Source organism: Photorhabdus caribbeanensis (assembly GCF_018448885.1).
In the GTDB taxonomy this organism is placed as follows: Bacteria; Pseudomonadota; Gammaproteobacteria; order Enterobacterales; family Enterobacteriaceae; genus Photorhabdus; species Photorhabdus caribbeanensis.
Genome location: NZ_RCWB01000004.1, coordinates 115,344 through 173,014 on the forward strand (window position 1 = coordinate 115,344; position 57,671 = coordinate 173,014).

Genomic DNA, 57,671 nt, shown 5'->3' on the forward strand with positions numbered 1-57,671 from the left:
CATCATAACCTGACAGGCGATTTGCGGTGTGGTATAGGCTGACTGATTTTCCTGCCATTGCACATCTTCAGATAACGTTAACGCTATCTTTCCGGCACTCAATCCGCGAATCGTGGCGACAGACATACTGACAAGGCGTTGCAGTAGAGTGCGACGAATTTCTATGCCCAATCCATAAGCGGCAATGGTGAGCTTACGTAATGCCCGAGCCATAAAAGTGAATCGCAGCAACAGTAAAACAACCAGTAATCCCAAAGTGATAAGCGGCAGCATTGCGTTGTCACTTTCCCCCAGATGGGTAATAGCCCAGGCAGCAATAGCAAGTTGGGCCATAATCGCAACAGTATCAAATTGTTTATATAACAATCCATTGAACCAAACTCTTTGCAGTTTAGGTGATAGATGTTGCTGAAGACGATTAAATAGCCTCATGATAATTTGCTCCTGTCCCGGTTTTTTCTCCCCGCCAAGCTGCCCACTGTCTGGCATATGCACCTTGCTGCGCGACCAGTTCCTCATGGGTGCCTTGTTCGATAATCTGTCCTTTATCTAAAACCAGTATTCGATCAAGATGACGGATAGTCGGTAGACGATGAGCAATGACAATCACTGTCTTATTGCGGCATAAGGCATTGAGCGCCTGTTGCATCTCTTTTTCACATTCTGGATCGGCATAGGCTGTAGCTTCATCCAATACAAGAATTGGTGCGTTTTTCAGAATAGCGGCAGCAACGGCAATACGCTGTTTTTCGCCTACTGATAAACTCACACCGCCGTTCAGTACGGTGTCGTAGCCCTGTGGCAATTGTTGAATAAATTGATCTGCTTGTGCTGCGATAGCGGCCGCTTCAACTTCTGCCTGTGAAGCGTTAGGACAGGCTAATCGTATGTTATTAGCCACTGTATCGTTGAACAGGAACACACGTTGGAAAACAAAAGAGACGTTATTGCGTAGCGTCGGTTCATCCATATGACGGATATCAACACCGCCGATAGTCACCTGACCGTGTTGAGGGTCCCAAAGACGTGCGATAAGACTCGCTACCGTAGATTTACCCGAACCACTAGCACCGACTAAGGCTAATGAACTTCCCGCCGGTATAGAAAATGAAATGTCATTTAATGCATTTTCCTGCTCATCCTGGTAGGAGAAACTGACATTATGCAAAGCAACGCTGTGATCCGCCGGTGTTTGGCTCTGAGTACAAGGCGCCAGTTCAGGTTGATTCATTAACCAACGATAACGTGTGATTAACGCTTCTTGCTGTTGCAAACGTGTCATCACAGCGAACATGGATGAGGCAATATTGCCAAATGCCATTGCCGCCAGAATAAAGAAAGTGAATTCGAATAACGTGATCTCTTGTCGGTTTAATAACCAGACCGCCAAAGGGAGGACAAACAACAGGTTAGCACTGGATAGCACGAAAAATCGGCTGGATTTAACCTGCACTTTCTCAACCCAGACATCAATAATCCGTGTCAGGGCGGTGAAAGCTTCCTCAGCGCGTTGCAATGCAACTTTGCCGCCTGAATAGGTTTTAACCACCGGAATCGCATTAATAACTTCACCCATTGTTGAAGCAATACGGTTCTGGGCGGCATAAAAACGCTGAGTTGTCGTTTGCACCTTCATCTGGATATAGACGAATAACAGGCAAGCGCCCAAAGTTGGCGCGAATGCCGCCAAAGCTAACCGCCAATCAATGGCCAGCATGACGCTCAATGCGATCAGTGGTCCAAACAGGGTAGCAGACATCTCTGGAATGATATGGGCAATACCATCTTCAAGTTGCTCGACGTCATCCAGCATCATCTTTTTTATTTCAGTGCTGTCGGTTAGCATGAAAAAGCCCAAAGGCACAGACTTCAACTTACGGCTGATATTGCGACGAACGTCAGCCTGTACATCAGCGGCAATCAAATGAGCAAAAAACGTTGAACCACTAAAGGCCAACATAGCGGCAAACGTGAATCCCAATAACATAACGCCATAATGCAATAGGGTGTCATATTGTCCATCATAGATAGATTGGGTGATAAGCCCGGCAACCGCCGCCGGTAACATTTGCAAACCGGCGGAAAGAATGGCAAGTGCAATAGCAACATAGCTCAGTGTGCGGTATGGGCGCATCATATACCATAACTCTTTAATAACGCCGACATCAGCCGCACGCTGCTCCGGTGAGTTCTGAACAGAAGAATCATGGCTATGCATGCACATTCTCCCGTTGGAAATCATGGAATTTATGCAATGTCCAGAACAGGGCAATGAAAGTGAAAATGAGTGCAAGCATGAAAAGGGCGGCGTAGCCTGCTTTAGTCACTATCAATCCCCCCAACATGGAACAGATAATTGCAATGCCCATATCGGTAGATTGCATCAACGCAAAATCCACACCAGACTGAGCGCCTGCCGCAAGCGACATCATCTGGGTATACAGCGCAACAAATTTAGCGGCGGTGATTAACGTGATGAAGACATATGCGGCTGAAAGCAGGGATAACGGCGCTTCTGGTTGCTTGGCAAGCCAGAAAATGCAGGCTAACACGATAGATTCAAGCAGCATGACAGCCAGTAGTGTCTGGACCGCACCGAATTTACGTACAATGATACCACCAAGCATAACACCAGATAATCCGGCTAATGCGCCACCACTGGCGGCAATGATACCGAGTTGAGTTAAATCCACCCCGCGATCGATCAAAAATGGCGAAAGCATACCGAGTGAAAGGCGTGTACCAATCATACACAACAATATCAAAACCAGTGCTTGTCTAACCGATGACCGACGGAGGGCATTCTTAAGTGAAGGGGCGACTGGGGCCTTTAAAACCGTTGGCGCTTTTTCTACCTGTGTTTCCCGTAAAAATAGGACAGGCAATGACATCAATAGAATCACTATAGCTAACACCCCGGCGCCAATATGCCAACCATACAGTGAAACAAGGTACAGAAACAGGCCGCTGCCTATGATAGAGCCTAAATAACCGCCGCCAACTTGCATAACATTACACCAAGGGCGGTGCTTTGGCGGTAATCGGTCAATAGCGTGACCATCGGTGGTGGTATCCACCACCGTCAAACAAATTGTGATCAGAAACAGACCGATAATAATCAGCGGCATATGTTCGGCAGGTCTTGCCAATGACATTGAACAAAAAAGCAATGTAATTAGCAGATTACCGCAGATCATGATACGACGGGGGTTTGCATCCCCCGAACCAGATTTACGATAGCGCTCGATAATAGGCGCCCAAAGGAATTTGAATGCCCAAGGCAACATCAACAGGTAGAGCAAGCCGATTTTATCCGGGGTTACACCGTGGCTGCGTAAAAATGCCGGCATACTTTGTAACGTCAACATGCCGATCGTGCTTTGGAGGGTGTAAACACCCGCCAAAGTTAGCAGTAATAACGATATATGACGAGGATGGGAGATATTATGCGTCATAGTGCAACGCTCACATCTAACCCAACATTCAAACCTTTATTGATCATACTGAGCGTATTTGGTCCCACAATGAAACTGGAGACACGATACTTTTTATCGCCCAGATTTTCGCCATAGAGTTTTACGTTAACCCCATGCGCCATTTCTAAACTGAATGACGCGTCATAAAGGGTGTATCCACCCTGTTCAAGGGTATTCGCTTCATTAAAGTAACTTTTTGAATAGTAACGGGCGCCGGCATTTAAATAGAGATTACCGGGTAACAACGTTTGATCAATCAAATAGTCAAAACTTGCATTGAGCATGACATCTGGCGCATAAGGCAGACGTTTATTGTCATAACTTATGCCATTCTCTGTATCGGTCGCATCAACGAAGTTTGATTTACCGGCACTTCCGCCAAGAGAAAATTTGAGCCCTTTCATTGGCTTAATCTGGCTACTCAACTCAATGCCTCTGCTCTCTGCTTTACCCACATTGCGTATAAACTGTGCGCCGACCGGACCAACATAAATTTGTTTATCTTTCGAACGAATGTAGTAAACAGCGCTGTCTAATGTCACCGCGTTATCAAAGAACGCGGTATGCCAGCCTAGCTCATAATTATCTGAGGTTTCAGTATCGTAGGGTTTTCTGTCATTGGCGGAGGAGACAATGTTATTGAATCCACCAGGTTTGTACCCTTTGGTGGCGGAAATATAGAAACGGGTATCTGGCGTCAATTGCCAACCCAATGCAACTTTAGGTGTGAACTCATTGCTGGAAACCTGGTTATCAAAAGCTTCGATCGCTACCATGCCAGAACGGCCCGCATAATTTATCTGCGATTTTTCATGGGACAAACGTCCGCCTAAAGTCAAATCCCACTGAGAAGCAAACGGCAACTTCACTTCACCAAACAGTGCCAGCGATTTACCTTTTATTGTGTTAGCAGCATCGCCATAGTAACCGGGATAACCACTGGTATGGTGTTTATTCTTTTCATCTGAAAACCAGCCGCCGAGAACGCTGGTAATCCCATTTGAGAAATTAGAATTCAAACGCAGCTCTTGCGTGGCAGCGTGGTGTTTCTCTTTCCATTTACCTCCAATGAAATCACGGTAAATATCGCGATCCTGATAAGAAGTCACACTGGTTAATACACTGTTGCCGAAATCATATTCAGCCTTGAATGCATAACTGTTAACCCGCCGAGTTAAATCAGGGATAGGACCATCGTATTCTTTCCGGCGAAATTGTTCGTCGTTTAAATAGAGTTCCTCATGGGAATCGAGATCTTCATGAGCAAAGCTAAATTCAGCACTGAACGAAGAATCCTCTGGCGCAAATGTCAATTGCCCTCGACCAAGCCAGGTTTTGCTGGAATCAATATTTTTATTACCGCTATTAGGTACATCAATTTGCCCAGGCTCTTTTACCCAACGCAAGCTGGTACTTCCATAAAGGATATCTTCAATAAGCGGTATTGATCCGCTGAAAGAGCCGCCTTGTTTCAGTTTAGAGTAATTGCCGGAAAGATTTAGCCACGGGCCTTCTTGCGGCGAACGGGTGACGATATTGATAACGCCCGCCTGTGCATTTCCGCCATATAAAGTCCCTTGCGGACCACGTAATAATTCTACACGTTCCACGTTGATTAATTCTTGTGTTAGGAATTGGTGATCTTGAGGAACGCCATCGACATAAATTCGAACAGAAGGAGAATAGAAATCCGGCGAACTAATACCTCGAATGGTTGTTGCTGAATAGGTTCGATTTCCCCGTGAGCGGATCTGTAAACCAGGGAAAGCACGTTCAAGATCTTGTACTTGAGTGATACCGGCCTGCACAAGCTCTTCGCCCATTTTAACCAGAACGCTGCCATCCACTTTATTTAACGCTTCTTCTCGTTTATTGGCCGTTACAATCAAAGAATCTTCTGTCGCGCCAGACGAATGTTCTGCCCATACTACAGGAGAAATTAAACAACATAAGACAGACGCCTTAGCGTATTTTTTTTTCATATAAATAACTCGTTATGCACCGTTTAAATCATGTTTTACGAAAATTAAGTGTGGTAACATCAAAAACATAACGGAATACTATCGATAGTACTCCATCAGGGCTAACGGGATAGGGACAAAAGTAGCGCATTACGTACTATTAATAATGATTATCATTAATGATAAAGTGAGTGACTTTCACAATATGCATATATATAAAATAAAAATGTAATGCTCTTAATATGCAAGAAACACTGTTTTAAGTGAGGAAACGCTTTTTGATCGGTATCCGATGCTAATTTTATAGGGGATCTCATGAAGACGATCTATAGCAAGAAATTAGGAATTTTCACGGCTGACCATTGCAATTGCATGCATTCACATGCGGGGAAAAATAACACAAATCTGCCTTTATTGACTGAGGAATTATCTGACGGAATTCATATAAACCGAATTCGCCTTGAACTCAGCAAAGATATCACAGAATATTGTGAAGGGCCGCCAACGGTATCAATTGCGTTTATTTTAAACGGTAACGGAAAAATGGCGATTGAAAATGGTGATGTTTTAGATATCAATTCGGGAATGATGATATTTTTCCGTTCACCTAAAATAACTCGTGGCATGAACTTCTTTGGCTGCGGCTCATGGCATATTCTCGATATTCGTTTCTCATTGAACGAAATTGAAGCTCAAGAACTCCCCCCCTTCACTCAATTAGCGGCTGGCTTTGAGAAGAACGCTAGCTACAGTGATGTATTGATGATGGCATGTCCCATTTACCCACCATTTATGCAGATAGTGAATCAGATAGAAGAGTGCCAATTAAGCGGCAGTATAAGAAAGGTTTATTTAAAAGCAAAAGCGTTAGAAATACTCGCTTGTGTAGCGTCTCAAATTTACGATTGTCAATATAACGTGATCAGCGGGTTGCAACGCCGTGCTGTTTATAATGCAATAAAAATAATTAACAATGATTATCATTACCCTTGGACGATAAAATCATTATCAAGAGCAGTTGGCTTGAATGAACGGAAATTAAAAGAAGGATTTCGTGCGGTTGTTTTTCGCACTTTCCATCAATATTTGGAGAATGTCCGTATGACAACCGCAGAAGATTTATTGAAAAAAGGTATGAGTGTTATTGATGTTTCTACCGCAGTGGGGTATTCCAGCCCAAGCCACTTTTCTAAACGCTTCCGGCAACATTATTTGCTCAACCCTAAAGCATGGCAGGCGAAATACGCCGTTGGTCACACCTTATTAACAGAAAATATTGTAGCCGGGAATTAGCTATTCAATTGACTCTTGAACCAAGATGGCCATTTTAACATGGCCACTTTACAGGTAGGGATATCGCATGGTTTATATGTTACGCCAGTATTATATTATCCACCAATAAGCTGTCCATGCTAACGCCAACCAGAGTGACGGAGTTTTGACCGAAGGTAAACACCAGATTATTGTCCACCATAGAAGCATGATCCAGATAACTACTTTTATCACTGCTGCCTTCGGTACCTAGGAACACCAGTTTATCAGTCTTATTGTAGCCATAGATGATGTCTTGTCCAAAATCACCGTTGAATAGGAAGGTATTGTTATTACCCTGACTTTTCATCACATCGTTGCCTTCACCACCGACGAAAACATTATTATTGCCGAAGCCAATCAAGGTATCATCACCATCCAGACCGAACAGCCAGCTACCGGAGGTTTTAGAAGTCAATGTATCATTGCCATCGTTGCCTGTTACTGAATTGGCATATTTCGTCAATCCACGGCTAGAATACAAACCATCGGCTCTGACTTGAGAATCCACCTCTTTCGTCAGAAACAGCCAGGTACTTTCCTTACTTCTTATCGTCGAGATATCTGTAGCAACAGTGATACCACCTTGTGCATCACGCACATACAATGTACCTGCCTGATCATAGGCTATTTCTGCATTTTTTAGTGACTTCTGTAAGTCAAAAGTATTATGGCCTTTCCCGCCGGCGATCATATTAAATCCGCCGTCATCGCGGAATATATCATTGCCGTCGCGTCCTTCCAGATAATCGTTTCCTTTACCACCTTTAATCAGGTCGTTGCCGTCGGTACCAATAATAAAAGTACTGCCAGTGTGTTTTTCAGCATTCCGGTTTAAATCCTGCACCCAGGTATTTCCACGAGTGACGTTGGAAAGGTTGCTGACAACAATAGTTGAATCTTTATGTGTTAAGTCGTAGAACGTTGAATCCATAATACGTTGCATGCCGCTCTGGTAAAATGGCGTCACATGTGAAACCCAAGTTGATATATTAGCAATAGAGAAGGGCAGTATATTCCACCAGTCTGATGCATAGTGATCGTTAAAATTAACAATATTATTTGTAGCCGAATCTCTTGGTACATCATGAACGCCTGGAGAGAACGCATCAACGCTGGTACCTTTTAATACACGGAATACAGGATCATTTTCATATCCTACATTCAGCACCTTGTTACCTACTTCATACTGTGATGGCGAAGCGAAAGAGATATAGTTCGACTTGGAGTAGAATCCCCCCCATTTCGTATCGCTAGACTCCGCCATACTATTCACAGCTAACCCACCCAAACTATGGCCGCTGACCAAAACATCACTGCCCGTCAAACCGTGAGCTTTGGCATAATTAGCTACATGGTCCAGCAGCCGACCGAAAGCATTTGGCGTATAGTCATTCGAATAGTCTTTCTTACCTAAAGCCACCAGCACGTTATTCATAACGTCGCCCAGTGTATCGGTAATAATTGACTCGCGAGGACCACTCGTACCGCGAAATGCAATGCCAATAGAAATCAAATTACCATCAGCATCATATTTTCCCATTACCTCTGCCTGAGCAGTGGAATGACTTGATTTTTCGCCGAAAAAAGTACCGCGGGCATCAGTTCTACCCTGATAGCCTAACTCATCAGCACTGATAGTAAACCACCCTGATTCATTGAGTTTATCTTGTGCTTGTTTTTCTGCGTCCGGATTCCAAGGCAATTTAGGCGTGATGCCCTGCGATGTCGTACTGCCGAGAATTGCGGTCAGCAACGTTAATGGCATCCCTAAACCAAAACCATAATTGTAATACCCCTCAGCAAATCCACTTCCCAAATTATGGTAAGCATACCCGGCGATAGTTTTTGCGTCGGAAAATAACTCTTTAGAAGTAGTGCTATCAAAGTCTTTGTACTGAAAAACACCCATAATGCATATCCTTGTTAAGTTAAAATAAGGTTAAAAAAGTGTTTTAAAAATATTAACCAGCTAGGTAAGTATAGATTGATGTAGATCATTTAAAGAGTAATTATCTAAAAATTTATAAATTAGTGAGCCATAATGAAAATTTAATATTTTTACAAATCTTTGATTGAATAAATCAAGTTTATATGCTATTTGGTCTCGCCGGTGAGAATAAACACGTTAAATATATCTATTATCATTGTTGATAGTTTTAAAAGTAACTAAATGCATGGATGGCTATAGTCCACAACATTATAAAGAGAGATTGGTTAATTCCATTAGTGCACATAAAATAAATACAAACATGTAAATTAAGAGAAAAAACTCTTATCGCTGATTAACTTAACTGGTTAGAAAAAGAAAATTAAAACCCGTTGCTCTCTATAAATACTTTATTGATTAAAGATGAATTAATTTATAATACTGACATTCACTTCTTATTTATTAGAATAATTGTTATTACTCTTTTAATATAATTTCATTAATAAGAAATTCACAAATGCAATATATTGACTTTTTATTTAAAAACAAAACTTAAAATAAGATTATAATTGTATCATGTTAATATCTCCATTTATTAAATTGCAACTATAAATTTGTGTTTACATTTTTAATGTTTACTATTTTAAATTAATTATCTTGGATAAAATCTTAATTTTACATTCATGAAAAAAATACTTAAAAATCAATTAAATATAACCATTTCACTCGGGTGAAACCACAGCAATAAATAATATAAATCATTCATTAATAGGTTACTGAATTTGATTTTTACATAGAAAATAAAATGAATGAAAAATAACTAAAAAAAATTTACACTCTTATGATTATAATTACTACCGTATTAAATGAAGAATTATTTAACATTATATCGCAGATTAAACACCGTATTCACCATAATAAAATGTCATTAAAAATAGTGCGACATTATTTTTTTCTCTCTATAATGCGTTTTTTTATTATCTATATTACGAGTTACGGGAACCCAATATGAAACATTCCCCGTTGCGGCGTTCGTTGTTATTAGCCGGTATCACCATTCCATTGGTTAACTTTGCTTTTCCGGCATGGGCTGGCAGCGGCCAGAGCAAGAGGACGTGAAAGCGGACGTTCTTTTAAACTCACAAAATCTCAGGTTCGCTTGGCACAAGATTCCATGAAGAGTAGAGATTGTAGCGTATCTGAATTATGTGAAGAGCTTGGGATTAGCAGACAGACTCTTTATAAGTATGTAGGGCCAGATGGGGAACTCAGGGAACAATATTTTGATCTAGGACGACCAAATCGATATTCTCACTCTGAAAGCGACTGGCGATTTGCGATAAGTAATCCACTGAACGCGCGAGTCTGTCTAACTTTGTCACGATTAACATATCTGATGTGGCACACAATAAAGAGGCATTTTCTGCCCCTTTAATTGTGTCAGATATATTTGACGATAAGGAAATATGACGTATACTTTAATTATCGAAGTATAAGGGGCAAAGGAATGATAACTGTATTAAGTACAGAAACATTTGATAACTGGATTAGACATCAGGGTAAAAACAAAGATTCAGGCACGAATTCGCAGACTGAAAAACGGTAATTCTGGCGATATAGAGCCAGTAGGGGAAGGGTTTTCAGAAATGCGGATTCATGAAGGTAAAGGCTACAGGGTTTATCTAAAAAATCACGGAAAAGTAATCGTTGTTTTGTTGTGTGGGGGAGATAAAAGTACACAGCAAAAAGATATAGCCAGAGCAAAAGCCATTTACAAAGAGATTGAGGGGGAGCTATGAAACTGAAAGAATATGATATTGCAGAACACTTAAACAGTGAAGAAGAAATGCAAATGTATCTTAATGAAATTATGGAAGATGGTGATCCGGCATTGGTACTGTCTGCGCTGGGTGATATTGCCAGAGCCAGAAACATGAGCCAGCTTTCAAGAGAGGTCGGTATGTCCAGAGAAGGGCTATATCATGCTCTTTCAGGAAAAGGTAATCCAACATTCAGCGCTATGATGAAAATAACAAAAGCGTTAGGGCTGAAACTTCATTTCACAGGGGCTTAATTGATCTGCACCCCAAAAATTGGACGCTATACTTCAACTTTTGGGGCTCTTTAGCCAACGGGTAAGTTCCCCGGTCTTAAACCCTTTCACAACGCTGAAACGCATGAACATAGGGTGGCTCTTTTCATTCATTGAAATCGCCGCAACGAAAGGGTATTTCCCTTTTGCCCCTCGCCCTCGGGGGCCGTGCTGAGCCCCGCCCCAGTATGGCTGTGGCTCAGCGGTGTGCCCGGTTGCATGTTCCAGATCTATGCTCAGAGTGTAATGCACTTATCACCGCAACTGCGCTGGTTCATGGTATGACTGTCGTCACACGAAATGTGATTGATTTTGAATTGACCGGTGTGCCTATTTTACAGAACTTAAAAAATATTTTTCTCAATAATAACCATCTATTTTATCCTATTTTTATTTCCGTTATTATTCAAATAAAAACATTTTCATATTTTAACTTTATTATTTTATGGATTTATTTTCCATAAAAATAGAAAGACAATAATTCATACTCATTAACCTGTTTACTTCCCATTTATACAAAAACAATTAACCATGTAAGTTATAAAAATAGTCCATTATTATTTTTTTGAACTAGACTATGACTGGCACCAATGAATAGAGTTATCTATGCGATAATTTAATATATTGATTACATGGGAAAACAATTTAATTTAAGAGGGGCGTATGAGCCAAAAAAATGATTTTAAAGCTTTTTCTATTAGTAATAATGCTAATGTGGTGAGCCAAGAAAAATATGAAAAAAATCAAAGTTTGCAGGTGGGATTTCCACCAGATAATATCTCTACTCATGTATTAAACAAGGCATTACGTCAATCATCAACAATAGCCTCTGTGGTAGCTAATTTTATTGCAACACAATCTGGCGATGATGTTCTGGATGATGGCGATATGGCTAAACTTACCTCTCAACTAAATCGAGCGTTAAAACAAAAAGTCACCGCAGAAATTCCCAATGCCTCATTAACACAAAAAGGCGTTGTCCAACTGACCAATGAAATTGGCAACAATGACACACTGGCAGTGACACAAAAGCTGGTGCAGGAAATCATCAACTCATTGCGTGGAAATATTGATGGCAAAGTCTCCAATAGCCGGAAAATAAATGGTAAAGCGTTGACTGAGGATATTAATCTGAATGCGAGTGATGTAGGGGCATATACTCGAATAGAAGTAGATAAACTGATTAAAACAACCAGTGAAATTCCTGTTGGTGCTCCTATTCCTTGGCCGTTAGCACATCCACCTATCGGCTATTTTACTTGTAATGGTTCAACTTTTAATAAATTACAGTACCCAAAGTTAGCAGAAGCTTATCCTGATGGCAGATTGCCCGATTTAAGAGGTGAGTTCATTCGTGGCTGGGATGATGGTAGAGGGGTAGATGCTGGTAGGAGACTTCTGACAAATCAGAGTGACGCTTTACAAGATTTAAAGGGTTCATTTAAAGGAGATGCTGAAATAGCAGTCAGCACTGAAGGTGTTTTTGCTAATGGAGGCGTAGTAAGTGGTAAATATGGAGCCCAGAACGATAACTTTAGTTATAAAACCCTATTTGATGCGGCGCGAGTAGCCAGGACAAGCCATGAAACAAGGCCACGAAATATCGCATTCAACTACATCGTAAAGGCTGAATAAGTATATGAACCCAAAAAATGATTTTAAAGCTTTTTCTATTAGTAATAATGCTAATGTGGTGAGTCAAGAAAAATATGAAGAAAATCAGATTTTACAGGTGGGATTTCCACCAGATAATATTTCTACTCATGTGTTAAATAAAGCATTACGCCAATCGTCAACAATAGCTTCTGTTATTGCTAACTTTATTTCAACACAATCTGGTGACGACATTCTAGATGATGGTGATATAGCTAAACTTACCGCCAAATTAAATCAAGCGTTAAAACAAAAAGTCACCGCAGAAATTCCTAATGCCTCATTGACACAAAAAGGCGTTGTCCAACTGACCAATGAAATTGGCAACAATGACACACTGGCAGTGACACAAAAGCTGGTGCAGGAAATCGTCAACTCATTGCGTGGGAATATTGATGGTAAAGTCTCCAATAGCCGGAAAATAAATGGTAAAGCGTTGACTGAGGATATTAATCTGAATGCAAGCGATGTGGGGGCATATGCTAGAGCAGAGGTATACACTCGTTCCGAAGTATATACACGAGCAGAAGTAGATAAACTGATTAAAACAACCAGTGAAATTCCTGTTGGTGCTCCTATTCCTTGGCCGTTAGCGCATCCACCTATTGGCTATTTCACTTGTAATGGTTCCGCTTTTAATACATTACAGTATCCGAAGTTAGCAGCAGCTTATCCTGATGGCAGATTACCCGATTTAAGGGGCGAGTTTATTCGTGGTTGGGATGATAGTAGAGGGGTAGATCCATCTCGTTCATTATTGTCATGGCAAGAAGGGTCTTATTTGGTACAGGATCTTGGTACTCATACTATCAACTTTTCACTCAATGGTCGTACAAAATTACAGTGGGATATTCCCCAAGATGACAATATTTCAGCAAGAGTTCAATATATTGACGGTCATACCGGGCCAGTAGATAAGAACTATATAGGAGTGTCAAGACCCCGAAATATCGCATTTAACTACATTGTAAAAGCGGAATAATAACACAAGAATATATCTTAGATACTGAAATATAATTTACCTATTTTAAATTATGGGGAGAGAATATGAACCCAAAAAACGATTTTAAAGCTTTTTCCATTAGTAATAATGCTAATGTAGTGAGTCAAGAAAAATATGAAGCAGATAAGAGTTTGCAGGAAGGGTTTCCACCAGAAAATATCTCTACGCATGTATTAAATAAGGCATTACGCCAATCATCAACAATAGCCTCTGTGGTAGCTAATTTTATCGCGACACAATCTGGCGATGATGTTCTGGATGATGGTGATATAGATAAACTCACCACCCAACTAAATCGAGCATTAAAACAAATAGCCACTGATGGCAAAGTGCCTAATAGCCGGAAAATAAATGGTAAGGCGTTGACTGAGGATATTAATCTGAATGCGAGTGATGTGGGGGCATATGCTCGTGCGGAAGTATACACTCGAGAAGAAGTAGATCGACTGATTAAAGCAACCAGTGAAATTCCTGTTGGTTCTCCTATTCCTTGGCCGTTGCCTCATCCACCTATCGGCTATTTCACTTGCAATGGTTCTGCTTTTAATAAATTACAGTATCCGAAGTTAGCAGAAGCTTATCCTGATGGTAGGTTGCCCGATTTAAGAGGCGAGTTTATTCGTGGCTGGGATGATGGCCGTGGAATCGATGGGGGTAGAGCACTTCTGACGAACCAGAGTGATGCAATTAGAAATGTTACCGGATCACTCACAATCCGAATTACGGAGGTTTATTCACAGTTAATCAGGTTAACCGGCTGTTTTGATAAAAAATCTGATCCATCGTATATAATAGGTGCAAACCAGCTTTCGCAGACAGGAGGAGGATCAGATATTCTAACTTTTGACGCATCACGTGTTGTCCCAACAGCAAACGAAAACCGACCCCGAAATATCGCATTCAACTACATCGTAAAAGCGGAATAATAATGATGACACAAAAATAAAGTCAGGTTGATATTTCATTAGCGCCAAACTTAATTAGATTAAAAAAACACAAAATCAAATATTAATAAAGCGCTGTTTTTAATCAGCGCTTTGATGCAATAAAAACTCAAAAAGTAGTTTATTTCCATAAAAAAGTTAACCACATATTAAATAAAACTCTAACTCCACCTATATTTCCATTTTTTTGACTCGTCAGATTTTGATTATTAAAAACAGTGGCATGAAAAATAAGACAAGTATGAAAATGCATTTTTGTCACAATGTGTTTTTTCTATTTTTCATAATAAATACAATTACCTATGAAATAAGATAAATTTCCAGACATTATATTTCCCCATGAGACTATTGCATTAAGTTAATATCCATGAGAATTTATTCCCCGCCGAAATACGGTGGGTTTTGAATATCATTAAATGTGTCACAGCATATTAGCTTGCTATCAATAGCGTTAATTGATCTCTTCATCTATTTCTCATCCTATTAGGTTATTTAATCAGGTTTGGTGCGGTTTAACGTAAGTTTGCACTTCCTGTTCATATATAAAAGGTAAAAGGTGCCATGAATACTCAACGTAAGCTTGATAAAGTCAGACCGCCCCGAGTTCAGATTACTTATGATGTTGAATTAGGCGGCGCAGTCGAGAAAAAAGAATTGCCTTTGGTTATTGGCGTTATTGGGCAATTTGCTGAGCAATCTATTCCCATGCGTGAACGTCGTTTCATGCATGTTGATAAAGATAATTTTAATGCAGTGATGGAAGGTTTGTCACCTTCATTGGAATTACAAGTTGAAAGCGCGCTGCCAGGTCAGAGCGGATTTATTAATGTCGATTTGCAATTTAAATCAATGGCTGACTTTACCCCAGAGAATTTGGCGAAACAGATAGAACCGCTTCGTCATTTATTAGAGGTACGCAGCAAACTCAGTGATTTGAAAGGCCGTGCATTGAGCAATGAAAAATTGCGTGACCGTCTGGCGGAAATTCTAGCTGAACATGCGGATAAATTACCGCAGGTAAATGAAGAAGCAGATGACGTCACCCCGGAAAATAGCAATATCCCGGAAAATAACAATGCACAGTGAGGGCAGTATGGAACAGAGCGTTGTTGAACAGCAAGAATTGAAAACGACGGAAACAAATAGTGATTTTCTTGATCAGATTATTGATAACACCCAAGCCATTCGTCGAGAGGCAGATCGTGATCGGGTAAAAAGCCAGCTCGACCAGTTTCTGGCCGAAGTCACCTCCGGTTCACTGGTGGTTTCCGGCGATTTGGTAAACAGCATTGACGAACGTATCGCCGCGATTGATGCGCTGATGTCCGCTCAACTGAGTCTGGTATTACATCACCCGGAATTTCAGTGTCTGGAATCTTCTTGGGTAGGGCTTAAAGGATTACTTGACCAAAGCGAAACGGATAATACTCAGATCCGCATGTTGAACGCGACGAAAACCGATTTGATTAAAGACTTTAAATCGGCATCGGATTTCGATCAGTCAATGCTGTTTAAAAATGTGTATGAATATGAATACGGTACCTTTGGTGGTGAACCTTATTCCGCATTTGTCGGTGATTTTGACTTTGATAACAGCCCGGAAGATCTCTATTTATTAGAGCAGATTTCTCATGTGGCCGCAGCCGCCCATGCGCCGTTTATCAGTTCAGTCAACGCGGGCATGTTGGGGCTGAATGATTTTGGTGAACTACCACGCCCACGTGATTTATCCAAACTGCTTGCAACATCCGATTATCTGCGTTGGAAACGCTTCCGGGAATCTGATGACTCTCGTTATGTCGGCTTGACATTACCACGAGTAATTGGCCGCTTGCCTTATGGGGCAAAAACCATCCCGGTCGAGCAATTCTGCTTCGAAGAGCAGGTCAGGGAAGGAGACAGCAATAGTTATCTGTGGATTAACGCCGCCTATGCACTGGCAGGCCGTATGGTGGCTGCATTTGAACAGTATGGTTGGTGTGCGGCAATCCGTGGTGTAGAAGGAGGAGGATTGGTCGAAGCATTGCCAGCGTATCACTATACCTCTGTGTCCGGTGAAAATGTGCTGCAATGCCCGACTGAGGTGGCTATTTCTGATCGCCGTGAAAAAGAGTTAGCTGAATTAGGGTTCATTCCTCTGGTTTATTATAAAGGAACTGACTACGCCGCATTTTTCTCGGTACAGTCACCGAATAAGCCGAGAAAATATAATTCTGACCTGGCAAATGCCAACGCAAAATTATCAACCCAATTGCAATACATTATGACAACATCTCGTTTCGCCCATTATTTGAAAATGATTGTGCGTGACAAAGTGGGCAGTTTTATGTCCCGCGGAGAATGTCAATCTTATCTGCAAAACTGGATCAACCAATATATTGTCGGCTCTGATACCGTCGGTGCGGAAATAAAAGCGAGTCACCCATTACGGGAGGCAAGAGTTGATGTTGTTGAAGTTCCTGGATCGCCGGGAACATATCGGGCTGTAGCCTATTTAAGGCCGCATTTCCAATTAGAAGGATTAAGTATGTCTTTACGGTTGGTTGCTGATTTACCGCCGTCCTCGGCTGCCTGATTTTTCTATTTATTAATATTTTTCTTATTTATTACAACTAACTGGAGCAGTTAATTATGAGTTCTTCAATCTTTTTACAAATTGATGGTATTAAAGGTGAAAGTACCGACAGCCAACATAAAGAGTGGATGGAGCTGGAACATGTCAATTTTGGTCTATTTAACCATGCACGGATTGCAGACAGCGGTAAACGTAAAATTACCGTTGGTGCAGCGGATTTCCGTACCATTGACTGTGTGAAGGTGATGGATTCCAGTTCTATTGGCTTATTGTCTGCTGTAGCGCAAGGTACCGCGATTAAGAAAGTAAAACTGGAAATCTGCACGATTTTCAAAGGCGAAATGCATCCTTACGCAGAAGTGGAAATGGAAGAGTGTGTCATCTCCGATGTTCATGAAACCTGTTCACGTGGCGGTGAATTCCCACAAGAACAGATTTCTATCGCTTATTCCAAAATTAAGTGGACATTTACTCCACTTAAAGAAGACGGAACTAAAGGAACTAAGGTGGGGCCGGAAGGTTGGGATCTTATCGAGAACAAAAAACAATAACAATTACCGTTTACTGTCGGCCTTTGGCCGGCAGTTTCTAGCCGGAAAAATATGATGATTCAGCCTTCATTTCTCCATCGCCTGAAAGATGATTATCCACAAGATGAAAAACAGGGTGTCGCACTTATCTGGTCACGTCAGGAAGTTGTCCAAAGCCTGATTTCTGATTTAAGTATGTTATTTTCATCAAGACCGATTTCTGAAATTTCCCCTTTATTTGGTGAGTTGCCGAAATCCGTTTTAAATTACGGTGTTTCCGATGTCATTAATGTGGATATTTCTGATGATGAACGTATTGATGCACTTAGCAATAATATTTACCAAGCTATTTTCTGGTTCGAACCACGTTTGAAAAATGTCGTTATTACATTACAAAAAAATACGCCAGAAAATATAACTTTCTGGGTGAGTGGAATTTTCCTCAACGAACAAGTGGTGTTTTCTATCTCATGGAACAGTACCGCATATACCTATTCAATTTCATGGGATAAATAACAAGATGATGTTACTACCACAAAAAATACTGACTTATTACAACCGGGAATTGAGTTATTTAAGACAATATGGCGCTGCTTTCTCTCAGCGTTTTCCCAAAATTGCCAAACGTCTTGGGTTCGCGGAAGGTGTTTCAGAAGATCCTCATGTAGAACGTTTGGTGGAATCTTTTGCATTTCTGACAGCAAAAATCCATCAGCGGATTGATGAAGATATGCCGGAACTCAGTAATGCTATGTTGGAAGTACTGGCGCCACAGTTTCTACGTCAAGTACCGTCGGTATCGTTGGTGCAGTTTCAACAAGACCCGTTAACATCCGGTGTGACCGGAATGATGACGGTAGCGCGGCATACTTCGTTGATTTCTCAACCGGTAGGTGATGTGACCTGTCGTTTCCGCACGGTATATCCGCTGGAGATGTTGCCATTGGATTTAACGCACGCAGAACTGACGCCAGACCCTTACGATCGGGATTTTATCTTAACGCTGAATTTTAACCTGTGGCCGGGCGCCAGTTTTCAGACGCAACATATCCGGTTGTATTTACATGGCGCACCAGTGCTGACCCATAGTTTGTATGAATTATTATCGGCGCAAGTTAAGCAACTGGAGTGTCAGTTGGGTGAGCGTATATTCAACCTGAATAGCCGAGGTGTTCAGGTGGTGGGTTTCGATCCACAAGATAACTTATGCGCCGATGATTCATTGATAAATCCGGTTCATCACTTGTTTCGTGATTATTTTAGTTTCCCAGAAAAATTCTTATTCCTGGATATTCCGCTACCGGATGCGGGTTTGTTTACCAGTTCACTAGGCGAGCTGCAATACCGTTTCCGGCTTAAGGATTGTGTCGCATTGCGTCGAATTGAACGTATGAGTGATAAAGTCAGCAACGAAACTTTCCGGCTAAATTGTGTGCCGATAATTAACCTGTTTCCTCATCAGGCGGAACCTATTATTCCACTGGAAACAGAACATGAATATCTGGTTCAACCGGATGCCCGTCGCCCACAAAGTATGGAAGTTTATACCATCGATCAGGTCGAGATTGTCAGCCGCCAACAGGAACAATTAAGTTCCAAACCGGTGCCGCCATTATTTGGTATTGAACATACACGGTCTGACGAACAGTTCCCGTTATTTTGGCAGGCAACGCCGCGCCCCTCACTCAGGCATAACGATCTGGGGATGAATATGTTCATCGGTTTTTCTGATAGCAGTGGCGAACATCTAAAACCCGAAACCGATGTGGTGATCCTGAGTCTGACTTGTACTAATCGCGATATACCGCGGCAGTTGAGCAACGGCCATCCTGATGGCGATTTCGAATCAGAAAGCGCACTACCGGGCGTAAAAATTCTGGGATTGATTCGTCCTCGCTTGCCGGTGCGTCCACAACCCAATAGTGCATTGAACTGGCGGTTGGTATCGCAACTCAATTTGAACCAAATGCTACTGAATGGTCCGCAGGGTGTTCAGTGTTTAAAAGAGGCGCTAGAACTCTACAACCTGCTTGGTGATCCAGCCATATCGCGGTTGATTGCACAACTACAGCAGGTTGCTATTTCGCCGGTGAGCGCACGCCTGAATTCCGCCGATCCCTATTCTCTGGCGCGTGGGCTGGAGGTGACATTGACATTTCAGGCGCAAGCGGGGGAATTTGTGGATTTTTATCTGTTTTGCAGCCTGTTAGAACGTTTTATCGCAATGTATGCGCCGATTAACAGCTTCACGCAAACTGTAACGCAGCTAGAGACGGTTAATAATAGTACTCACCGTTGGCCGCGTCGTAGCGGGAGACTGACATGGCTTTAGAAAATAAGATGCGTTTAGTTGGCGGCCGTTTTTATCAAAATGTACGTCGTTTGCTTAAACGTTGTCGCCAACGTGAAGAAGCGACAATCACCCCCGATGATGTGGTGCAATTCAGCTCGGTACTGACATTAGATGCGCCGGAAAGGGAAGTAGAATCGCTATTACCGCCGCAAGAGGGATATGAGCAGTATCGCATGGCGGTACATCACTTTGGTCTATTAGGCACCCTTGGCGCATTACCGTTGCGCTATACCGAATGGCTGATTGACCAGCGTTACCGCTATGGCGACGAATCAGCTCAGGCATTTATTGATATTTTTACTCATCGTCTGCTTAGCCTGCGTTTTCAGGCATGGCAGAAATACCGGTTATATATTAACGCAGAATTACAAAATCATCGGGCTTTACCGGCCGTCATTTCAGCGGTTGCCGGCCAGTTGATGGCGGACACCACACAGCGTTCCCATCCAGCTTGTGTAGGGTTGCTGGCAACACCGGTCCGCTCAATGGTGAATTTGCAACACTTGTTGCAGCGAGAATTTGGTATGGCGGTCAACATCCAGCCCTTTAAAGGACGTTGGCAATATGCTGAACAGGCGCACTGTTGCTGTTTAGGTCGCAGTTTGTTAGGCGATAACCCGATGTTGGGTAACGCTTATTGGGATATTCAATCAGGATTTCATGTTCAGTTAGGGCCGTTCGCCGCTCAGCAGCGGGCCGCCTTTATGCCGGGAAATGAACAATATCGCAAACTGACACAATGGATATGGCAATTTGCCGGGCCATTGCTCTCCTTCTCACTGGAATTGTTGGTACAGCATAGTGGGCAAGGCAATGTATTAAATGGCAGCCGTCAATTGGGGTGGGATGGTTGTTTGGGCGACACCGGCGAGAGCAATATTCAGCGTATCTATTTGGCTGAATGTACCGGTCCCTACGCAAATTAAACAAAAAACGCAGGTAATAAAAAGATGTTGTTAGGGCAAAAGAATCGTTTTCTACAGGTTATCGGTAGCCTGTCAGACATTGTGGCACTGAGCAAAATAGAAGGTGAAGAGCACCTGTCGCGGCCTTATTCATTTTCTGCTCAACTCTATTCCAGCGCAGACTGGGATAAGCTGGAGTCTCATATCGGTAAGCCTTTGGCATTTCGTCTCGGTGAAGCGCCGAACCACCGTATTGTGCATGGCATATTGACTGAATTGCAGCAACAAGGTTTCAGCGACGGCCAGTTTTGTTATCAAGCCCGTATTGAACCCTGGCTGAAAATGCTGACCTTAACCCATAATTTGCGAGTCTATCAACGCATCAGCGTGCCGGATATGGTCTGTGATATCTTCCGCAAACGTGGGTTTAACGACGTTGAACTGGCGCTAAAAAGCCGTTATCCGAAGCTTGAATATTGTATGCAATACAAGGAATCAGATTTTGACTTTGTGACACGTCAACTGGAACAAGCGGGGATCTTCTATTTCTTTCGCCATGAAGAGGGGCGTCATGTACTGGTATTGGCGGATCATCCTTCAACGTTTATTAACGCGCCCTTAGCGATATTGCCATATCAATCAAAGATAGGTGATCAGCAAGGCTATGGGCTACGCGCCTGGCATATTCATCGCACAATGATTCCGGGTATGGCGGAAATGAATGGTTATAACGTTAAAAGTGCTGCGGCAATCAGTGCCAGCGCCAAAGCGAACAGCGGCTATTCCACCAATCCCAAGCTTTCTATCTATGACGACCGACATCAGGAGGAGCGTAATCAACTGGAAGCACAGGCAACGCTGTGCATGGAACAATGGGAATCACACTCCTACTATGCACGTGCCGTTAACAGTTACCCCGGTTTACAAGTGGGGCATCAATTTACCCTGAAAGGGCACGCCAGTGCCGATGGCCGTTATGCCGTGGGCCACCAGCGATTAAAGGCGGAGAACAACCTGGAGGAAGGCGAATTACTGTTTTCGTCTCAAGTGACCTTATTTCCGGCGAATAAAGCGTTTCGTCCGCGTTCTTCTGTTACGCGGCCCTACATTTCCGGCGTCTTGTCTGCGCTGGTGGTAGGGCCGAAGTCAGAAGAGATCCATACGGATGAACAAGGACGCATCAAAATCCAGTTTCACTGGGATAAAGAACATAAAAAAGATGATGACAGTTCCTGCTGGATACGTGTCAGTCAGTTCTGGAATGGCGCAAAGTTTGGAGCGCAATTTGTGCCACGTGTGGGCAGTGAAGTATTAGTGAGTTTTATCGATGGCGACCCAGATAGCCCACTAGTGACTGGAACAGTTTACAACGGAGTAAAAATGCCGCCATTCGCGCTACCGGGGCAGAAAACCCAAAGTGGTATTGCTACGCGCAGTAGTGCAAAAGGCACGGTGGAACAAGGGCACCAGTTTTGTTTCGAAGATAAGAAAGGTGAAGAGTTTATTTTGCTGCACTCACAAAAAGATATGCGCCTGACAGTGAAAAATGATTTTTCGGCGCAGATCGATCGCAACGTGTTATGGGAAATCCAAGAAAAGCGCGATACCCAAATTAAAAAGGGCAATGACACATTAATTTTGAGCGAGGGCAACGCCTTAACTGAGGTGAAAAAAGGCGACAAAAAACAGACCCTGGATCGCGGTAATTTCACCACCACCGTCAGCGCAGGCAGTTATGAGCTGGAGGTATCCAGAGGTAACGCCAAAATCAATGTAGGTCAACAATGCACAATTACGGCAAATCAAGGCATTGAACTAAAAGTCGGCTCCAGTCAATTATCGATTACTCCGGCCGGGATCACTATCAAAGCGCCATCTGTCACCGTAGAAGGATCAGGAAAATTGGCGTTAAAAAGCGGCGGCATGGCGGAGCTAACCGGCACCACAGTAAAAGTAGAAGGCAGTGCAATGGCACAATTAAAAGGCGGCATTGTTCAGGTGGATGCGACCGGCATTGCTATGGTGAAAGGTGCTCTGACCAAGATTGGTTAATAACAGGATCAACGAATAATAAGAGTTTGCAATCATGGTTAAATTACGACACTGCCAACTTTCGCCACAGGCGGAATTGGCACTACAACAACACGCAGCACATGAACAGAATCTATCGGCGCTTAACAAGGAAATGTTGTGGCAAGACGCGGTGTACTACACCATTTTTATGTTGCCTTACACCCAGGCGCTGGAGCTGGTACTGACATTTATCTCCTGCGTTTACGAACGCGATCTGATGCAAGGACATCGGTCGTTATTGCAACAGGTGCGGCGTTGGCGGATAGATGGTGGTGATCCTTTACGTCATCAACTGTTCGAACAGGCGCAAACCGTCGGGTTCGATAACCCAATCTCATGTCTGGTGCTTTCTGTCTTTTGGAGTGAAGGCAGCATGACCACGCCGGATCTGGAAGCGGTCTATCCACAACCGTGGCAATCACTGACGGTATTAGCCGATACGTTGTGCCTGATATTGCACCTTTATAGTGAACAACCGGAACAACAGATGCAGTACATTGAGCAATTTTTTCAACTGGCGCACGGTCAACTAAGGCACTTGCCGCCGTCACAAGATCAGGGACGCAAAAACTATCTGTACCATGAAGCCACATTATCAGGAGCGCAATGATGCCAATGCCAGCCGCCCGTGTGGGTGATATGCATATTTGTCCAATGGTATCGCCTGCGGTACCGCCGGTGCCACATGTAGGCGGGCCAATTATGCCGCCAGGTGTACCGACAGTGCTGATTGGTGGATTACCCGCGGCAACAATGGGTTCAATGCTGGTGTGCGTCGGGCCGCCGGATACCGTAGTCATGGGCAGCCCAACGGTATTGATTGGCGGACGGCCTGCGGCCAGACTCGGCGATCTGTGTGCACATGGCGGCACAATTACTACCGGTTATCCATTGGTTATTATTGCTTGAAATGGAAGTCACTGTGAACTTAGCCCAGACAGATATCGCGCGTTTTTTACAGCCCATTACGGCTGATCAACCAGCGGGATGCGATATCGAATACGAACCTATTTTTGAGCAAATAAACGCCGCGCGCGAAACCGACGACGATTTCCTCCAGGACGATGCATGGGGTTATGAAACCCGTCAGGCAGATTGGATGAAGGTTTCAGCATTGTGTCAGGAAGTACTGGAAAAACAGAGTAAAGACTTGCAAATCGCCTGCTGGTTAACCCAGGCACAAGGGGAACTGTATGGTCTGGAAGGGATTAGTGGCGGTGTCACATTACTTTCTCGTCTATTGGAAACTTTTTGGCCGGTACTTTATCCGCTACTGGATGATACAGAGACAAACAGTGCGGATGCTCGCCTTGGTCGGTTGAGCTGGTTGGATAAGCAATTAGTGAAACAATTGGACAATCTGACACTGACCGATGATGGCAAATTGAGCCTGAGCGTCTGGCAACGGGTGCAATATTTTGAACAACGGGTTGCCGTTAATAGCGAATTACGCAGTGCCTTGATCAGTGACGGTTATTTCGGTATCGCTGAATGTGACGGCAGTATTCGCACCACGCCAGTCGAACAATTTAACCAACTACTGATGCAAACTAGGCAGGTCAGTAAAGCATTGGCAGAACTGCAACATATCATGGCGAGCCTGTTGCCAGATGCCGGTGACAGCATGAGTGCCAGTACCCAACAGTTGCAAGATTTGGTGGTCTTAATCGAACGATTTCGTGACATGGTGTCGCCGGGTTTAAGCCAGGAATCCAGCAATAACAATGAAGCAATAGCGGCGGGGGGAGATGCGCCAAACGGCATAAATACGACTTTTTTAACAGAAGATCGGGCGCATCATGAAATGCGCACTATCGCCATAGGACAAATGATCAATATCGCCAATTACTTTCGTCAAAATGAACCTACCAGTCCGGTGCCTTATTTAATTGAACGCGCAGCGCGTTGGGCAAATATGGGCATGGCCGAATGGCTGGAAGAAATGATGTCAGAAAATACCTCCGCGCTACAGGAAATTATGCGCGTGATGAAAGGACCAGAAGACAATTAGAGAGCAAAATGAATAACATAAATTTTTATAGCGTCATTAAACGCCGTTTTTTAATATTGACGGTAATTCTTTTAATAAGTGGTTGCAGTCATTCTATCTCCAACGATGAAAAACGCTTGCAGGCAATTGAACAAGCCAAACCGGTTTATGCCAGCAATGCCATTCGTTTAAAAATAACCGCGGTTCCGCAATTGAATGTTTTTAATAATATGTCGAACAGTTGCACAATATTAATTGCTCAAGCGGAGAAACGAGAACAATTAGATAAATTACTGGCAAATCCTGTGTTATTACGCAATTTATTTGTCGGCACTGGTGCAACAGAGCAAATATTACAGTTGGATAATTACGTGATGATGCCGGGGCAATCCGTATCTTTACATATCGATAGAGCGGAACAGGCACGTTATATCGCATTAATTGCCGGTTACTATCCGGCGCCAGACAGTACTCATACGCGCGTATTATCACTGCCGCTGCGTCTTGAACAACACGGTTGGTGGAATAGCGCCTGGAGCGCCGAATTTGTTCCCATGCGCATTAATCTGACGCTAGGACGTTACGCCATTACCCGCAGTGATTTCTCAGCAGGCAACACGGGAGATGAGGTGGTTTTCCCGGGACAAATAGCTTTTCCCGGACAAACGGCAGAATCCGGCAGTGACGAAAGCGAGTTGAGGAAGTAACCCATGTTTGAACATAAACCAATGTATTGGTATTCAGGCTTATATTTACAGCCGCAACACTTTCAGGCCCATGAATTGCAACAACAATATTGGCAAGGGCGTTATCAGTTACTGACACAACCTTATGCTTTTGGTGTGGTAAAACTCGCATTCAATCTGGCCGCATTAAGTGACGAAGTGCTGAGTGTCCATCACGCCGCATTCATTTTTCCCGATGGTTGCTACGTGGATTGTGATGTCAACGGCGTACTTAGTGCCCGATCCCTGCGGGATTGCTGGTTAGTACGAGACAAACCGCAGCGCATTTATGTTGGTCTGCGTATGTTTAGCCACAATCAGAGTAACGTCACTGGCATCACCGATGCCAACAGTGTCGGTAATATCACCAGCCGTTGGGTAACATGGCCGCAAGAACAGCGTATGCGAGATGCTTTTGGCGAGGGGCCGGAAGTGGAAGTGCAACAACTGACCTATAACTTACGTTTTTTCTTGCACGATGAGATTGCCCAAGCAACAGGTTACACATTACTCCCGGTTGGCCAACTGCACTGCACCAGTGATGGTATTGCGCTGGATAACCGCTATCTACCGCCATGCTTAACGCTCTATGCTGTGCCACAACTGGGCCAGCGCATTGATCAGTTATGTCAAGAGTTAACCGGACGTGTCCATCAATTAGAAGAGTTGAAACGCCCGCAAACGCTGGAAGGGGAAATTTATACCCAAGAAAAAAGCACATTATTGCTGACACTACGGACTTTGGCGCGTTATGTCGTACAGTTGCACCATTTTCAGGCAGCGAGAGATGTTCACCCCTTACAAATTTTTGGGTTACTGCGTCAACTGATCAGCGAACTTGCCTGTTTTACCGACCGTTGCTCCTTTTTAGGCGAGTGGAACGGGCAGGAAGAGGTACTGGATAAATATCAGCATCTGGAGCTGGCGCTGACTCTTGATAGTTGTGAACGAACAATCGCCGATTTGCTTAATGCGCTAGTGCTGGAACCAAACACCGTGATCCCTCTGCAACAAGAAAGCCACGGTTATTATCATGCCGCCTTCAATAGAACCGGCATTAATGAACAACAACGGCTCTATTTGGTGCTGCGTTCTGACAGCTTTAGCCAGCGTGAGCGTGAAATTCCTGACGATCGCCTGATTAAACTAGCCGCGGCGGAACAGATCGACAACATCATTAACCGTGCTTTGCCCGGTGTGCGTCTGTACTACCAGGAAATTGCGCCACATGGCTTACCTAACCGGACAAATACTCGCTATTTCCGGCTAGAAAACCGTGGTGCGTTATGGCGGCAGGTAGAAGATAGTGAACGTCTGGCGGTGCACTGGGCAGACGCGCCAGACGATTTACAAATAGAAATCGTTATAGTGAGAGCATCATGATGCAGTTGTTGGATTGTTATATTCCGGTATTCACCTGCGTATTACGCATGATCCAGCAGCAGGTGAATCAAGCGGAAACCCTGCGGCAAACCTTATTAGCTGAGTTGACACAAGCACAGAATAGGGCGCGTTTGCAGGGTTATCGGGCGCAAGATATCGAAGAGGCAAATTTCGCCGTGGTGGTTTGGGCAGACGAAGCCATTCTGTGTGCAGGCCAAAAAGAATTGAGTGTTTGGCGCCAATCGTCGTTACAAGCAGAGCTTTATGATGCCGAATTGGGTGGAAATACGTTTTTTGATCGCCTTGCCGCGTTAGTAGCGGATAATTATCAGGTTCGATTAGTCTATGTTTTTTGTCTGCTTGCCGGATTTTATGGTCGATATGGCAAACGTGATAATTTGGAATTACACAATATTATCCAGCAAGAATTAGATAATCTTCCTGATACTTTGCGTGATTATCTCTCTTTAGAAAATCACCGATTAATGAATAGGTGCGATAATAAATTGAAAAATAAGCGTCAAAATAATAAATGGCGCAGAAAATTAATATTATTCATGTCATCTCTTACATTAATTTATATTTTTCTTACCGTCTATTTATTAAGTATTGGCCGGTAAATTCGGAAATTAAACATGAAAAAGTTATTTTATGCCATTGGCTGGCTTAGCGTGATGGTTATCCTTTTATTACTCAGTTTAACTATTGCTGTGGCATTATCATGGCCGACAATAGGTGGACTGTTACTATTTCTTTGCCTATTGCTGTTGTTATTACTATTACGTGGGGCAATGGCATTTATGCCGCAAATAATGAATAAACTGCGTTGGATAAATAAATTTTGGCGGAAAGGAGATAACCGGCTGGAATATTTACTGTACCAGCATTGGCGGCAGGGAGGATATTTACAAAGTTGGCGCCGATTCCGTTCACTGTTACACCGTAATGAACCCGTGCCACCGTGGTTTCTGGTGGTAGGAGAACGGGGCAATGGTAAACAGAAGCTGTTAACACATTGCAACGTGGCGCCGATGACGGGGAAAAATCTGCCGTCACTGACAGAAAACACCTTTACCTGTCGCTGGTGGTTCTTCCGCCGGGCGATGTACATGGTTGTTTCCGGCCGTTATACCGAAGGTCAATCCCTGTACCGGCAAGCCTGGTTGCGTCTGATACGTTGGATCGCGCAGGTGCGTAAACCGGCTGGCGTACTCGTTTGCTTGTCAGTGGAGCAGTTGCTAAACAGCGACAATAGAGCGCTCTATATCGCCGCACGCCAAGTACGTGCTCAGTTAGAGCCATTACAGATACGTCTGGAACGCCGCTTGCCAATCTGGTTGACTCTTACCCATAGTGAAACATTGCCGGGGTTTGACCATTGGTGCGCTCAATTGTCAGCAGAACAACGTGCGGAATTACTGGGCGATTTTATCAAGCATCATACGAAGGGTAATGTCACCGACATGCTGGATAAGAGTATGAGCACCATTGTTAACACGTTGAAAATGATGCGTCTTAAGTTGCTCAATCAGCAACGTCAGCAACCTAACGCGGAAGTCTTAGCGTTACCCGAAACCGTCGCTCAACTGCAACCAGCGTTGGCTTGCTACCTGAATGCACTATTCGACCAAGACCATTATCTGGAGCATGGCCTGTTACGTGGCATATTTTTTACCGCCGAGCATCAAACCACGGGCGTTTTCAGCCACCGGTTATTGGGCGAATATCTGCCAGACCAAGTTCAACATAGCCAAGATCAAGGTAGTGATAGCGTATTGCTGACCGGCTGGCGAACCTTGACCAAACGCGTATTAGTCAGCCTACTGAGTTTGATGCTGGTATACGGTGTCGGTAACGCATTGATGACTACCTGGCGTGGTGTTATGCAACTTGAAAATATTCGCGAGGTAAACCCTCTTGAGCGGAGTTACTTGCGCTATCAACAAGTTGAATACTGGTCGCAGGAAACCCTGTCGCCTCTGCTTTTTTACCCAGTCAGCCATACAATGGAACAACGGATGGCGCGGCAGTATCAACAGCAAGCGCCTGTTGGCGTCTTCAACCCAGAATCGGTAGCGACACACTTGTTAGCACGTTTCCGTAGTGTTGAGGCACCGCAAAAACGACTGTTGGCTTTACACTGGGCACGTTTTATTAACACTGAACAGGCAATGGCGCATGGCGCTACGTTAGAAACTTTACAGCACATGCCTGCTTATTCAACCTCACTGTTAAGTGGTGAAAACGATCCTCTATCAGCAGAGCAACGTGTCGCGCTCCGTCTGGCGCAATATCGCCAAGGCAACGCTCAGCAAGAATTTGATCAGTGGCGAAATGTATTGCAGACACTGCTGGAAGATAGCCGTAACTGGCAATGGCTGTTAGCCGACGAACAACCGGCTGGAACGCATTCTCTGACGCTGGAAGATTTCTGGCCGCTGACCAAAGAAGATGCCGCCGCCATTAACGCTCGTATCCGCGGTGTCTATACTCAAGCCGGTGAGCAAGATACTCAGGCAACCTTGGACGAATTAGCACAAGCCATTAATAACTCGGAATTTTTTGATCCCTTACAACGCTCATTTTATCAACAGTATCAAAATCAGCGCCAATCAGAGTGGTTAGCATTCGCTCAGGCTATGCCTCAAGGGGAAACGTTAGTACGAGGCAAGAAAAACTGGCAGGCGTTGATATTAGCAACGGGTCAATATGACAGTCCCTATATCACTTTTCTGACACAGTTAGAACGTGATTTATCCACAGTAGAATCGGCAGAACAGCAGCCTTGGTTACAGACACAACACCGTTTATGGCAACTGCATGGTTATGTGCAAAAAAGCAACGTCATGCAACGGGTCTCACTAGGGAATCTCTCTGTGCGCCAGCGCATCATGTCATGGTTTGGTATTTCACCGCAGACCTCTGTACGGCTGGATGACAACGTACTGACACGCTATCGCGCCTACCGGCAAGCAGTGCAATTAAATAGCCAGCGCGAGTTGCTCAGTGATATGGAAACCGAAGCGTTGGTTAAAAATGCACTCAATAGCGAGAAAGGGGAACTAGACGATAGCGGTTTACGCGCATTGTTCAACCGTTTCACTCTGTGGCGCCACGAGGCTGAAAGCAAACAGAATACCGGAGTAAACGAAACCTTATGGCGACTCTATCAGGGCGATGCGCATCTGGTACTGCGTTACGCCTTCTTAAGTGCCGCCAGCCGCTTGCAAACCCAATGGGAAAGCAAAGTGATTTGGCCGATGGAAAAATTGAGCAGACAAGAATTGTTTGATGGCCGGGAATTGAACGCACGTTTGTATGAATACAGTAACGCATTTGTACGGGATACCGCAGGGTATGCGCTGGATATTCGTCCAGAAGGGATTAAGCGCCAGGAAATGGAAGATCTGCTCTTTCCGTTTAACGATGATTTCATTTTCTATATTAATAATTTAATCCAACCGAATGACCTACTTTCAGCGACATCGGATATTCGTCGTCGCCTGCAAGAGAAACTCGCCCTACTGGAAAGCGAGCAGCAACTGGCGACGGCACAACAGGAACCGGAACAAGAACAGAAACCATCGGCGGAAGTCACGATTGTCAGTCAACCGGCGACGGCTAATCGGGGAGCAAGGGTATTGCCAGTGGGCAGTTCAGTGACGTTGAGTTGTGATGATGGCGTACAGCAGCTTAAGAGTATGAATTTTAATGACAGCATGACGCTGCATTGGAGCCCAGGAACGTGCGGTAAAGTACAAATTGATGTCTATTTTCCTCGCTTTACATTAAGCAAAAGTTACGTTGGCCCCGATGGTTTGCTGCAATTTATGCACGCTTTTTCTCGCGGTGAGCTGACACTGGCAGCACAAGCGTTCCCACAGCGGCGCGATGAATTAAGCGCACTGGGTATCAATAACATCACTGTGCGCTATCAAGTCAGCGGCGGCAAAGCTGTTTCAACACTGTATCAGCAGTGGCAGCAACATCAGCAACAACAAACGGCGTTATTGGAACAACGCAACCGACTGGATAGCCAGTTGTTAAATTTAAGTGAACCAACAGTGGCAAAAGGAACCCTGTCTACTTTGCCATCACAGATCACCTCCCATTGGAACGAATTAAGGAAACCTAAAAGTGAGTAATTATCTTAAACAGATCGTGAGTAAATTAACGGTAGAAGCGCGTCAGTGCCTTGATGAAGCCGTTAATCTGGCGGTACGGCGCACCCATCATGAAGTGGAAATTGAACATCTGTTATTGGCTTTATTTGAAAAACAGCTCCCGACGATGGAACAAGTGTGTCACCACGGTGGTATTGATACCATGACGTTGCTGAATGCCTGCCAGAGATCTCTGGCACTATTACGCAGTGGTAATCATCGTCCGCCTGTACTGGCTACCAACCTAATTGAATGGCTGGAACAGACCTGGATGTACGCCAGTACTCATTGGGGAGCATCACAGATTACCGTTCAGGCACTGATTGTCGCCCTGATCATGAATCCGTCACTGCACCATTCACTTACTTCCGAGTTACAACAAGCGTTACAGGGTAACACCGATGGAATAGAGCAGTGGTTGCGTACACAGACACATACGGAACCACAAAAAACTATATCAGCTATAACTACAGCGCCTGTCGGAGATAATACTCAATCCGCACTGGCACAATATACGCATCACCTGACACAGGCAGCACGTGATAACAAACTTGATCCAGTTTTAGGACGTGAACGGGAGATCCGTCAATTAATTGATGTGCTGTTACGTCGTCGCCAAAACAACCCGTTGTTAACCGGTGAAGCGGGCGTCGGTAAAACGGCTCTGATTGAGGGGCTTGCTCAGCGGATTGTTGAGGGCCGTGTACCAAAAGTTTTGGCGCAGGCTGAGTTATTTACCCTGGATATGGGACTGTTACAAGCGGGCGCCAGCGTAAAAGGCGAGTTTGAAAGCCGTTTGCAAAAATTATTGGATGAAGTGAAGGGGTATCCTACACCGGTGATTCTGTTTATCGATGAAGCGCATATGTTGATTGGCGCAGGCGGCCAGGCCGGACAAAACGATGCGGCTAATCTGTTGAAACCCGCGCTGGCGCGTGGCGAATTACGGGCAATTGCGGCAACTACTTGGTCTGAATATAAGAAGTACTTTGAAAAAGACGCAGCGTTAGCGCGTCGTTTCCAAGTGATCAAAGTCGAAGAGCCTTCGCTAGAGCTGGCAATCGCCATGTTGCGTGCCATGATACCAGCAATGGAAAAACATCATGGCGTCAAAGTACTTGCAGAGGCAGTCACGGAAGCGGTTACGTTAGCCAACCGCTATATCACTGGACGTCAGCTGCCGGATAAATCGGTTAGTCTGTTAGATAGCGCCTGCGCCCGCGTTGCCGTTTCACAGACCGATGAACCGGCGCCGATTGAAGATCTGCGTGCCATGCTGACAAACATCGCTGCCGAACAAGAAGCATTGTTACGCGAAGGCGGCCATGAAACTCAGCTACAGAAATTGGCGCAGCGTCAGACTGAATTGCAGGTATCACTGGCAGAAATTTTGCCGGAATATCATGCTCAACGTCAGTTGGTCAATGACATCCTCGCTTGTGAAGAACATGACGAACGGCTACCTGTGTTACGTGCAGAACTGCATCAGCGCCATCATCAACACGCTTATGTCTTTGACTGTGTTGATGCCGCTTGCGTAGCAGACATTGTTGCTGGCTGGACAGGAATTCCCCTTGGCCGGATGGTAGAAAATGAACGTGATGTGTTGCGTCAGTTAGAAATCCGTCTCGGCCAACGAGTGATGGGGCAAGATCATGCGCTCAGCCAGATAGCGCGTCAAATTCGGATTGCTAAAGCACAACTGGCCGATCCGGTCAAACCTACCGGGGTATTTATGCTCGCAGGGCCTTCCGGTGTAGGGAAAACCGAGACCGCCTTAGCGCTGGCTCATGAGTTGTATGGCGGTGAACATCATCTGATCACGATTAACATGTCGGAATATCAGGAAGCCCATTCGGTTTCCGGCCTGAAAGGTTCTCCTCCGGGCTACGTCGGTTATGGACAAGGTGGTGTATTGACCGAAGCGGTTCGACGTCAACCTTACAGCGTCGTGCTACTTGATGAAGTGGAGAAAGCTCACCCCGATGTGCTGGAATTGTTCTTTCAGGTGTTCGATAAAGGCATGATGGAAGATGCCGAGGGGCAACAGATTAACTTTCGCAATACGCTGATTATCCTGACCACTAATGCGGCAGCAGATTTGGTGATGCGTGCAGCAACACACGGCGTAACAGAGCAGGGGGAAAATCGCACGGCCACTCAGGAAGATATTCAGGAGATTATCCGACCAGAGCTGCAACGTATTTTTACGCCGGCATTTTTGGGTCGTTTACAGGTTATCCCTTATCTGCCGGTACATGGCGAAGTTCTGCATGCCATTGTGCGCCATAAGCTGAATAAAATTGTCGCACGCTATCGTCAATCAACCCAATGTGAATTGCACTATAGCGACACGCTGGTGGATTTTATCGCTGAAAAGTGCCGGATTGCGGAGAGCGGCGCCCGTGAAATTGATAACCTGTTAACGCAGTTCGTCCTGCCGTTGTTATCAGATCAATTGCTGCTAGGTGATGCGCCGGTAAATCAGGATGTTTGGATGGATGTTACAGAGAGTCAAGTACAGTTACGATCAGACCAAAAGAAACTATCACCATCTAATATTATCAACTAAGGGTAGTAAACACTTATCTCTGCTATTATTATCTTACGATGTAACATCAGTGTTACGAAATGAGATCCCGATGAAAATGAAAAAGATAGTGATCTTCTGGTTTATTTTTACATTGGTCAATTTCGCGCTGGCACTGTTAAGCCTACAGGTACGGGATGTATGGAGTCTGTCATCATTGGTGTGGTTTCCGGCAGGCTTGTTACAAGGCATTTTTTGCGCCAGAGCGCCACGATACTGGCCTGTCTGGTTAATAACAAGTGCCTTGGTCTCGTTAACTGCCAGTCAGTGGTATGGAAGGCCGGTAAGCGTATCGCTGATCTTCTCCATCATCAATGTGATGACGCTGGTGGTAACAGCGCTGATCTGGCAGTTTTTTTACGGAGTCATGTGGGCGCCGAAGCGGGCAAGGGAGATCATTAGCCTGACGGCGCTCTGTTCGTTAAGTGGAATCATTGAGCGATTTATCGCGAAGTGGATACTTCACCTGTTTGGTTATCCCACTGATATATCAATTTCATTACCGATTGTCGTAGGCGCTGTGTTGAGCTATTTACCGCTTACACTTTTTGTTATCGCCTGCATCACCCGAGAGAAAAACTGGACTGGAGACTGGAAAATTCACGGCTTATGGCTGGCAGCCCTATTTGCCATGACAGCCTTGTTCATCAGTCCACCACCGGAAGCCGGGCAAATACACTGGCAAGGGATCGCACTGCTGTTTTCTTTTAGTTTACCAATGCTGTTAGCACTAAGCGGTAATCTGTTGGTATTAAGCAGCTTTTTATCCCTGTGTACAGTGGAGATCGTGAGCGCCACCACTTTTGGTCTTGGGCCATTCTCATCCCCGTCAACCAATCTCCAACAAAATGTGCAAATAGCAGCCTGGTACAGCACAGCATTGACCTTGCCCGCGTTGTTATGCTGTAGCTGCTTATCCAACATAATCAATGCATTACATCAGCGTAAAGCGCGTCTTCTGTTAATGAAAGCCATGCTGGATCAAGAACAAGTTAATTGCTTTCGGTTAAACGCCAACGGGCATCTATATTGGCATCATACTGGTTCTGCCTGGATGCGGTGCGGAAAAGCACCCGCCTCCTGGTCGCAATTGATGGCTTGGGTACATCAGGAGGATCGGCATAAAATCGAACAGCTTAAAAATTCCGTCTCGCAAATACCGCAGACACTAAAAGTTCGGATTGCCGATGGCAAAGGCGAATTTAACCTGGTCATTATCGCCTTAATCGTCCATGTAGGAGAAGATGCCGGTTTTATTGAAGGAACGATACGTGAAATAGTAAATAGAAAAAGTAAATAGAAAATAATCTGGAGAAATAACTCATGCCCAGACGAGTCATTATTGCCGACGATCATCCGGTATTTTTATTAGGACTACGCACGATACTGGCAACATTGCCGGAGAACTACCAGATTGTGGGGGAAGCCCATGATGTCGCCACGCTTTTCTCTCTACTCAAGGAAAAAGAAGCGGATATGCTGATTACGGATTTCATTATGCCGGGTCATAACCAGATTGACGGTCTGAGGATGATTAGCCGGATACGGGAACAGTATCCGAATTTGCCTATTGTGGTCATCACCATGATCAGCGACCGGAAAATCATTGCTTCACTGGTTGATTACAGAGTGAAAGCGATTTTGAACAAAAACAGCTTATCCCATGAATTGGTAAAAGGGTTATACAGTACAACCGGGCGTGATGAACCCTATTTAAGTGAACAATTTCTCGAATCACCGGACGAAGAGGTTGTAAAAACGCTAACCAGCAAAGAATTGGAAGTAATTAAATTGTTGGGACAAGGGTTGAGTGTGAATGATATCGCCGCGCGTTTGTACCGAACTAAGCAGACAATCAGCGCACAAAAAATCAGCGCGATGAAAAAGCTCGGATTAGACAGTGAAGCCGCGCTTTATAATTATTTGCATCAAATTGGATTGGGACTATAAGCCATGAAGCACCGGCGCAAAACATGGCGATGGATTGCCGTATTGGTATTGCTGTTACCACTATCTGGCTGGAGTCTCAACCTGTTTGAATACCGCAACGCGCAAGATCTCCCTGCCAATGGACTACCGGTGGAGTTTTATTCAAATATCACGCAAGAATCGCAGGAATTTCTACCTTTTCCCGTCAAAGAACATGGAATTTTTCCTCCACACTTTCCAACATTAAAAGTCGGCATTCTCTGCTGTATCGGTGCGCCATTAGTGATCCATCGTTGGGACGGCAAGTTGGAAGGGATTTATGCGGATTATCTGCGCTTGATTGAAACCGTGCTAAAAAGGCCAGTGGAAGTACGACTGTTTGGCAACTGGGAATCAGCTTATAAGGCATTGCAACGTGGCGATATCCAACTGTTATCGAATTCCTCCTCATCACAGTCAGGAAATGAAGCACATGACACTTACCCAATTTTGGTACAACCACTCGCCCTGATTATGCGCAAAGAACAAGTGAATATGCCCTTTGCCAAAATGAATATTATGGCCGCGCCAGGCAGTGATCCGGGTGTTATCAAACAATTACGTAAACATTACCGTCGCATCGTGATAGCAAAAAATCAGCAAGAGGGGATACAGGCCGTTGTGGATGGTGAAATGGATGCCTATCTGGACGGGCAAAGCCAGATTGCCTATTTACTGGCTTTTCGCCCATTTACCGGATTGACTTACCGCCGGGATCTTTCGTTAGGGGAACGGTATGACTTTCTCGGGCACAACGGTGATGGCATGGTTGAAGCCGTCAATCTGATTCTGACATCCATTCCTCATGCCATCAGAAATAAAGTTTACGAACGTTGGATTTCTGGGCTGGCACTGGGCAGTAATAACGACGCGGCAATCTTTTCAGCTCAGGAAAAAGCCTGGATTAAAAAAAATCCTGTCGTCAATGTGGCGCTGACTCGCACTGCGCCACCTTATTCCTTTCTAGATAAAAATGGCCAAATCACTGGACTAGATGTGGATATTTTGCGTCTACTGGGAGAAAAAAGCGGCATCACCTTTAATTTTATTCCAACAGATGGCGCAATCGGCATTAAAAAGCTGTTAGAAAATGGCGAAGCGCAAATGACTTCTATGATTAATACACCAGAACGGCGTCGTTGGCTCTCTTTCAGTCATCCCTATGGTACCGTGGAGTGGGTGATGATCACCCGCAATGAGCGTAATGCCCCCTATGAGTTTGAACAACTTAAACACCATCGGGTGGCGATTCAGCGCGGCCATGCACTCTCGTCGTTATTAAAACAGTATCCAGAGATTTTTGTCGTGGAAGTTGACAGCGTGACGCAAGGTATTGATATGGTGCTGGCCGGAGCAGCAGATGCCACTTTTGATAGCCTGATCAGTGCGGATTATCTACAAGCAAGCCGTTATGGCGCCAATATTTCTATTCAGTCCTTTAAAGGCTCATTGCAACCGGAACAATACGCCATCATACCGGCCTATCCTCAACTGGTTGACATATTAAATAAAAGCATTGACGCATTGCCACCTAATGAGTTGCGGGTATTGCGCTTGAAATGGTTATCTATGGGGAATGTCGCTTCCTATGATAATAAAATTTCACCTTGGGTGAAGTTATGGGGAGGAGCATTGCTTGTAATTGCATTAAGTTCAATTTTTTGGGGCGGTTATCTTGCACACCAAATCAGACGACGTAAAACTGCGGAAAGCAATTTACAAGATTTGCTGGCGTACTGGGAAACACTCTTTAATAACATGCCTACGCCAATGTTTGTCTGCGATCCGACCATGTGCATCACGGCGGCTAACCTCTATTTCCGACATGAAATGGGCACTATCGGATCTGAGGTGATTGGCCGTAGTCTTTTTTCCCTATGCTTTTTAAAGCCGACCGATGAGCAAGAGATCAGTCTAATTTTTCTACGCTGTTTGGAAGGAGCTCCTGTACATTTTTCTGATCGCAACATTGTTATTCAGGGACAAGATAAAGATGTTTATTTGTGGCTCGAAAGTTATAGCAATACCGAAGGCGTTGTTCAGGGGATCATTGGTGGTTGGTTTGATGTCACCGAACGTAAATTGCTGGCGCAAGAGCTACGTCAGGAACGTGATAAGGCAGAACTCGCTAGCCTGGAAAAATCCGATTTTCTGGCCCACATGAGCCATGAGATTCGCACTCCGCTGCAAGCCATTATCGGTATTCTTGATCTGGAGGTAAAAAAGCAAACTCAGCCATCCACGCCATTACATATCGCCTGGCAGGCAGCAATATCTTTGCAAGGAATCATCGGTGATGTACTGGATTTCTCCAAGATAGAATCCGGGCGGATGATGTTAAATCTCAAGCCGGAATCATTGCGGGCGATTCTGGAAAGTTGTGTGGCAACATTTAACCATCGAGCAAAGGAAAAAGAACTTCTCTTCACCTATCAGTTTGATTTGCCGTCTGAATATTATTATCTACTGGACGCAACACGCGTAACCCAAGTCATCAATAACCTGTTGGGCAATGCCATTAAATTTACCGAGCAGGGCGGTGTACAAATCAGCGCTAGCTATCAGCCTATTCCAGAAAGTCACCAGGATGAAATTACGCTGGTGGTTGCTGATACCGGTTGCGGCATCCCAGAAACCATGTATGAAGCGGTTTTGCTGCCCTATGTACAGGTGATACAACATAATGGTGGTAAAACCGGCGGAACAGGGTTGGGATTACCTATCTCTGTACAGTTGGTTGAATTAATGGGCGGCAACTTGAAAATCACAGGTGCGCCCAGTGGTGGCGCACAGGTTATCGTGATGTTACCGCTTAAGCGCAATGTTATTGAAAAGGAGGCGATAAGCGAAAAAGTCGAAAATATTGGGGTGGAACTTCACGAATCCTTGAATATCTTAGTAGTTGATGATCTACCTGCCAATTTACAAGTACTGTCATTACAGTTAGCGTCATCGGGCCATCGTATTGTACTCGCTGAAAGCGGCGAACAGGCTATGAATCTGGTGGAAGAGGGCTATTTCGATATCGTGCTGACAGATTGCCAAATGCCGGTGATGAATGGTTACGAACTGGCTCAATTGCTGAGAAAACATGAACGATTACGGCAATTACCGCCATTTATTATTCTGGGATGCACTGCAAACGCATTTTCTACCGAACAGGCCCGTTGTTTGGAGGCTGGAATGAATGGCGTATTAATTAAGCCGTTGGTGCAAAGCAAATTGCTGGCAGAAATTACCCGTTATTACCGGCAAGTCAATGATAAAGCAACGTTAAAATTCGATGAAATTCAAGCGTTGTCACAACAAGATGTAGCTGTAGAACGCCAATTACTCAGTGCAATACAGCAAGGAATGTCGGAAGATATTGCAGAATTGCAGCAGCAGGAAAACCAACAATGCCATGAAAAAGTCATGCATCACGCCCACCGTATGAAAGGCGCTTTTGCGCTGATGCAATATCAGCAGGGAATACGTGTCTGCTTGCGGATTGAAAAGAGTGAACAGTGTGATGTGAAAACAATAGCCGTTTTATTAACTCGTGCGGAATATTTTCAACAGCAGATTGCGCAGAAATTGGAAAAGGCACCATTTTGACGTACATTGCCCTCATGTTATTTACACCTAAGGAAGGTATTTATCCATGAATACAATCATAGACAACAAACAGGACCGGATTAACCTCCGATTGAAAAACATCGTCTTGAATAACCGAGATTCCGAAGCCTTCTTTAATGCATTAGTTAAACCGGTTCGCTTCAACAAAAAATTAGCAGATGCTTTCGAAGAACATAATCAGCGCGTGATCAACAAACGACCAATGATTATTTAAATCTACTCATAGAGCCTCTAGACAGCAGGCATAAGTCGCCGACTCCCATTAAACCCTATCTAGCATTAAAATCCATCTAGCATCTATTTGATATGAGGACATATTTCGGGTATGTTTTCTCGTTCAATGATGGGATATTCAACTGCTAATTAGAACAAAATTTCTGAGGATTTTGTATGCGCACTTTATATCTTTTACCTATTTTCTTATTTTTAACCTCTTGTTCAACAAACCTCCCGCCCTATGAACGGGAAGCCAGACATTATGTTTATCGTTCTAACGATGATTTTGATCCCAATTTTGTAACACATGTAAATAACTCTATTAAGCTAATGACCCCATTCTTTGAACAATTTTATAGAGAGGGAATTAAAGATAAAATGAATAATATTAGTTCACATGAAATTGAGCAAAAAATTAACTATTTTAAGAGTGATAATTTAATTCAAGAAATCAACATGTCAGAAATATTCATTTCACCAAAAATACATACAGAAAAAGTCAACAATAGTCAGATTTCAAATAAGAAGAAAAAAGCATTAATTGAGGGAATCATCAACTCTTACGAGGCCGGTTACTATGGAAAGTAAGAAAATTAACTATGAACTTATAAGCATAATGGAAGCGGGGGAGAGGGAATTAACGATGGACACAATAAACTATTCAGCATTTAGAACTCACTTCGCCAGCCCCTTAGATAAAGTGAACGACAATCACAAGCCAATTCTGATTACTCATCAGAATGGCAAGCCAGCGATCGCCCTACGTTTGGAAGATTTTCAAGCCTACGAAGAAACAGCCTATTTAATGGCTAGCCCGAAAAACGCGGCACATTTAAATCAGGCAATTGCTGAAGTGGAAGCAGGGAGAATGATTGAAAAAGGGCTATTGAAAGAATGATTTTATCTTGGACTGAAATGGTAAAGGCAACCCTTTGATGGAGAACCTTTAAAACATAATTGTCGGGTTATTGGTCTAGACGTATTAATCGAGAGCATCGTCTGGTTTACAAGGTAACAGATGATGCAATCATTATCGTGCAGCACTATTAAGGACTACCTATCAGAGGACTTCATAAACGAAGTCCCCTAGTCGTTATTTTAAGAAATCGTGATGGCGACTATGCAACAAGCCAAATACCATCCATTGTTGCGTTACTTTTTCGACTAGTCAAAATCCATCAATGAGAAAATCCAAAGCATCTTTAATTTGTTTCCGGTGGGATGTGACATCAATAACTTCATTACCGATCATAGATACTCTGATACTTGCCATTTCATGAGTCATGACGATGTAGTCACTCTCCTCAATTGTCAATATTGGACATAATCTTATAGGAACTTTGCCTTTAAAATTTTCTTTCAGAAACAGGGGTATCATTAATCTTGTATTCAACATATCAATAATGTCACTCTGTACGTCAAGAAGATATGGGTAAGCAGAATTGCCAATATTGCGATAAACAACATACTGCATCTCAGAACACCCTGTACTTGTCAGACAGTAAACCGTGTTCGTTAGTGATACGATTAAGTTCTTCCATTCCTGCCTTATTCTCACGTTTCCAGCGTTCAGACTCAACGGCTTTCAGTTCCGAAATTAATGCTTTAGTCAGCACTGCTGATAAGTTAAGCCCTACCTGTCTCGCTTGTTGATACAGTTCAGGTGCAACGGTCACGCTCACTGTTTTCTTTAATCTGATTTGTGTTGCTGGCATGTTAACCCCTGTATGAAACACGTTATTTTACACTTGTAATTATAGCAAGCTTTTTTATATAAGGACGGCAGAAAAGAGTCAATACATCTAATCCAAAGGACATACCCGGATAATATGACCATCGGGATCTTCAACGAGGAAAGTACGACCAAAGATTTCGGTATGGGGTTCCTTCACAATCTTGATATCGGGCTTCTTTCGCCATTCCTCAAATAAGCGATCTACATCTTCGCCGGATGGCAACATAATACCGATCTCAGAGAACCGTGGAGTAGAGGCATCCGGCGTTGTTCCGCCTGACCAAATAGCAAATAGTGCTTCACCGCCAGCGGCAAATGCCACATAACGAGGGCTAGAAAACACCGGCTTAGCATTGAAAATCGTCTCGTAGAAAGCCGTCGAACGTTCAATATCAGATACATAGACAAGTTGAAGGTTGGGTTTAGGGGAAGGGGATATTGTCATCATGTCATTCTCATCTAAGTTAGATTCAATAAGAGAGTAAAAGCAAATCAATATGTAACATTTGTTACCGGATTGCGCTTGTATCATAGTAATATAATGTTAGCAGGCTGTATATACATACATATGTAAATTGATGTGGGAATTCTGGGATATGGAGATGTCTAAGATCGAATCTTGTGGGGAAAACATGAGAGTTACCTCTTGCGCTTTGTATAAGGATTCAACATCCATATCCAAACCGGTAACTCTCAACCTTCCAAAGTGCTTTGTCAGATCTGATAAGACTAGCGACAGTTAATCGTCAAGGGAATTTTTCATCCTATTTTGAGTATATTCAATCAATTCTTCAATTTCTAAGTTAGGGGTTGTACCACAATGAATATCACAGAACAATATCGGGTTAGATCCTCTCGACGAATAAAAACCTTGAATATCTTTTAAATTTGATTCCCTAGCTGCACATAAAGCTCGTAAGATTCTTTTTAACCTTTCTTTATCACTTTCGTTATTAATAAAGTTCTTAAGATTCGCTCTACCACCGTGGGAAATTTGAAAGAAATGATTACCACTATTATTACTGGTATCAATTCGTTTCATCTTAATAATAGTAGCGTCCTCATTACGATCTATACCATTGCTACCTTGAAATGAAAATCTAGCATCAAAAACGTCTAAGTACACGCTTGGCAAGCCATAACTACGATCACAGTTTTTAAAAACACCTTTAGTAGAATTATTTAGATTCATTGGCTTATACGCTATATTATCAAGCATATATACATATCCGCCTTTCGCTTCGCGAGAATCTTTTATTTCTGCTTCAGTAAGATTAATAATTTCACCATTTCTTAATTGTATGTGAGCCATCTCATAATCCCCTTTTACTTGTCAAAAAAATGTGTATTTTCACATAAAAGATAAGAAAAATTCGTATTCATATCACGATTAAATATTCATTTTATGACAAATCAGAAAATGTACTGGCTTACAGGATTTTATTTAGTGAATAACTGAAAAATAGAAAGAAGAATTAGCAGCGCTAATAGGAGCGTCTCAGAAAACAGAAAAAATTCTTGCATCTAGACGCGAGCATAGCCAATTAACATAATTCACTGACCTTTAACCACAGGAGTGAAATCAGACCATTGTTCAATTCTGAAAGCGCGAATGTCACGCACTGAGGGAGGAAACCACGATTGGGCCTTGAGAGATTGGATCGCTACAAAAAGCTGGGCCATGTTTTCGTCTTCGCTGACATACAGACTGCCCTGAACGCGTCTAAAACCTATTGAGCCAGCATTGCACCGATTTCAGCATAGGCTTGCGATACTCCTTTAGGGTGGTGTTGTTCGGTGTCAGCGACCACTAAATCAAAAGCAATAGCGTACATTCAGGCGGCCTTGGGATCATTGTTAATGTGGGTCAGACGGTATTCGGTTTTTTCACCCGTTTCTACCAAGACGACTTCTATCATCCAGTCACCATCGTCTAGCGGACGGAGCAATTTCCCTACTTCATATTTTGGCCCAAACGCACCAAAGCTTTTTATCGTGCCAACAGGTACAGATAGTGTCGTTATCATGGCCGTTCCTCGTTATTTAAACTCACTGATAGTGTAGTATTTTGAGAATATTGTTTCAAGAACGACTTTCGAGAATACTAACCCCTTGATGTTGTGTTGTGCTAATTTAACTGTTCCCAATACTGAGCCTGTTAGCCAATAATTAATTTAATCATAAATATAGCGATTAATAAGATTTTCGAGTAATTCCTGTTGTCCACTTCGATGCTTAGGTTCCTGAACCAATGTTTCTGCATAGTAAGCCACTTCATCAAGTGTCATTTTTCCTTCAAGAATATTTCTACCTAGTTCACTATTCCAACCAGAATAACGTTGAGCGACATACTCATCTAATTTACCGTCTACTAATATTTTCACCGCACTCTTTAATGATAAAGCCATAGTATCGATGGCGCCGATATGCCCATAAAACAGATCATCAATATCAATACTCTGACGGCGAACTTTTGCATCGAAATTTAAACCCCCAGTTGTAAAACCCCCGGCTTTTAAGATTTCATACATTACAAGAGAATTCTCCTCGACACTATTTGGAAATTGATCGGTATCCCAACCCAGTTGAGCATCCCCGCGATTCGCATCAATAGAACCAAATATTCCCAATGCAATCGCTGTGGCTACTTCATGCTGAAAGGAGTGTCCAGCTAATGTGGCATGATTAGCTTCAATATTCACCTTAATTTCATTTTCTAAACCAAACTGCTTTAGGAAACCATAAACAGTCGCCACATCATAATCATATTGGTGCTTAGTCGGCTCCTGAGGTTTAGGTTCAACTAATAATGTCCCCTGAAAACCAATTTTGTATTTGTAATCCACAACCATTTGCATAAAACGTCCGATTTGTTCTCTTTCTTGACGTAAATCTGTATTGAGCAAACTTTCATAGCCTTCACGTCCGCCCCACAGTACATAATTTTCACCACCCAGTTTTTTAGTTATTTGCATAACCTGACATACTTGTGCTGATGCATAAGCAAAAATATTGAGATCTGGATTAGTTGATGCACCGGCAGCATAACGGGGATGTGTAAAACAATTTGCCGTTCCCCATAACAATTTAACGCCAGTTTCTGCTTGTTTATCGGCAAGAATATCGGACATAACCCCCAAATTATAAATATATTCTTTTAAGGAACAGCCTTCGGGAGCAACATCAATATCATGGAAACAATAAAAAGGAATATTTAATTTGTAGAAAAACTCAAAAGCAACATCAGCTTTAAGCTTCGCCAATTCTAAGGCATCACCTCCTTGTTGCCAAAAACGCTCAAATGCCCCAGAACCAAACATATCAGTACCATTCCAACAAAAACTGTGCCAATAGCAGACGGCAAAACGCAGATGATCTTTCATCTTTTTGCCTAGAATAATCTCTTCGGGATTGTAGTGACGGAAAGCTAATGGATTATTACTTTGTCTACCTTCGTAACTAATTCTATCCACTCCCTCAAAATATCGATGCATATCAGCCTCTATCTAATAGACATACGTGTATATATGAAATTTTGTTCATCAATACAGCTATTTTCAATTGTGTTATTTTATTTCTTCATTAAGATTATTGTTAATTGTGTGATTTATCTCATAATTTGGTATTAATTCAACCTTGAAAATAGAATCATACTTATGATTAATATTGTATAAATCAATAAGGATATCAATGATGAACAGACGATACCATATAACACTATTATTTAATGCCAATAAAGCTTATGATCGCCAAGTGATAGAAGGGATAGGTGAATATTTACAAACATGTCAATGTAATTGGGATATTTTCATTGAGGAAGATTTCACCACTAAATTAAATAGTTTGAAAACCTTGCAGAGTGATGGAATTATTGCTGATTTTGATGATATAGAAATCCAACGTATTTTCAGTCAGGTAGACATTCCTGTTATTGGCGTCGGCGGCTCTTATCACCAAGAAAATCACTATCCTGCGGCTCATTATATTGCGACGAATAACTTCGCTTTAATAGAAAGCGCATTTAATCATTTAAAAGATAAAGGTATTAAACGTTTTGCATTTTATGGTTTACCTCAGACAAGTGGTAAACGATGGGCAATAGAGCGTGAATACGCTTTCCGACAATTAGTCGAAAAAGAACAATATCAAGGTGTGGTATATCAAGGGATGGAGATGACACCAGAAAACTGGTCTTACGCACAAAATAGAGTAAAAGATTGGGTCCAAACTTTACAGCCAAATACAGGCATTATCGCGGTAACGGATGCCAGAGCTCGACATATTTTAGCCGCATGTGAACATTTAAATATTCCTATTCCCGATAAAATCTGTGTTATAGGTATAGATAATGAAGAAATAGCCCGTTTTCTTTCGCGTACCGAGCTCTCTTCCGTGGTGCAAGGTACACAACAAATGGGCTACCAGGCAGCAAAATTACTTCATCAAATTCTTAAAGGTTATACACCTAAAAAATATCATCGCCAATTAATCCCACCTTTAAAAGTTATTGCAAGGCAATCAACAGATTTTCGGGCAGTAAACGACCCCGCGGTTATTCAAGCAATGCATTATATTCGTCATAACGCCTGTAAAGGGATAAGAGTTGAACAAGTTATTGATGCTGTTGGTATGTCTCGTTCTAATCTTGAAAACCGTTTTAAAAATGAATTTGGTCAAACAATTCATACCATTATTCATAATGAAAAGTTAGATAAAATAAAAAATCTTTTAATCCACACCTCTATTTCAATTAATGAAATTGTTACTGTTTGTGGCTATTCTTCTTTACATTATTTTTACTCTATGTTTAAACGGAACTATAATATGACACCTAAAGAGTATCGAGACAAATATCAAATCACTAAAAAGACTTAGCTATTTAAAATTAATAAGCCATCCTCAAATCAAATAGGATAGCTTTTAATTTAATTAGATATCTTCACCGTTCGTTTCTATAATTTTCTGATACCAATAAAAACTCTTTTTCTTATAACGTACAAAATCCCCATTGCCATTATCATCAACATTGACATAAATAAACCCATATCGTTTACGATATTCACCGGTTGAAAAAGAGACACAATCGATACATCCCCATACAGTATAACCGAGGATATCAACACCATCGAATAAAATAGATTTTTTAATTTCAGATAGATGCGATTCTAAATATTCAATACGATAATCATCATTGATAACACCATCTTGAGATAATTTATCAACGGCACCCAACCCATTTTCAACAATAAAAATAGGTTTTTGATAACGTTCATATAATTCAGATAAACTGTATCGAATACCTATAGGATCAATTTGCCATTCCCATTCAGAGGATTTCAAATAGGGATTGAGCTTTCCTTTCTCAAAGAAGGAGAGGGATTGGCTATTTTTTTCTAACATTTCTGTGGATGAAGCAACGATATTACTCATATAATAGCTTATTGCCAAATAATCAGCGCAACCTTCCCGTAACCAATTTAAATCACCATCTTCAATATGAAGCTCTATATTTTTTCTGTCCCATTCCCTAATAATATAAGATGGATAATACCCACGAAGCTGAACATCACTAAAAAGATATTTCTGGCGCATAGCTTGTTGTGCATATAAAACATCTTCTGGCTTACAGCTCTCTGGATATAATGGCGACATATGGATCATGCAGCCAATTTTAAAATTAGGATTTATTTCATGACCTAATTTGACAACTTTTGCACTAGCAACAAATTGATGATGAATAGTTTGATACATGACCTGCTCTGGATTGTCGTGATCCTGGTAAATCACGCCTGAATTACAATAACCGAATAGTGGATATTGCCAATTTATTTGGTTATTAATTTCATTAAATGTAATCCAGTATTTGACTTTATTTTTATATCTTGCCATAACCGTCAGGCTAAAATTGATAAAAAAGTCTATTACTTTTCGGTTGTACCAACCGCCATATTTCTTAGCCAAATGATAAGGCATTTCAAAGTGAGATAAAGTAATAATCGGTTCAATATTATATTTCAACAATTCATCAATAAGATCATCGTAAAATTTTAATCCTGCCTCGTTAGGGTGTAATTCATCACCATGAGGAAAAATTCTTGACCAAGCAATTGATGTCCTAAAACATTTAAATCCCATTTCTGCAAATAATGCAATATCATCTTCATAATGGGAATAAAATTTCACACCTTGATGATTAGGATAGATTTTATTTTCCTCAATACCATTAGTTATGACACGATCAACACCATGCTCTCCTTTTGTCATAACATCAGCAATACTCATTCCTTTGCCATCCTGATTCCAATAACCTTCAACTTGGTTAGCGGCAACCGCGCCACCCCATAAAAAGCCGGTAGGGAATTTATTCTTCATAGATAACTCCAGATTGTTATGTTCTCTTAGTTAAATATAATAGAATTAATCGAATCAGGTTCCAAATAAATAGACCAAATATCATTGTTATAACCAATATTTAATTTTTGCTTTTCTTTATAAGAATTATTTATATTCACCACAAGAGAGCCCGTTTTATTCTCAAAAGCAACAGCATTTCCTGACATATTACCTTCTAACTCAACATGCTGCGCATCAGGTAAAATTAAACCAGAAAAATGGCGCATAACGTAATACTCTGGATTATATATCACTTTATTTATTCCTTTTGGAATGCTTATCATACTATTTTGTTTCCAACCCCAACTACTTTCTCCCCCAGAATGCAGCACCATATTCCAGTAAAAATAACCATTAGCACCATTAGTTAAATAATGTCTGAAAAGCGTAAACACATAATGAGCATATTCCCAACTATTATGACCATCACCACATTCATTTTCAGTTTGATAATATTTTAATTCTGGATAGCTTTGTACTGTTCTTTGAATGGCATTTTTTCCTTGCCATTGATAACCAACGCCTTTTATATATTTATAGGTGTCTATATCACGTAATACACAATTTGCGTAATCATCATAATCTCGTCCAATTTCTTTAGAGAATTCAGGAGCATTAATAGTACCTAACCAAATCTCAGTTTTTACATTATTTTGTTCGAATTTCGGCCCAAGATAATTTTTTATAAAATCTCTTAATTGTTCACCGTTCCATACACAAGAAGGGAATTTTTGATCCGCAGCAACTTCATTCTGGATATGAATTTGATTAATTGAAATACCTTCTTGCTGATACTCTTCGATAAATTTTGCAAAATATAAAGCATATGCATCCTGGCTTTGAGCATCACTCTTTAATCTGCCAAAATTATAGACTTGATGAGTTTTAAGCCATACCGGAGGGCTCCACGGCGAGGCGGATATTTTTAAATTTGGTTGTCTTTTTAACGCTTCCTTTATATAAGGAATCAATAATTTTTTGTCTCTTTGAATTGAAAAATGAGCCATATTATAATCATCTTCAATCTCATTTAAACTATACCAAGAAACCGCATAATCGCTGGCACCTATCGGCATTCTGGCTAATGTTAATTTGCATTCTCCATCCGGTGAAAATAATTTATCTAGCACTACTTTTCTATTTTCTTTATCTAGATCTAATAAGGCTTTCATGCCAAGCTCATTAAAACAACCGCCAAAGCCATCCAGTTTTCGGCCTCGTTTATTAGTGATAATTAAATTGGCTTTTTCGTCTGTTTTTATGATCGATAATCCTTGTTTCCATTGCTCTCTATTATTTGTATAGATAAGTTTAATCATGATTTATTATTTCCAATAAAAGTATTAATTCATTGAAATCAATTAAACACAATTATCTTAATATTAGTATTATGTTATTTCACAAAGGATTTAATTTAATTGTTTTATTTGAGTTTCATCACATATATCTTATCGAAACTATTTTTTTATTCTTCCAAATGAAAGGTTAAAACCACCGGCTTTAGCCGGTCAGCTTTAGCTCCGATACTGTGTTGTACCGGAGGTGCAACATGGATTACAGATATGGCAGCCACACGGTATTTCAGATTGAATACCATTTTGTGTGGGTAACGAAATACAGATACAAAGTGCTGACAGGAGAAGTGGCAAGTCGAGTGCGAGAATTAATCCGTCAGACATGCGGCTCCTTTGAAATCAGAATATTAAAGGGAGTTGTGAGTCAAGATCACGTGCATATACTCGTCAGCAGTCCCCCAACATTAGCGCCAAGTGAAATCATGAGAAGGCTGAAGGGGGCAGTTAACGGAGGAAATGATCAAAAGCTATTTAGAACATCATTTTGAACCCAATCCGAATGATAATTTCAGGATGGATAATTGACGCGTCGTTTAGCCGACGCGTATCCGGACTTTCAGTCCGTTAATCACTAACCCACCTACTTTAGTAGGTGGTTGTTTAGTATCAACCACCATGTTAATAATATACCTTGATACACTTATAAACCACTTTTGCCACTATAAAAAGGAAATTTTATGTCTCTTGTGCCATTTAAGCAGGTTGATGTATTTACTCACCAGCCTTTTAAAGGAAATCCCGTCGCCGTTGTTATGGATGCTCAAGAACTTTCACCGATACAGATGCAGGGCATTGCCAACTGGACTAATCTTTCTGAAACCACTTTCATCCTTCCCGTAGAAAACCCATTGGCGGATTATCGTGTACGGATTTTCACACCCGGTAGTGAACTTCCTTTTGCCGGTCATCCCACGATCGGTACCGCACATGCTCTTCTTGAAGCCGGTTTAATTCAGGCGAGAGAAGGGCGTATTGTGCAGGAATGCGGGGCGGGATTGATTACATTGAACGTTACCGAAACGGAAGAAGGTCGGAAATTAATCACTTTTGAACTACCAGAACCAGCCATCACATTGCTTAGCGCCGAGCAAATAGATCGCCTCGAAAGCATTCTGGGTTGCCAGTTAGATCGCGCACTAACACCAGCACTTATTGACGTGGGAGCTCGCTGGATTGTCGCCCATACTACGGGAGCAGAAGCCGTGCTGGCAGCAGAACCTGATTATGCCAGGTTGTGCGAGCATGACACGCAAATGAACATAACCGGGGTTTGTCTGTATGGCGCCTACCATGAAGGAGCAGAGGCTGATATTGAAGTACGCTCTTTCGCCCCATCATGCGGTGTCAACGAAGACCCAGTTTGCGGTAGTGGAAACGGCAGTGTTGCTGCATTTATGCGCCACCACAAAGTAGCAATGATTGACGATAAAATGGTTCATTCATCACAAGGCAAAAAACTTGGCCGTCAGGGAAGTGTATGGCTTAGCCATGCAGATGGTAAGATTTTTGTCGGCGGCAGTGCTGTAACTTGTATCAATGGCACCATCACAATTTAAAAAAATTATCAGCCCTAATATGCACAATATCTTACGTAAAATTGCTCATTAGATAATTCAGAAAGGCCGCTTATTTTGTCGGAAAACATCTGTTTTCCGACAAGCAAAATCGCGTAGAGTAATGAGATTATACATATCTTATTGGTACAGAATAATTAATGTTGGAAAGTCAGATCATGACGAAACAAGCTGTTTTTACGATGAAATTAGAACCTGAACTACGTGCCAAATTTATTCAACGCCAACGTGAGGAACGAGAATACAATAAATTCCTGTGTCACAAGGTAGAAGCCGGGCGAGCCTCAATGCGTGCTGGCTTGGGCCAATCTAATGATGAGGTCGAAGCCGAGTTTGCCGCACGGCGTGCCAATGTGGGGTAGTGACCAGCTACCCGGTCACTACCCCTAAATGTCCATTAAATTTTGTCCAACCTTTTTTGTCTAGGTGATTGCGCGTTTCCTAGAAAACATGCACAATCAACCCTGTTACTTTCATCACCCTATAAGGAGTGAATCATGCAAAGCATGACCATTGAGCAGCTACGCGCCGCAAGCGATGCCGGCGGCGTGGAAGGTGTGACCCTGAAAGGGCAGGGCGGAATCTTCCTTGTGCAGATCGCAACCCGCAGCGGTGCCGCCGCTTTGCTGGCGAAGGCCCGCAGCCAAGAGCCGCGCCGTTTCGGCAACCCCATTGCCGCCCTGAACGTGTTGCGCGACGTAGGCATCACCATCGGCCAGTTCGACGCCAGTGAGTGGAACCCGGACGAGAAAGAAGAAACCGCCGGCAATCGTGGCCGGGCCGAGGCAATGCGTAAGGCCCACCAAGCCGCCGCCTACTCGGAGTGGCTGGCTGCCGAGATTCAGGATGCTATCGACGACCCGCGCCCGAATCTTTCACACGATGAGGTTATGGCCGAGATGGACGCCGATATTGCCGCCTTGGCCGCCGAACACAAGCCCGCCAAAAGGAAGCGCGCTTGAGCGCGGCTGGCTGATTTATGGCGAAGGCAAAGACCCCTTACCGCATCGAGTGGCGACCGAAGGCCCGCGAGGATTTGCGCGCCATTGTTCGATACATAGGCAAAGACAACCCGACCAGGGCGCGCAGCTTCGGTCAGGAGCTACGCGACAAGACCTTGCCGCTTGCGCAGCACCCGGAGCTTGGCCGCACCGGGCGGCCCGGCCTGCCGGATTATGTGCGCGAGCTGGTCGCGCATCGGAACTACATTATTTTTTATCGCGTGCTGGACGAGGCGCGCACCGTCGAAATTTTGCGAGTGAAACACGCGGCGCAGCAAACGCCGTGACATGGTGACAGCAGGAGATGGAGAGCGTAAAAAAGTGCCCCAGACTTTTTTACGCTCTCCAATGTGGTGGACCAAGCGTGAAAGTTATCTGGACACCCGAAACGAAGCAAGACCGAGCTGACGTGTAGGACTACATCGCAGCCGATAATTCATATGCGGCAGCCAGAATGGATGAACAGTTTAGTGATGCAGCATCCAATCTTGCACGACATCCCATGCTTGGCCGACGGGGAAATTAGTAAATCCCTAATTCCTGAGCCTGATTAGCTAATGCTTTCATAGCCTCCATACTCTCAGCATTACGCTGCTTTTTATATTCCATCAGATCAGCAAAACGAATACGCCGATGTCGGCCTGTTTTATGGAAAGGAAGACAACCATCTTCCAGAAGCTTAACCATATGAGGCCGCGATACATTCAATATGTTTGCAGCTTCTTGAGTAGTTAGCTCTGCATGAACAGGAACAATTTGCACTGCATTACCTGAAGCGAGTTCACTCAAGATTTGCACTAACATAGTAAGCGCAGACGTAGGCACTTCAATTTGATGAGATTTATGATCATCACTCATAATTGAAATCTGCTGAGTTTCAAGTTTTGTCGAAAGGAACGCTGAAAGTTCACGCAACCCCTTTCCAGCTATTTCACTTTCGCGTTTAGCTGGAAGATTTACATCAGAGAAAGTGGAAGTAATCATGTTGCACCTGTTAGTCATTCATTTTGATTTAGCACATTAAACGAAATAAACGTAACGCAACTGTTTTAAGCAGAATCTGATACGTTTTCGCAATAACAATTTCCAGGGCAACTCTTCTCGGTGGAAGAACCAGATTTAGCATATCATTCAAAAAATAAAGTTATACAACGAACAACCCATTCTCAGAACGTTTTAGGAGCACAAATGGAATTGAACAGAATCGGCGATATTGCAGCTTTTGTTGCTGCGGTACGGGCCGGAAGTTATACACAAGCGGCAGGTTCTTTGGGGCTTACTCGCTCCGCTATTGGTAAGAGCATTGTGCGTCTGGAGACCCGCTTAGGCGTAAGATTGCTGAACCGAACAACGCGGCGGCTTGGCCTGACAGATGAAGGACGTATTATGTTCGAACGCTGTCGCCAGATTCTTGAAGACCTCGAAGAAGTGGATAATACGATGGCGATGCGCAGGGTAAACCCGACCGGGACCCTGAAATTAACCGCACCGATCTCCTTAGGGAAGCGCCACATTCTTTCCTTGCTAGAAACTTTCCTGAAACGCTGGCCAGAACTACAGGCAGATATTGCCTTTACTGATCGTTATGTTGACTTGATCGAGGAAGGGTTCGATATTGCCATCCGCATTGGTGAACCGAAAGATGATTCTCGTATCCTTACACGTACCATCGCTACTCAACGAATGATTACCTGTGCGTCACCAGATTATTTGTCCCGGCGAGGTGTACCTGAAACGCCACAGGCGTTGCATACACATGACACGATTTTCTTCCTGAGTGCGGATAAACGCCGTTCCTGGCGCTTTGAGACCACGGAAGGAACTTACATTTTCGAAGGTCCGGGGCGGCTAAACATAGATAGTGCGGAAACTATGCTCGAATCAGCATTGGCAGGGTTTGGGCTCATTCATCTGCCTAACTACGTCGTTGGTCAAGATCTTAGTGACGGTAAACTTGTCCCTGTATTAGAAAATTATCATGTTAAACCTGATCCCATCCGAATCATTTATCCAAGTAAAAAGCATCTTTCCCCTCGCATTCGAGGATTTATTGACCTATTGGTAGAGAGTTGGGAAGACGGTGTGCCTTGGGAGTAGCAGGTGAAAGCGCTTTAGTGGCAGTGATTATCACCGCCATTAAAGCGCACAGTATGATCACGCGCTTAACTGCTCTAAGGTAGGATAGTCAATGTACCCTTCGGGGCCATTAGCATAGAAGAACTCTGGGCGCGGCTCGTTCAGGGGCGCATCAATTCGCAAGCGCTCAACTAAGTCAGGATTAGCAATAAAGTTTCGTCCGAATGCCACTGCATCGATTAATCCCTTTTCAATCAATTTCTCCGCTTTCTCGGCAGTATAGGCGCCTGCCGCAACAATCACACCAGGATAAACTTCTCGAATCGTTTGACGAAATGCTTCACTGAAAGGCTCTCCTCCAGCCCAATCAGGTTCGGAAATGTGTAGATAAGCCAGATTGCGTCTTGCCAACTCGCGGATCAGGTAAAGCGCGGCTTTCTCCTCATCTTCATAATGACTTAGACCATTATATGGTCCTAATGGATAGATGCGGATGCCAATCCGATCAGAACTCCAACTTTCAATAGCAGCATCCACTACTTCCAAGGCAAAGCGTGCACGATTTTCAATACTGCCACCATATTCATCATCACGCTGATTAGCAGAAGGAGACAAGAACTGATGAATAAGATAACCATGTGCAGCATGGATTTCCATCATGTCAAAGTTAGCTTCTTGTGCATTGATGGCTGCCTGACGGAAGTCATTGACGATCTGATGAATTTCATCTCTCTCCAAGGCACGTGGCTTAGAGGTGCTGACTCGAATTACATTACCTTCTGTGTCTCGTACCGAAGTCCGCGCATTAGCCGATATCGCAGAAGGTGCTACAGGAGCCAGTTGTTCCGGCTGGAGAGAAGTGTGAGACATTCGCCCCGTATGCCATAGTTGTACGTTACTAAGACCACCAGCCTGATGAATTCCTTCATTAATTTTTTTCCAAGCACTTATCTGTTCAGGAGTATGCAACCCCGGTGCACCTGAATAACCTTTTGCCTGGAATGAAACCTGTGTCGCCTCAGTGATGATCAATCCAGCACTGGCACGTTGACGATAATATTCAGCCATCATTGGCGTAGGAATATCGCCGGGTTCAGTATTTCGTAAGCGAGTGAGTGGCGCCATGAAAATACGATTGGGCGTAGTAATAGCACCTATTTTTAATGGATTAAACAAATGGGGAAATTTCATAAATCCTCCTTTATATGAAACCACGAGATCCAAATAAGAAAACGTAATTGCATTATTTTTTTGGTGAGAAGAAGGGTAATTGGTAGGAAAGTTAGGTTCAATAGTTTTAATTTGATGCACAAATCCATGAAATTCATAATTTATTGTTTTAATTTACTTTAACTTAAACTGGGGAGAGTTAGTACCTTAATATGGGAGCGATATTCCCCAAGTTACTAATAATCAAACCTCAGCATTGACCCAATGGCATTAAGTAACATCCGAAGAACTTAATATGAAATTCATTTGATTTAACTGAATAATGAAGAGAAGGAGAATTAAGAGTAGATATATTGAGATGAAGTCAAAGGCTGTTTAGCAAAAACCGCCGGGGATATCAGGCGAAAAGCCCAAAGGGCTTTATTCCGACATCTCCTGACTGAATTGATATCTACAAATGCCGGAAATGCCGCTGAACAAGCGAATCTGGTCATGTCCTTGCTAAGATGCTTTGGACGATCAAGAGCTTATTCGATTGGTAAATGAGCGTAGAGAACAGGCATTGGTTAATGTAGATTTAGATAATTACCTATAACCTTATGATCTATTTTAAATGTTCCACAACACCTGAACTACCTCAATCTGGGAACATCGTCTCCCCGTCACTGGTTTGATAACAACAGATAAACCTTAACTGAAGAAAGGTAACATGTCCGTTTCGCAGGCAATTGGCAGACTTACTGAAATCATGATGCGAAAAGGGATTTCGAAATGCTCTGAAGAGCCTTGCATAATCATTGAAATTTTATAGCGTATTTGTTCCTCAGTCAGATAAGAGGTTTATTTATGATCTTAAAAAATATCAATTTATTGAAAGTTGTACTTATCGTTACCTTTGCAACAAATCAATCTCTTGCAGCAAATAATATTACATTTCTGAGCAATCCTTCACCGCAACATGTCAAGGATATCGGTAATTTTGTTGTGAAACGAACTGAAAAACCATTTTTTTCCGATGTTATATTATTCGCAGCTAACATTAATAGCAGCATCTCTAATATCCCCGTACTATTTTACAACGATGAAATAAGTTCGATCCTCAAAGACAATATTTCCCTAGTACGGAATTTGCAAAAAAAGGGCATCAGAGTTCAATTATCCTATCTGGGCAATCATCAAAATGCAGGTTGGTCATGTAATATGAGTAAAGCAACGGCAACAAAACTTGCCAATGAAATGGTAAATGATGTCGTTAAATACGGGCTGGATGGAATCAACATCGATGATGAATATTCAACATGCTACGGTAATCGCCAATCCTTCTATTGGGTAGCGGATGCGATTAAAAGCCATCCACAATTTGCCCAAAAGGTACTGACCAAAGCCCTGTGGTCAGATTATATCTACTTCAGGGAACCGACAAACATAGCAAATTTACTGGATGCAGGTTACGAGATGACTTACACCAACGCCAGTGCCAGTAAGTTGGTTCCGTACGTTAACTTTGGGATGAAGAAGGAAAATTTGTTACTAGGTGTCTCCCCCGCAAAGAATTCGGTATCCACAGTGCAGAATATTACCCGCTCGGTCATCAATAATGGGTATAGTGGGATGATGGTCTGGTCGCCTAATACAATATTTACAATTGACCAAGCATCTCAATATTACACCGAAATCATCAAAGCAGAAGAGGGGATAAATGAAGAAGTTGTTTATGTCCCAGATACAGCAAAAACAATGCAAATAAGTAACATTAATATGCATTAGTTCAATGTGTTAAGTCAGGTATAGAAAATTCAAAAACTTTATATGTGTGAAATTGTTCATTTAATTCTCTATTACGAGAAAAATATAGAAATTATGAACCATTACGTTGTTAATCCTTTGGTTAATTAACAGGGAGCCAGTAATACGTACTGGTATCAACCATCCGTAAAAACCGTGAAGCAAACATTTTGTGAAGCTATATGAGGTTATCTTATGAAGAGCGAGTTTAAAGAAGGGTTTTGTACTCTCTGTAGATCAAGATGTGGCACTATCAACGAAGTTCGTAACGATACATTGATAAAAATCCAGCAGAACCCAAAACACCCGACCGGCAACGCCATGTGCATGAAGGGTAAAGCTGCACCAGAATTGGCCCATAGTCCTAACCGGATTCTTTATCCTCTTCGTAGGACAAATCCCAAAGGCGATGCCGATCCAGGCTGGGAGAAAATCACTTGGGATGAAGCGTTGAAGTATGTTGCTGAGAAACTGGCTTTCTATAAGGCTGAGTCTGGTGCAGAATCGGTTGCTTTCTCAGTTACCTCACCAAGTGGAACACCTCTTAGCGATAGCCTTGAATGGATAGATCGCTTCATCCGAAATTTCGGCAGCCCAAATGTCTGCAATAGTACAGAGGTGTGTAACTGGCATAAAGACGAGGCGCATAAGTTTACCTTTGGATGCAGTATTCCTGTGGCTGATTACAGAAATGCCGAGTTAATCATTTTATGGGGGCACAACCCAACAAATACATGGCTTGCGCAAGCGGAAGCTCTTGGTGCGGGAAGAAATGCAGGGGCCAAACTTATCGTTGTAGATCCTAGATATACGGCTCTTGCTAAAGAATCTGATAATTGGCTCAACATCAATCCTGGGACGGATGCCGCGTTAGCCCTCGGGCTCATAAATATCATCATAAATCGAAGAGGATATGATCAGACGTTTGTAGCACGATGGACGAATGCCTCATTGTTGGTACGAAATGATAATGGTCTTTTCTTGAGAGAAAAAGATATAAACATTTCAGCTAAGAAAAACAGATATGTTGTCTGGAATAACATAACTCAGTCTCCGCTACCATATGATATTCACGAAAATGAGCCATGTGATGAAAATAATAATTACGCTTTATTAGGCGAAT

Annotated in this window: 52 protein-coding genes and 6 pseudogenes (2 of these 58 cut by a window edge); 40 read left to right on the forward strand and 18 right to left on the reverse strand. The window is 42.9% G+C overall.

Annotated features, from left to right (window positions below; all coding sequences use genetic code 11):
- The 4 genes in view from EAE90_RS04625 to EAE90_RS04640 are tightly spaced (each overlapping or abutting the next) and all read right to left on the reverse strand, a layout consistent with a single transcriptional unit that may run on beyond the window.
- On the reverse strand, positions 1 to 432 hold the start of the coding sequence (locus EAE90_RS04625; protein WP_214052486.1) for an ABC transporter ATP-binding protein. Its footprint begins 1,323 nt before the window's first position; 432 of the gene's 1,755 nt are visible here — the first part of the coding sequence; the start codon lies at positions 430 to 432; its stop codon lies beyond the left edge, outside the window.
- Positions 419 to 2,218 (reverse strand): ABC transporter ATP-binding protein, encoded by a 1,800-nt coding sequence (locus EAE90_RS04630; protein WP_246550355.1) that lies wholly within the window; start codon positions 2,216 to 2,218, stop codon positions 419 to 421. The genes EAE90_RS04625 and EAE90_RS04630 overlap by 14 nt, the downstream gene beginning before the upstream one ends.
- Positions 2,211 to 3,455: an MFS transporter gene (locus EAE90_RS04635; RefSeq protein WP_214052487.1), complete on the reverse strand. Its 1,245-nt coding sequence runs from the start codon at positions 3,453 to 3,455 to the stop codon at positions 2,211 to 2,213. Before EAE90_RS04635 ends, EAE90_RS04630 begins: the two co-directional genes overlap by 8 nt.
- Positions 3,452 to 5,458: a TonB-dependent receptor gene (locus EAE90_RS04640; RefSeq protein ID WP_214052488.1), complete on the reverse strand. Its 2,007-nt coding sequence runs from the start codon at positions 5,456 to 5,458 to the stop codon at positions 3,452 to 3,454. The genes EAE90_RS04635 and EAE90_RS04640 overlap by 4 nt, the downstream gene beginning before the upstream one ends.
- A gap of 294 nt (positions 5,459 to 5,752) precedes the next feature.
- On the opposite strand from EAE90_RS04640, the gene EAE90_RS04645 reads away from it, so the two are divergent.
- Positions 5,753 to 6,730: a helix-turn-helix transcriptional regulator gene (locus EAE90_RS04645; RefSeq protein ID WP_214052489.1), complete on the forward strand. Its 978-nt coding sequence runs from the start codon at positions 5,753 to 5,755 to the stop codon at positions 6,728 to 6,730.
- A 79-nt stretch (positions 6,731 to 6,809) separates the two neighbouring features.
- Here EAE90_RS04645 and EAE90_RS04650 read toward each other — a convergent pair whose 3' ends face one another.
- Positions 6,810 to 8,660, reverse strand: coding sequence for a polyurethane esterase (locus tag EAE90_RS04650; protein WP_214052490.1), 1,851 nt, complete (start codon positions 8,658 to 8,660; stop codon positions 6,810 to 6,812).
- 1,026 nt (positions 8,661 to 9,686) lie between these two features.
- Here EAE90_RS04650 and EAE90_RS04655 point away from each other — a divergent pair.
- A pseudogene (locus EAE90_RS04655) lies at positions 9,687 to 9,776 on the forward strand (class A beta-lactamase); the annotation flags it as partial.
- 170 nt (positions 9,777 to 9,946) lie between these two features.
- On the opposite strand, the gene EAE90_RS04660 reads toward EAE90_RS04655, so the two are convergent.
- On the reverse strand, positions 9,947 to 10,069 hold the full coding sequence (locus tag EAE90_RS04660; RefSeq protein ID WP_214052491.1) for a recombinase family protein: 123 nt from the start codon (positions 10,067 to 10,069) through the stop codon (positions 9,947 to 9,949).
- Positions 10,070 to 10,185: 116 nt separating this feature from the next.
- Between EAE90_RS04660 and EAE90_RS04665 the strand changes: the two are divergent.
- Together EAE90_RS04665 and EAE90_RS04670 are read left to right on the forward strand one after the other, a co-directional pair.
- A pseudogene (locus tag EAE90_RS04665) lies at positions 10,186 to 10,477 on the forward strand (type II toxin-antitoxin system RelE/ParE family toxin).
- The gene (locus tag EAE90_RS04670; protein ID WP_011146554.1) at positions 10,474 to 10,752 is read left to right on the forward strand and encodes an addiction module antidote protein; all 279 of its coding nucleotides are present in this window, start codon (positions 10,474 to 10,476) and stop codon (positions 10,750 to 10,752) included. The pseudogene EAE90_RS04665 and the gene EAE90_RS04670 overlap by 4 nt, the downstream one beginning before the upstream one ends.
- Positions 10,753 to 10,797: 45 nt before the next feature.
- Here the strand turns inward: EAE90_RS04670 and EAE90_RS04675 are convergent.
- Positions 10,798 to 10,959, reverse strand: a pseudogene (locus tag EAE90_RS04675) (IS1595 family transposase); the annotation flags it as partial.
- A 474-nt stretch (positions 10,960 to 11,433) separates the two neighbouring features.
- Between EAE90_RS04675 and EAE90_RS04680 the strand changes: the two are divergent.
- The 25 genes and pseudogenes from EAE90_RS04680 to EAE90_RS04800 form a co-directional block, all read left to right on the forward strand.
- Entirely contained in the window at positions 11,434 to 12,405 is a 972-nt protein-coding gene (locus EAE90_RS04680) for a tail fiber protein (protein WP_214052492.1), read from the forward strand.
- Between the two features lie 4 nt (positions 12,406 to 12,409).
- Positions 12,410 to 13,405: a tail fiber protein gene (locus EAE90_RS04685; RefSeq protein WP_214052493.1), complete on the forward strand. Its 996-nt coding sequence runs from the start codon at positions 12,410 to 12,412 to the stop codon at positions 13,403 to 13,405.
- 65 nt (positions 13,406 to 13,470) lie between these two features.
- Complete coding sequence (locus EAE90_RS04690; protein WP_214052494.1) at positions 13,471 to 14,352, forward strand: phage tail protein; 882 nt, start codon at positions 13,471 to 13,473, stop codon at positions 14,350 to 14,352.
- 579 nt (positions 14,353 to 14,931) lie between these two features.
- Positions 14,932 to 15,456, forward strand: coding sequence for a type VI secretion system contractile sheath small subunit (gene tssB, locus EAE90_RS04695; protein ID WP_214052495.1), 525 nt, complete (start codon positions 14,932 to 14,934; stop codon positions 15,454 to 15,456).
- 7 nt (positions 15,457 to 15,463) lie between these two features.
- Positions 15,464 to 16,945 carry a type VI secretion system contractile sheath large subunit gene (tssC, locus tag EAE90_RS04700; protein ID WP_214052496.1) on the forward strand — a complete coding sequence of 494 codons (1,482 nt, stop codon included), beginning with the start codon at positions 15,464 to 15,466 and terminating at the stop codon, positions 16,943 to 16,945.
- Between the two features lie 56 nt (positions 16,946 to 17,001).
- A complete protein-coding gene (locus EAE90_RS04705) occupies positions 17,002 to 17,496 on the forward strand; it encodes an Hcp family type VI secretion system effector (RefSeq protein ID WP_214052497.1) in 495 nt (164 codons plus the stop codon).
- A gap of 51 nt (positions 17,497 to 17,547) precedes the next feature.
- Positions 17,548 to 17,991 carry a type VI secretion system baseplate subunit TssE gene (gene tssE, locus EAE90_RS04710; protein WP_214052498.1) on the forward strand — a complete coding sequence of 148 codons (444 nt, stop codon included), beginning with the start codon at positions 17,548 to 17,550 and terminating at the stop codon, positions 17,989 to 17,991.
- Positions 17,992 to 17,995: 4 nt separating this feature from the next.
- Positions 17,996 to 19,807 carry a type VI secretion system baseplate subunit TssF gene (gene tssF / locus EAE90_RS04715; protein ID WP_214052499.1) on the forward strand — a complete coding sequence of 604 codons (1,812 nt, stop codon included), beginning with the start codon at positions 17,996 to 17,998 and terminating at the stop codon, positions 19,805 to 19,807.
- Positions 19,798 to 20,754: a type VI secretion system baseplate subunit TssG gene (gene tssG / locus EAE90_RS04720; protein WP_214052500.1), complete on the forward strand. Its 957-nt coding sequence runs from the start codon at positions 19,798 to 19,800 to the stop codon at positions 20,752 to 20,754. The genes tssF and tssG overlap by 10 nt, the downstream gene beginning before the upstream one ends.
- Positions 20,755 to 20,778: 24 nt before the next feature.
- Positions 20,779 to 22,785: a type VI secretion system Vgr family protein gene (locus tag EAE90_RS04725; protein ID WP_214052501.1), complete on the forward strand. Its 2,007-nt coding sequence runs from the start codon at positions 20,779 to 20,781 to the stop codon at positions 22,783 to 22,785.
- A 34-nt stretch (positions 22,786 to 22,819) separates the two neighbouring features.
- Positions 22,820 to 23,416, forward strand: a complete 597-nt coding sequence (locus tag EAE90_RS04730; protein WP_214052502.1) for a DUF6931 family protein — start codon at positions 22,820 to 22,822, stop codon at positions 23,414 to 23,416.
- On the forward strand, positions 23,416 to 23,715 hold the full coding sequence (locus EAE90_RS04735) for a PAAR domain-containing protein (RefSeq protein ID WP_173362525.1): 300 nt from the start codon (positions 23,416 to 23,418) through the stop codon (positions 23,713 to 23,715). The genes EAE90_RS04730 and EAE90_RS04735 overlap by 1 nt, the downstream gene beginning before the upstream one ends.
- Complete coding sequence (gene tssA / locus EAE90_RS04740; protein ID WP_246550358.1) at positions 23,669 to 24,817, forward strand: type VI secretion system protein TssA; 1,149 nt, start codon at positions 23,669 to 23,671, stop codon at positions 24,815 to 24,817. The genes EAE90_RS04735 and tssA overlap by 47 nt, the downstream gene beginning before the upstream one ends.
- A gap of 8 nt (positions 24,818 to 24,825) precedes the next feature.
- Positions 24,826 to 25,503: a type VI secretion lipoprotein TssJ gene (locus EAE90_RS04745; RefSeq protein WP_214052503.1), complete on the forward strand. Its 678-nt coding sequence runs from the start codon at positions 24,826 to 24,828 to the stop codon at positions 25,501 to 25,503.
- A 3-nt stretch (positions 25,504 to 25,506) separates the two neighbouring features.
- Entirely contained in the window at positions 25,507 to 26,904 is a 1,398-nt protein-coding gene (gene tssK / locus EAE90_RS04750) for a type VI secretion system baseplate subunit TssK (RefSeq protein ID WP_214052504.1), read from the forward strand.
- On the forward strand, positions 26,901 to 27,524 hold the full coding sequence (locus EAE90_RS04755) for a DotU family type IV/VI secretion system protein (RefSeq protein ID WP_246550360.1): 624 nt from the start codon (positions 26,901 to 26,903) through the stop codon (positions 27,522 to 27,524). The genes tssK and EAE90_RS04755 overlap by 4 nt, the downstream gene beginning before the upstream one ends.
- Positions 27,525 to 27,539: 15 nt before the next feature.
- Positions 27,540 to 31,049: a type VI secretion protein IcmF/TssM N-terminal domain-containing protein gene (locus EAE90_RS04760; RefSeq protein ID WP_214052505.1), complete on the forward strand. Its 3,510-nt coding sequence runs from the start codon at positions 27,540 to 27,542 to the stop codon at positions 31,047 to 31,049.
- Positions 31,042 to 33,639, forward strand: a complete 2,598-nt coding sequence (gene tssH, locus EAE90_RS04765) for a type VI secretion system ATPase TssH (protein WP_214052506.1) — start codon at positions 31,042 to 31,044, stop codon at positions 33,637 to 33,639. Before EAE90_RS04760 ends, tssH begins: the two co-directional genes overlap by 8 nt.
- A gap of 70 nt (positions 33,640 to 33,709) precedes the next feature.
- Complete coding sequence (locus EAE90_RS04770; RefSeq protein WP_246550362.1) at positions 33,710 to 34,957, forward strand: hypothetical protein; 1,248 nt, start codon at positions 33,710 to 33,712, stop codon at positions 34,955 to 34,957.
- Between the two features lie 23 nt (positions 34,958 to 34,980).
- Positions 34,981 to 35,607, forward strand: coding sequence for a response regulator (locus EAE90_RS04775; RefSeq protein WP_214052508.1), 627 nt, complete (start codon positions 34,981 to 34,983; stop codon positions 35,605 to 35,607).
- Positions 35,608 to 35,610: 3 nt separating this feature from the next.
- Positions 35,611 to 39,222, forward strand: a complete 3,612-nt coding sequence (locus EAE90_RS04780; protein WP_214052509.1) for a transporter substrate-binding domain-containing protein — start codon at positions 35,611 to 35,613, stop codon at positions 39,220 to 39,222.
- Positions 39,223 to 39,268: 46 nt separating this feature from the next.
- Entirely contained in the window at positions 39,269 to 39,457 is a 189-nt protein-coding gene (locus tag EAE90_RS04785; RefSeq protein ID WP_214052510.1) for a hypothetical protein, read from the forward strand.
- Positions 39,458 to 39,633: 176 nt separating this feature from the next.
- On the forward strand, positions 39,634 to 40,047 hold the full coding sequence (locus tag EAE90_RS04790) for an Exc2 family lipoprotein (RefSeq protein WP_214052511.1): 414 nt from the start codon (positions 39,634 to 39,636) through the stop codon (positions 40,045 to 40,047).
- Positions 40,037 to 40,357: a type II toxin-antitoxin system Phd/YefM family antitoxin gene (locus tag EAE90_RS04795; RefSeq protein ID WP_246550363.1), complete on the forward strand. Its 321-nt coding sequence runs from the start codon at positions 40,037 to 40,039 to the stop codon at positions 40,355 to 40,357. Before EAE90_RS04790 ends, EAE90_RS04795 begins: the two co-directional genes overlap by 11 nt.
- Positions 40,358 to 40,381: 24 nt before the next feature.
- A pseudogene (locus tag EAE90_RS04800) lies at positions 40,382 to 40,509 on the forward strand (Txe/YoeB family addiction module toxin); the annotation flags it as partial.
- 118 nt (positions 40,510 to 40,627) lie between these two features.
- On the opposite strand, the gene EAE90_RS04805 reads toward EAE90_RS04800, so the two are convergent.
- The 7 genes from EAE90_RS04805 to xylA all read right to left on the reverse strand — a co-directional run bounded on the left by EAE90_RS04805 (position 40,628) and on the right by xylA (position 44,688).
- On the reverse strand, positions 40,628 to 40,933 hold the full coding sequence (locus EAE90_RS04805; protein WP_011146528.1) for a CcdB family protein: 306 nt from the start codon (positions 40,931 to 40,933) through the stop codon (positions 40,628 to 40,630).
- A 1-nt stretch (position 40,934) separates the two neighbouring features.
- Entirely contained in the window at positions 40,935 to 41,174 is a 240-nt protein-coding gene (locus EAE90_RS04810) for a type II toxin-antitoxin system CcdA family antitoxin (RefSeq protein ID WP_011146527.1), read from the reverse strand.
- An 87-nt stretch (positions 41,175 to 41,261) separates the two neighbouring features.
- Positions 41,262 to 41,642, reverse strand: a complete 381-nt coding sequence (locus EAE90_RS04815) for a VOC family protein (RefSeq protein WP_246550366.1) — start codon at positions 41,640 to 41,642, stop codon at positions 41,262 to 41,264.
- Positions 41,643 to 41,933: 291 nt separating this feature from the next.
- A complete protein-coding gene (locus EAE90_RS04820; protein ID WP_214052512.1) occupies positions 41,934 to 42,506 on the reverse strand; it encodes a hypothetical protein in 573 nt (190 codons plus the stop codon).
- 242 nt (positions 42,507 to 42,748) lie between these two features.
- Positions 42,749 to 42,877, reverse strand: a complete 129-nt coding sequence (locus tag EAE90_RS24220; RefSeq protein WP_281422315.1) for a hypothetical protein — start codon at positions 42,875 to 42,877, stop codon at positions 42,749 to 42,751.
- 152 nt (positions 42,878 to 43,029) lie between these two features.
- Complete coding sequence (locus tag EAE90_RS04830; protein WP_214052513.1) at positions 43,030 to 43,221, reverse strand: DUF5397 family protein; 192 nt, start codon at positions 43,219 to 43,221, stop codon at positions 43,030 to 43,032.
- A gap of 147 nt (positions 43,222 to 43,368) precedes the next feature.
- Positions 43,369 to 44,688: a xylose isomerase gene (gene xylA, locus EAE90_RS04835; RefSeq protein WP_214052514.1), complete on the reverse strand. Its 1,320-nt coding sequence runs from the start codon at positions 44,686 to 44,688 to the stop codon at positions 43,369 to 43,371.
- A 196-nt stretch (positions 44,689 to 44,884) separates the two neighbouring features.
- Between xylA and EAE90_RS04840 the strand changes: the two genes are divergently transcribed.
- Positions 44,885 to 46,069 (forward strand): XylR family transcriptional regulator, encoded by a 1,185-nt coding sequence (locus EAE90_RS04840; RefSeq protein WP_214052515.1) that lies wholly within the window; start codon positions 44,885 to 44,887, stop codon positions 46,067 to 46,069.
- Positions 46,070 to 46,123: 54 nt separating this feature from the next.
- Here the strand turns inward: EAE90_RS04840 and EAE90_RS04845 are convergent, their stop codons facing one another.
- Positions 46,124 to 47,566 (reverse strand): 6-phospho-beta-glucosidase, encoded by a 1,443-nt coding sequence (locus tag EAE90_RS04845; RefSeq protein ID WP_214052516.1) that lies wholly within the window; start codon positions 47,564 to 47,566, stop codon positions 46,124 to 46,126.
- A gap of 26 nt (positions 47,567 to 47,592) precedes the next feature.
- Entirely contained in the window at positions 47,593 to 48,906 is a 1,314-nt protein-coding gene (locus EAE90_RS04850) for a glycoside hydrolase family 30 protein (protein WP_036780585.1), read from the reverse strand.
- Between the two features lie 230 nt (positions 48,907 to 49,136).
- Between EAE90_RS04850 and tnpA the strand changes: the two are divergent.
- From tnpA to EAE90_RS24430, 6 genes and pseudogenes are all read left to right on the forward strand, one after another.
- Positions 49,137 to 49,467, forward strand: a pseudogene (gene tnpA / locus EAE90_RS04855) (IS200/IS605 family transposase).
- Positions 49,468 to 49,619: 152 nt separating this feature from the next.
- Positions 49,620 to 50,498 (forward strand): PhzF family phenazine biosynthesis protein, encoded by an 879-nt coding sequence (locus EAE90_RS04860; RefSeq protein ID WP_214052517.1) that lies wholly within the window; start codon positions 49,620 to 49,622, stop codon positions 50,496 to 50,498.
- A gap of 176 nt (positions 50,499 to 50,674) precedes the next feature.
- The gene (locus EAE90_RS04865; RefSeq protein ID WP_214052518.1) at positions 50,675 to 50,878 is read left to right on the forward strand and encodes an antitoxin of toxin-antitoxin stability system; all 204 of its coding nucleotides are present in this window, start codon (positions 50,675 to 50,677) and stop codon (positions 50,876 to 50,878) included.
- Between the two features lie 135 nt (positions 50,879 to 51,013).
- Positions 51,014 to 51,478: an antitoxin PaaA2 family protein gene (locus tag EAE90_RS04870; RefSeq protein WP_036780591.1), complete on the forward strand. Its 465-nt coding sequence runs from the start codon at positions 51,014 to 51,016 to the stop codon at positions 51,476 to 51,478.
- A 17-nt stretch (positions 51,479 to 51,495) separates the two neighbouring features.
- The gene (locus EAE90_RS04875; RefSeq protein WP_036780593.1) at positions 51,496 to 51,804 is read left to right on the forward strand and encodes a type II toxin-antitoxin system RelE/ParE family toxin; all 309 of its coding nucleotides are present in this window, start codon (positions 51,496 to 51,498) and stop codon (positions 51,802 to 51,804) included.
- A gap of 134 nt (positions 51,805 to 51,938) precedes the next feature.
- The gene (locus EAE90_RS24430) at positions 51,939 to 52,043 is read left to right on the forward strand and encodes a type II toxin-antitoxin system RelE/ParE family toxin (protein WP_339920820.1); all 105 of its coding nucleotides are present in this window, start codon (positions 51,939 to 51,941) and stop codon (positions 52,041 to 52,043) included.
- Here EAE90_RS24430 and EAE90_RS04880 read toward each other — a convergent pair.
- A complete protein-coding gene (locus EAE90_RS04880; protein WP_113040551.1) occupies positions 52,040 to 52,501 on the reverse strand; it encodes a helix-turn-helix domain-containing protein in 462 nt (153 codons plus the stop codon). The two genes, EAE90_RS24430 and EAE90_RS04880, sit on opposite strands and share 4 nt — an antisense overlap.
- Before the next feature lie 204 nt (positions 52,502 to 52,705).
- Between EAE90_RS04880 and EAE90_RS04885 the strand changes: the two genes are divergently transcribed.
- Positions 52,706 to 53,614 carry a LysR family transcriptional regulator gene (locus tag EAE90_RS04885; RefSeq protein ID WP_214052519.1) on the forward strand — a complete coding sequence of 303 codons (909 nt, stop codon included), beginning with the start codon at positions 52,706 to 52,708 and terminating at the stop codon, positions 53,612 to 53,614.
- Between the two features lie 57 nt (positions 53,615 to 53,671).
- Here the strand turns inward: EAE90_RS04885 and nemA are convergent, their stop codons facing one another.
- Positions 53,672 to 54,784 (reverse strand): alkene reductase, encoded by a 1,113-nt coding sequence (nemA, locus tag EAE90_RS04890; protein ID WP_214052520.1) that lies wholly within the window; start codon positions 54,782 to 54,784, stop codon positions 53,672 to 53,674.
- A 484-nt stretch (positions 54,785 to 55,268) separates the two neighbouring features.
- Between nemA and EAE90_RS23635 the strand changes: the two are divergent.
- The 3 genes and pseudogenes from EAE90_RS23635 to EAE90_RS04900 all read left to right on the forward strand — a co-directional run.
- Positions 55,269 to 55,358 (forward strand): annotated as a pseudogene (locus EAE90_RS23635) (type II toxin-antitoxin system Phd/YefM family antitoxin); the annotation flags it as partial.
- A 251-nt stretch (positions 55,359 to 55,609) separates the two neighbouring features.
- Positions 55,610 to 56,530: a glycoside hydrolase family 18 protein gene (locus EAE90_RS04895; protein WP_214052521.1), complete on the forward strand. Its 921-nt coding sequence runs from the start codon at positions 55,610 to 55,612 to the stop codon at positions 56,528 to 56,530.
- Positions 56,531 to 56,743: 213 nt separating this feature from the next.
- On the forward strand, positions 56,744 to 57,671 hold the 5' portion of the coding sequence (locus tag EAE90_RS04900) for a molybdopterin-dependent oxidoreductase (RefSeq protein ID WP_214052522.1). Its footprint extends 2,519 nt past the window's final position; only the first 928 of its 3,447 coding nucleotides appear in the window; its start codon is at positions 56,744 to 56,746; its stop codon lies off the right edge, out of view.

What these genes read in the sequence shown, in the direction of transcription:
- EAE90_RS04845 (WP_214052516.1), bottom strand. Translation starts at nt 47,566, where the DNA reads ATGAAGAATAAATTCCCTACCGGCTTTTTATGGGGTGGCGCGGTTGCC.
- EAE90_RS04840 (WP_214052515.1), top strand. Translation starts at nt 44,885, where the DNA reads ATGATGAACAGACGATACCATATAACACTATTATTTAATGCCAATAAA.
- EAE90_RS04745 (WP_214052503.1), top strand. Translation starts at nt 24,826, where the DNA reads ATGAATAACATAAATTTTTATAGCGTCATTAAACGCCGTTTTTTAATA.
- EAE90_RS04730 (WP_214052502.1), top strand. Translation starts at nt 22,820, where the DNA reads ATGGTTAAATTACGACACTGCCAACTTTCGCCACAGGCGGAATTGGCA.
- tssE (WP_214052498.1), top strand. Translation starts at nt 17,548, where the DNA reads ATGATGATTCAGCCTTCATTTCTCCATCGCCTGAAAGATGATTATCCA.
- EAE90_RS04815 (WP_246550366.1), bottom strand. Translation starts at nt 41,642, where the DNA reads ATGATGACAATATCCCCTTCCCCTAAACCCAACCTTCAACTTGTCTAT.
- EAE90_RS04705 (WP_214052497.1), top strand. Translation starts at nt 17,002, where the DNA reads ATGAGTTCTTCAATCTTTTTACAAATTGATGGTATTAAAGGTGAAAGT.
- tssK (WP_214052504.1), top strand. Translation starts at nt 25,507, where the DNA reads ATGTTTGAACATAAACCAATGTATTGGTATTCAGGCTTATATTTACAG.
- EAE90_RS04685 (WP_214052493.1), top strand. Translation starts at nt 12,410, where the DNA reads ATGAACCCAAAAAATGATTTTAAAGCTTTTTCTATTAGTAATAATGCT.
- EAE90_RS04640 (WP_214052488.1), bottom strand. Translation starts at nt 5,458, where the DNA reads ATGAAAAAAAAATACGCTAAGGCGTCTGTCTTATGTTGTTTAATTTCT.
- EAE90_RS04635 (WP_214052487.1), bottom strand. Translation starts at nt 3,455, where the DNA reads ATGACGCATAATATCTCCCATCCTCGTCATATATCGTTATTACTGCTA.
- EAE90_RS04870 (WP_036780591.1), top strand. Translation starts at nt 51,014, where the DNA reads ATGCAAAGCATGACCATTGAGCAGCTACGCGCCGCAAGCGATGCCGGC.
- EAE90_RS04780 (WP_214052509.1), top strand. Translation starts at nt 35,611, where the DNA reads ATGAAGCACCGGCGCAAAACATGGCGATGGATTGCCGTATTGGTATTG.
- tssB (WP_214052495.1), top strand. Translation starts at nt 14,932, where the DNA reads ATGAATACTCAACGTAAGCTTGATAAAGTCAGACCGCCCCGAGTTCAG.
- xylA (WP_214052514.1), bottom strand. Translation starts at nt 44,688, where the DNA reads ATGCATCGATATTTTGAGGGAGTGGATAGAATTAGTTACGAAGGTAGA.
- EAE90_RS04880 (WP_113040551.1), bottom strand. Translation starts at nt 52,501, where the DNA reads ATGATTACTTCCACTTTCTCTGATGTAAATCTTCCAGCTAAACGCGAA.
- EAE90_RS04790 (WP_214052511.1), top strand. Translation starts at nt 39,634, where the DNA reads ATGCGCACTTTATATCTTTTACCTATTTTCTTATTTTTAACCTCTTGT.
- EAE90_RS04820 (WP_214052512.1), bottom strand. Translation starts at nt 42,506, where the DNA reads ATGGCTCACATACAATTAAGAAATGGTGAAATTATTAATCTTACTGAA.
- EAE90_RS24220 (WP_281422315.1), bottom strand. Translation starts at nt 42,877, where the DNA reads ATGGCCCAGCTTTTTGTAGCGATCCAATCTCTCAAGGCCCAATCGTGG.
- EAE90_RS04895 (WP_214052521.1), top strand. Translation starts at nt 55,610, where the DNA reads ATGATCTTAAAAAATATCAATTTATTGAAAGTTGTACTTATCGTTACC.
- EAE90_RS04865 (WP_214052518.1), top strand. Translation starts at nt 50,675, where the DNA reads ATGACGAAACAAGCTGTTTTTACGATGAAATTAGAACCTGAACTACGT.
- EAE90_RS04660 (WP_214052491.1), bottom strand. Translation starts at nt 10,069, where the DNA reads ATGTTAATCGTGACAAAGTTAGACAGACTCGCGCGTTCAGTGGATTAC.
- EAE90_RS04860 (WP_214052517.1), top strand. Translation starts at nt 49,620, where the DNA reads ATGTCTCTTGTGCCATTTAAGCAGGTTGATGTATTTACTCACCAGCCT.
- EAE90_RS04770 (WP_246550362.1), top strand. Translation starts at nt 33,710, where the DNA reads ATGAAAATGAAAAAGATAGTGATCTTCTGGTTTATTTTTACATTGGTC.
- EAE90_RS04875 (WP_036780593.1), top strand. Translation starts at nt 51,496, where the DNA reads ATGGCGAAGGCAAAGACCCCTTACCGCATCGAGTGGCGACCGAAGGCC.
- EAE90_RS04650 (WP_214052490.1), bottom strand. Translation starts at nt 8,660, where the DNA reads ATGGGTGTTTTTCAGTACAAAGACTTTGATAGCACTACTTCTAAAGAG.
- EAE90_RS04630 (WP_246550355.1), bottom strand. Translation starts at nt 2,218, where the DNA reads ATGCATAGCCATGATTCTTCTGTTCAGAACTCACCGGAGCAGCGTGCG.
- EAE90_RS04755 (WP_246550360.1), top strand. Translation starts at nt 26,901, where the DNA reads ATGATGCAGTTGTTGGATTGTTATATTCCGGTATTCACCTGCGTATTA.
- EAE90_RS04735 (WP_173362525.1), top strand. Translation starts at nt 23,416, where the DNA reads ATGCCAATGCCAGCCGCCCGTGTGGGTGATATGCATATTTGTCCAATG.
- EAE90_RS04810 (WP_011146527.1), bottom strand. Translation starts at nt 41,174, where the DNA reads ATGCCAGCAACACAAATCAGATTAAAGAAAACAGTGAGCGTGACCGTT.
- EAE90_RS04760 (WP_214052505.1), top strand. Translation starts at nt 27,540, where the DNA reads ATGAAAAAGTTATTTTATGCCATTGGCTGGCTTAGCGTGATGGTTATC.
- EAE90_RS04785 (WP_214052510.1), top strand. Translation starts at nt 39,269, where the DNA reads ATGAATACAATCATAGACAACAAACAGGACCGGATTAACCTCCGATTG.
- tssG (WP_214052500.1), top strand. Translation starts at nt 19,798, where the DNA reads ATGGCTTTAGAAAATAAGATGCGTTTAGTTGGCGGCCGTTTTTATCAA.
- EAE90_RS04645 (WP_214052489.1), top strand. Translation starts at nt 5,753, where the DNA reads ATGAAGACGATCTATAGCAAGAAATTAGGAATTTTCACGGCTGACCAT.
- EAE90_RS04830 (WP_214052513.1), bottom strand. Translation starts at nt 43,221, where the DNA reads ATGATAACGACACTATCTGTACCTGTTGGCACGATAAAAAGCTTTGGT.
- EAE90_RS04725 (WP_214052501.1), top strand. Translation starts at nt 20,779, where the DNA reads ATGTTGTTAGGGCAAAAGAATCGTTTTCTACAGGTTATCGGTAGCCTG.
- EAE90_RS04680 (WP_214052492.1), top strand. Translation starts at nt 11,434, where the DNA reads ATGAGCCAAAAAAATGATTTTAAAGCTTTTTCTATTAGTAATAATGCT.
- EAE90_RS04885 (WP_214052519.1), top strand. Translation starts at nt 52,706, where the DNA reads ATGGAATTGAACAGAATCGGCGATATTGCAGCTTTTGTTGCTGCGGTA.
- EAE90_RS04795 (WP_246550363.1), top strand. Translation starts at nt 40,037, where the DNA reads ATGGAAAGTAAGAAAATTAACTATGAACTTATAAGCATAATGGAAGCG.
- EAE90_RS04805 (WP_011146528.1), bottom strand. Translation starts at nt 40,933, where the DNA reads ATGCAGTATGTTGTTTATCGCAATATTGGCAATTCTGCTTACCCATAT.
- tssF (WP_214052499.1), top strand. Translation starts at nt 17,996, where the DNA reads ATGATGTTACTACCACAAAAAATACTGACTTATTACAACCGGGAATTG.
- EAE90_RS04850 (WP_036780585.1), bottom strand. Translation starts at nt 48,906, where the DNA reads ATGATTAAACTTATCTATACAAATAATAGAGAGCAATGGAAACAAGGA.
- EAE90_RS04775 (WP_214052508.1), top strand. Translation starts at nt 34,981, where the DNA reads ATGCCCAGACGAGTCATTATTGCCGACGATCATCCGGTATTTTTATTA.
- nemA (WP_214052520.1), bottom strand. Translation starts at nt 54,784, where the DNA reads ATGAAATTTCCCCATTTGTTTAATCCATTAAAAATAGGTGCTATTACT.
- EAE90_RS04670 (WP_011146554.1), top strand. Translation starts at nt 10,474, where the DNA reads ATGAAACTGAAAGAATATGATATTGCAGAACACTTAAACAGTGAAGAA.
- tssC (WP_214052496.1), top strand. Translation starts at nt 15,464, where the DNA reads ATGGAACAGAGCGTTGTTGAACAGCAAGAATTGAAAACGACGGAAACA.
- EAE90_RS04690 (WP_214052494.1), top strand. Translation starts at nt 13,471, where the DNA reads ATGAACCCAAAAAACGATTTTAAAGCTTTTTCCATTAGTAATAATGCT.
- tssA (WP_246550358.1), top strand. Translation starts at nt 23,669, where the DNA reads ATGGCGGCACAATTACTACCGGTTATCCATTGGTTATTATTGCTTGAA.